A 54871-nucleotide genomic window follows, 5' to 3' on the forward strand; every position below is an offset into this window, starting at 1 on the left:
AGCTTGCGCAGGGCGGCGTCCAGGCGGCCGGCACCGGTGGCCCGGCGCTTCTGGAACTTCTCGCGGATCTCGACGACGGACGGTACGACGCGTGGCCCGACCCCGTCCATCACATAATCGGCGTGCCCCTCCAGCAGCGACATCACCGCCGTCAGACGGCCCAGGATCTCCCGCTGCGCGGGCGTCTGGACCAGCTCCACGATGCTGCGGCCCACGCGGGCCTCCCCGTCCTCCTCCGGCGGCCTGCCGCCCGCCAGCGACTGCACCGCCTCGCGGATCCGCTCCAGCAGTGTGACCGGGTCCACCTCCGTCTCGCCGAGGAACGCCTGGATCTCGCCCTCGATGTGGTCGCGCAGCCAGGGCACCGCCGTGAACTGGGTGCGGTGCGTCTCCTCGTGCAGGCACACCCACAGCCGGAAGTCGTGCGGGTCCACCTCCAGCTCGCGCTCGACCTGGACGATGTTGGGGGCCACCAGCAGCAGCCGGCCGCCGGCCGCCGCGGAGCCCGGCATGTCCCGGGAGGCCGGGGCGAACGTCTCGTACTGGCCCAGCACCCGCGAGGCCAGGAACGACAGCAGCATGCCGAGCTCCACGCCCGTCACCTTGCCGCCGACCGCGCCCAGGACGGCGCCGCCGGGCAGGTTGCCGCGGCGGTCCTGCATCTTGTCCAGCAGGGGGCCCAGGACCGCGCGGAAACCCGCCACGTTGGCCCGGACCCAGCCGGCCCGGTCCACGACCAGGACCGGGGTGTCGGCGCCCTCCCCCGCCGACGTCATCCGCGTGAACTCCCGGACGTGCCGCTCCGAGGCCTTCGCGTGCCGCCGCAGCTCCGCCACGACCTCGCGCGCCTCGTCCCGGCTGACCTCGGGCCCCGGCTTCGCCAGGCGCGTCGCGGTGGCCACCGCGAGCTTCCAGTCGACCATCTCCGCATCACCGATGCTCGTCATGGCTTTCACGGTACGTGCTGCGCGCGGCTCGGGGTGAGGGGTTGCCGCGCCCCTGCGGGGCCGGGCCGCCCTCAGCCCGCGCAGCCGCACCCCGTCAAGGTGGACGCCAGATGGTCCAGGGCGCGCTGGGCCGCGTCCGGGTCCGAGGTGCCGCCCGCCATGAAGGTGAACGCCAGCAGCCGGCCGTCCGCGTCGACGACCGTGCCCGCCAGGGTGTTCACGCCCGTCAGCGTGCCCGTCTTGGCCCGGACCACGCCCTTTCCGTCGCCGGAGGCGTACCGGTCGCGGAGGGTGCCCGTGAAGCCGGCCACGGGGAGGCCGGTGAGGACCGGTCGGAGTTCCGGGTGGGCGGGGTCCGCGGCGCCGGCGAGGATCCGGGAGAGGAGGGCCGCCGGGACCTGGTCCGTGCGGTCCAGGCCGCTGCCGTCCGCGATCCGGGCCCGGCCGGCAGGCAGGCCCAGCTTCCCCAGCCGGTCGGTGACCGCCTTCGCCGCGCCCTCGAAGCTCGCCGGCTGCCCGGAGGCCAGGGCGGTCTGCCGGGCGAGCGCCTCGGCGATGTCGTTGTCGCTGTTGGTCAGCGCCCGTTCGACCAGCGCCGACAGCGGTGCCGAGGAGACGGCCGCGATGCGCTGCGCGGATGCCTCCGCGCGGGCCTCCGCCGGGTCGCTGTCGACCTCGACGCCCCGCTCGTGCAGCAGCTCCGCGAACTTGCGGGCCGCATCGCCCGCCGGGTCCGCCGAGCGCTCCGCAGGGCCCTTGTCCGAGCCGTCCAGGCGGCCCTCGTCCACCATCAGGGCGGTGACGGGAGCGATGTTGTCGTTGGGCCCGATCGGGTGCAGTACGGGCCCGGAGTAGCGCGAGGTGTCGTACGCCAGCTTCGTACGGCTCGTTCCCCGCGCCCTGAGCGCCTTCGCCGTCGCGTCCGCCAGGTCGCGCAGGCTCGCGAACCGCGGTCCCTCGCCCTGCGCGGGGAGCGCCGTCAGCGTCGGGTCGCCGCCGCCCACGAGGACGATGCCGCCGGAACCCGACGCCACCACCGTGGTCTCGATGCGGTGGTCCGGGCCGAGTGCGGAGAGCGCGGCCGCCGCCGTGGCGAGCTTGATCGTGGAGGCGGGGGTGTACGCGGCGTCCTGCCCGGTGCCGTAGAGCTCGTCGCCGGTCTGCACGTCGATGACGGACGCCGCGTGGGCCGACCCGAGCGCGGGGTCCTGGAGCAGCGGTTCCAGGGCCGCGGCGAGCGCCTGCCGGGCGGGCGGCCGGCCCGCGCCGAGCGCCGCCAGCACGGGCGGCGCGGCCGAGAAACCGGAGGCCGGGCTTCCGGCGGCGTGACGCTCGCCACCCGCCCGTACGGCGGCAGCCGCCCGCTCCCGTTCGGCCTTACGCTGGCCCGAGTCCCAGGGACCGGCGGCCGCCACGGCGCCGGTCGCGACCACGAGACCCGCCACGGCGGACGCCGCGACGAACCGGACGGTACGGCGCTGCGCCCGGGGGATGTTCCGCCACCGCCCGGCTTGCCGCCGCAGCACCTCGGGCACCATGGACCAGCCCCTTTCGCCACCACACCACTGCGTGGGGGACACTTAATCACCGCATCACCAGACGTATGTGTTGATCATGAAGGAGCCACCCGTGGAGTTCGACGTCACCATCGAGATCCCGAAGGGTTCGCGGAACAAGTACGAGGTGGACCACGAGACCGGTCGCATCCGTCTGGACCGCCGACTCTTCACCTCGACCAGCTACCCGGCCGACTACGGTTTCGTCGAGAACACCCTCGGCGAGGACGGCGACCCGCTGGACGCCATGGTCATCCTCGACGAGCCGACGTTCCCCGGATGCCTCATCAAGTGCCGCGCCATCGGCATGTTCCGCATGACGGACGAGGCCGGCGGCGACGACAAGCTGCTGTGCGTCCCGGCGAACGACCCGCGCGTGGAGCACCTGCGCGACATCCACCACGTGTCGGAGTTCGACCGCCTGGAGATCCAGCACTTCTTCGAGGTCTACAAGGACCTCGAGCCGGGCAAGTCGGTCGAGGGTGCCGACTGGGTCGGCCGCGCCGAGGCCGAGGCCGAGATCGAGGCCTCCTACAAGCGCCTCGAGGCCGCGGGCGGCGCCCACCACTGATCCTGCGGATGGCTCGGCGGTGCGGTGCGGGGTGACCCCGGGACCGCACCGCCGTCAGTTGCGCCCCGAAGGGGCGCTGGGGGTACCCCCAGCGGTAGCTGGGGGAGGAACTGCGCGAGCAACCACCGACGGCTTGCAGCCGACGTACCACCCCAGGGTCCGGGGCGCAGCCCCCTGGGGGCACCTCCCAGCGTTAGCTGGGGGACTCGACTGCGGGCGCGTCGTGGCTGATCGCGCAGTTCCCCGCGCAGGGGTACCCCTAGAACCCCCGCGTCCGCTTGGCGGCACGCCGACCCGCTCCGGCCCCCGGGATGCGGATGAAGAGGCGGGCCATCTCCGAGCCCAGGTTCACCCCGATCGCGATGGCCAGCGCCAGCGCCGCCGCCTTGGTGAGGCCCGCGATGCCCGTGTTCAGGTCGTTCTTGGCGAAGTTGAGCAGTGCGAAGTACACCGCGCTGCCCGGCAGCAGCGGTCCGATCGCCGCCGTGATGTACGGCAGCGCGGACGCGTACCGGTACCGGGCCATCAGCTGGCCGAAGAGGCCGACCAGTCCGGCCGCCACGGCCGTGGCCGGCACCGTGTCGAGCCGTACGGTGTCCGCCAGCGCCCCGTAGACGACCCATGCGACCCCGCCGTTGAGGGTCGCGTACAGCACGGTGGAACGTTCCTGCTGGAGCAGCAGCGCGAAGGCGAAGCACAGCAGCATGGCCGCGATCGTCTGGACGACCGGCCGTACCTGGCGCTCCAGCGCCGCCTCCGGGTTGAGCGTGGCGCCGCCGATGTGCACGCCCCCGTAGAGCACCATCAGCACGCCGCAGACGATGCCCGCGATGAGGTAGCCGACCTCCAGCAGCCGGGCGGCGGCGGTGATGTAGAAGCCCGTCAGGCCGTCCTGTACGCCCGCCACCAGGGCCCGCCCGGGGATCAGGGCGAAGAGTCCGCCGGTGATCACGGCGGAGGCCTGGACGTGGACGTACGCGTGCGCGGCGCTGAGCGCGACGCCCATCGCGGCGGGCGCCATCGCCGCGGCGACGAACTGGTAGAACTCCGGCAGCCCGCGCCCCGCCGCCAGCCAGGCGAGCCGGTCGCCGAGCATGGCCCCGGCCATCGCCGCGAGGAAGACGACCACACCCCCGCCCACGAGCATGCTCGCCGCCCCGGCGAGCAGCCCCGCGGCGGCGGTCAGCGCCCAGGACGGGTACGGGTGGCGGTTGCGGCGTATCTCGGCGAGGCGCCCGTACGCCTCCTCCAGGGTCAGGCCCGGGCCCGCCGAGGTGATGTCGTGGACGAGCCGGTAGACGGCGGACAGCCGGGTGTAGTCGGTGCCGCGGCGGCGCACGGTGCGGCCGGCGGTCACCGGGTCGTCGACGAGGGACGGCTGGTAGCTGACGGACAGCTGGGTGAAGGTGACGGTCGGCTCGCAGCGGCCGAGCCCGTAGGCGTGCGCGACGCCGTACATCGCGGCCTCCACGTCCTCCGCGCCCTCGCCGCCCGCGAGCAGCAGCTCGCCGATGCGCAGCGTCAGGTCGAGGACGCGGGGGACCGCCGGCCCGGTCTCGTCCTCGGCCTTCTCGACGCGTTCCGGGACCGGCCGTTCCGCCAGCGGCATGCGCAGCATGGTGCGCATCCGGTCCTGCCAGGGCTCCTCCTTGGTGAGGCTGACCCTGGGTATGCCGTAGGGCGGCGTGAAGGCCGGGTACGGGGACGGGGACGTGGCGCCCGCGGGCAGGGTGAAGGCCGAGCCGCCCTCCGGGCGGCTCCCGGAGTCGGGGGCGACGCCCTGCGGGAGGGCGAACTCGGAGGTCGGGTGCTCGTCCTCCGGTGGCGTCGGCAGCGGCACGCCCAGGGGCGGTGTGAAGGCGCTGTGCGCCTCGTCGGATTGCGGTTTGCGGTCCTCTCCCGACGCTCCGTCCGGGTCGCCGCCCCGCTGCCGATCCACCACCGCGCGCTCCTCGTCGTGCCCCTCGGAGTCTCCTGCCCCAGTGCCACGATGCACGATGGTCCGGACGGCCGCTCAACGGGGGGCCGTCTATCCGGAATACGGGGCTCAGCGGCGCGCGTGCCGCCCGCGCTGCACCGGCACCGGGCGCTCCACGCCCTCCCCCGCCTTCTTCGCCTTCGAACGGGCCCGCAGGAACTCGATCGCGATCGGCACCACCGAGATCAGCACGATGGCGACCAGCATCATCTCGATGTTCTTGCGGACGAACTCGACCTGCCCGAGCACGGCGCCCAGCAGCGTCACACCGACGCCCCAGAGCGTGCCGCCGATGATGTTGAAGGTGATGAACGAGCGGTAGTTCATCCTGCTCACGCCGGCGATGATCGGCGTGAAGGTCCGGATGACGGGCACGAAGCGGGCCAGTACGAGCGACTTCGGCCCGTACTTCTCGAAGAATTCGTGCGCCTTCTGGACGTTCTCCTGCTTGAAGATCTTCGAGTCGGGGCGCCGGAAGAGCGCCGGGCCGACCTTGCGGCCGAAGAGGTAGCCCGCCTGGTCGCCGAGGATCGCGGCGAGCGCGACGAGCAGGCAGACCACCCACAGCGGGTACTGGTTCAGCTTGCCCGTGGTGACCAGCAGGCCCGTGGTGAACAGGAGCGAGTCTCCCGGCAGGAAGAAGCCGATGAGCAGGCCCGACTCGGCGAAGACAATGGCCAGGACTCCGAGCAGGCCGAACTGGCCGATCAGGTAGTCCGAGTCCAGCCACTGGGGGCCGAGCGCGAGGGTGGTCGGGGTCACGGGTGACAGGCTCCTGGGTCGAGGGCACAGGCTCGTGCGAGGCCCGGGCACAGGCGGGGGGAGGCGGTGCGGCCACCAAGTATGCAACGGCCCCGTGAACCGCCCGGTTCCGGAGGGCGACCGGGACCGCACCCCCCGTGCCCGGCAACCCTCCGACCTCGGGATGCGTCTCGGTGGTCGACCGGCAAAACTGCACAGACGGAGGTGGGATGCGATGAGCATCAATGAGTTCGGCGGCGGTCAGCAGGAGCAGTCGGATGTGCTCGTGGTGACGACGAACGACGTGCCCGGCTACCGGGTGGAACGGGTCATCGGCGAGGTCTTCGGCCTCACCGTGCGCTCCCGGAACGTCGGCAGCCAGATCGGCGCGGGCCTGAAGTCCCTGATCGGCGGCGAGCTCAAGGGCCTGACCAAGACCCTGGTCGAGACCCGCAACCAGGCCATGGAGCGCCTCGTCGAGCAGGCCCGGGCGCGCGGCGCCAACGCCATCCTGGCGTTCCGCTTCGACGTGACGGAGGCCGCGGACCTCGGCACGGAGGTCTGCGCGTACGGCACGGCCGTGGTGATCGCCCCGCAGCAGTGACCTGCCGGTGAGGGGGCGGTGCGGGGCCTGTCCCCCGCACCGCCCCCTGCTGTGTCAGGAGAAGGCTGTGTCAGGAGAAGGGGACGGCGTCCTTCGCGTCGATGTGCCAGTCGGTCACGACCGGCCTGTCGACGAGGATCGTGCCGACCTTCAGGCTCACCGGGTCCGGGTCCTCGTTGCCCACGGCCACGATGATGCTGTCGAGCTCCTTGCCGTGCTTGGTGTTGGCGGTCTTCGGGTTCACACCCGCGTACACGGTGATGTCCCCCTTCAGCGTCACCGCATCGCCCGCGACCTGCTCTGCCGGGCCCGCCGTGGTCCCGTCCGAGCCGAAGGCGACCGTCGGGAGACCGGCGGGCAGCGTGCAGGTGATGCCCCGGTGGGCCTTGGCGCTGATGAGGATGTAGCCGCCGGCCTGGTCCTCCGAGCGGGTGCTCCAGGTGATGTCCTTCGCACGGCAGACCTTGCCGGGGTGGCCGCTCTTGTCACGATCACCAACCGGTGTGCCGGTGCGCACCTTGTCGTGCCCGGCCGAGGGCTGCGCGGTGCGCGTGCCGCCGCCGTGGGCCGAGGGAGCGGCGGGGGCGGCGGGAGAGGCCGAGGCGGACCCGACCGCGGACGGAGCCGGAGCCGCACCCCCCGCGGCGGAGGCGCCGCCGGCGCAAGCGGCCAGCGACAGCGCCCCGGCGAGCGTGGTGGCGGCGATGGCGGCGGTACGGATGCGGTGCTTGCGCATGGTGATTCGGTTCTCCCGGGAGACGGTACGAGCCGGCCGACCGGCCGGCTGCCCACCACCGTGCGAGCCACGGCCCCGGTCCGGCAACGCTCTGCCGGGAGCACGGGACGAAGGGACAAAAAAGCGCCTCTGACCTGCGGAAACACAACCCCCTGGAACGCTGCTCCGGGACTCACTCCCCCGCCATCACGTACTCCCCCGCCTCCAGCCGCGCGATCAGACCCCGTGTCCAGCGCTCGCCGCTCTCCGCCTGGTGCTCCCACATGCCGCCGATCTCGGCGATGTGGCCCCAGTCCGCGCCCTCGGGCGGGGTCCAGCGGGCGCGGATGTCGGCGCGCCAGGCCTCCAGGGCGGAGACGCGCTGCCGGAGCAGGGAGACGGCCTCGGCGCGCGGGAGGTCGGTGAGGAAGCCGATGCCTGCGGTGAGGACGTCCAGTTGGGGGGCCGCCGAGGTCAGTGCGGCGCGGAGGAGGGCGAGGAACTCCGTCTCGCCCGCCTGCGTCAGTTCGTACTCCGTGCGGGGCGGGCCGCCCGCCTCGCTGGGGGCGGTCTCGTGACCGACCATCAGGCCCTGGCGGGCCATGGACTTCAGGGCGTGGTAGATCGAGCCGGGCTTGGCGTTGGACCACTCGTGGGCGCCCCACGTCTCCAGGTCCGCGCGGACCTGGTAGCCGTGGGCGCGTCCGTGCCGGCGCACTGCGCCCAGGACCAGGAGGCGGATCGCCGACATCGGGTGCGGTCTCCTTGCTGAGGGGAACGGGTGGGCCCGGCCCACCCTTTCACCTCGGGTCGCCTCAGGCCGTCGCGCGTTCCTGGTCCACCAGCTCGAACGCGGTCTTGCCGTCCAGCGATTCGCGGATGACGTCCGCGTGGCCCGCGTGCCGGGCCATCTCCTCGATCAGGTGCAGCAGCAGCCACCGCATCGACACCCGGGTCTGCGGCGGGAACCACGGCCGCTCCGGCAGCGGGAACGTCTGCTCCAGGCCGGGCAGCCCGCGGATGTACTCCTCCACCTCGGCCTGCACCTTCTCCCAGTGCGCGAGCCTTCCGGCCACCGTCTCGCCCTCCACCAGGCGGAAGCTGTCCGGCCAGCTGGACTCGTCGCGCTGGACCTCCGGCGGGAGTTGCTGGGCCAGGCGGAGCCAGTTGTGCTCGACCTCGACGACGTGCTTGAGCAGGCCGCCCAGCGACAGCTCGCTGGCGCTGGGCTTCTGCCGGGCCTGCTCCTCGGTCAGGCCGAGCAGGGCGCGGCGGATGCCGCCGCGCTGCGCCTCCAGGAAGGCGAGCAGGGTGCCGCGCTCGTCGGAAACATCCGGCTCGGTCACAAGTGTGGGCATGAGAACTCTCCTTCGGTCGGCGTCCTCGCGAACGGCTCCAAGGTACGGCCGAACGAGGTCAGTTCCTGTCCTACACACGCACTCGAACGGGAATCCCGGAACGGAATCTCAGAACGGGAATCTGCTCCGCCCGTGCTGGATCGAGATCCACTTGGTCGTCGTGAACGCGTCCACCATCGCGTCCCCGTTCAGCCGCCCCACCCCGGAGTGCTTCTCGCCGCCGAACGGCACGATCGCCTCGTCGTGCACCGTCGCATCGTTGACATGCACCATGCCCGTCTCGATGCGCTTGGCCACCCGCACGCCCCGCTCGATGTCCCCGGTGTGGACGGCGCCGCTCAGGCCGTACGGGGTCGCGTTGGCGAGGCGGACGGCCTCGTCCTCGCCGTCGAAGGGGATGATCAGGGCGACGGGGCCGAAGATCTCCTGGCCCAGGATGGGCGCGTCCTCCGCCAGGCCCGTCAGGACGGACGGTCCGACGAGCGTGCCGTCCGTCGTGCCCCGCAGGAGTGCGGTCGCCCCGCCCGCCACCGTCTGCTCGACGAGCGTCGTGATCGCCTCGGCCTGGCCCGAGTTGATGAGGGGGCCGATGTGCGTGGCGGGGTCGCCCGGGTCGCCGACCTTCAGGGTGCGCACCTTCGCGACGAACTTCTCGGTGAACTCGCGTTCCACGGCCCGGTCCACCAGCACCCGGTTCGCGGCCATGCAGACCTGTCCCTGGTGGACGAACCGGCTGAACACCGCGGCGTCCACCGCGTAGTCGACGTCCGCGTCGTCGAGGACGATCAGCGCGCTGTTGCCGCCGAGTTCGAGGATCACCTTCTTGAAGTGCGAGGCACCCACGGTCGCGACGTGCCGGCCGACCTTGTCGGAGCCGGTGAAGGAGAGCACCTTGGGGACGGGGTGCTCGATGAGCGCGTCGCCGATCTCCGCGATGTCGGTGATCACGACGTTGAGCACACCGGCCGGGAGCCCGGCGTCGGCGAAGAGCTTGGCGACCAGACCGCCGCCGCATATGGGCGTGTTCTGGTGGGGCTTGAGGACGACCGCGTTGCCGAGGGCGAGGGCCGGGGCCACCGACTTGATCGACAGCAGGAACGGGAAGTTGAACGGACTGATCACGCCGACAACGCCGACGGGCACCCGGTAGAGACGGTTCTCCTTGGTGTCGTCGGGGGACGGCAGGATGCGGCCCTCGGCGCGCAGCGCGAGCTGGATCGCCTCGCGCAGGAACTCGCGTACCAGGTGCAGCTCGAACGCCGCCTTGACGGCGGTGCCGCCGCACTCCGCGGTGATGGCCGCGGTCAGCTCCTCCTCGGTGTCGTCGACGATGCGCAGGGCGCGTTCGAAGACGAGCCGGCGGCGGTACGGGTTGACCGCGGCCCAGCCGGGCTGGGCGCGCTCGGCGGCCCGGTAGGCCTGGTCGATCTCGGCCACGGTGGCCACGGTGATGGAGGCGAGCTTCTCCCCGTCGTACGGGTTGAAGTCGACGATGTCCCAGGAGCCGCTGCCGGCCCGCCACTCGCCGTCGATGTACTGGAATGCCAGCTCACTGAAACAGGAGCCGTGGGAGGAGTACGACATGCGCCATCCCTGTCTGCGAAAAGCGGGGCGCCCGTGACGCCCTTATCGAATGGGGACCTCCTGATGTGACGTCATCGTACTGATGTATCAGAGGAGTTGAAGGAGTCGGGCTATCAGTTCGCGCGATGCGGCGGGCGGCAGGCTCTCGGCGTGCAGCTGTTCCATCACGCGCTCGTACTGGGCCACATCCTCCCCCTTGTCGAGGTAGAGCGCACTGGTGAGCTGTTCCAGGTACACCACGTCCGACAGATCGGACTCGGGGAAGCGCAGCATGGCGAACGAACCGCTCTCCCCGGAGTGGCCGCCGTGCGCGAACGGCATCACCTGCAGCGTCACGTTGGGCTGTTCGGAGATGTCGATGAGGTGCTGGAGCTGGCCGCGCATGACCTCGGGCCCGCCGTACGGGCGGTGCAGCGCGGCCTCGTCGAGCACGGCGTGGAAGCGCGGGGCGCGCTCCGAGAAGAGCAGTTTCTGGCGCTCCATGCGGAGCGAGACCCGGCGTTCTATCTCGGCCTCGTCGGCCTTCGGGTTGCCCCGGACCACCACGGCATGCGCATACCCTTCGGTCTGCAACAGGCCATGGACGAACTGGACTTCGTAGACCGATATGTGCGAGGCGGCTCCTTCGAGTCCTACATATGTCTGGAACCAGCCGGGCAGGACGTCGCCGTAACTGTGCCACCAGCCCGCCACGTTGGCCTCCCGGGCCAGTCCGAGGAGCGCCTCGCGCTCGGCCCCGTCGGTGACGCCGTACAGCGTGAGCAGGTCCTCCACGTCGCGCGCCTTGAAGCTCACCCGGCCCAGCTCCATGCGGCTGATCTTCGACTCGGACGCCCGGATCGAGTACCCGGCTGCTTCGCGCGTGATGCCGCGCGACTCCCGCAGCCTCCTGAGCTGGGAGCCCAGCAGTATGCGTCGCACCACGGAACCGCTCGACTCGTTCGTGGCCATCTCTGCGACCCTTCCTCTTCCGGTCCTGTGTCAGGGCTGTGTGGTGGTGTCGTCGCTTCCGCACCCTCCTGAGGGCGACCCCCGCTGCCCTCGGCGCCGAAGTCTGCCACCTCCGGGCTCCGTTGCGTGCAGGTGTGGTTACCCAGATGAGCCATAGGCGGAGTCCCTACGTCAGGAGGCGCAGGGAGAATTGCTCCCCAACCACCCTCTGCGCCCCCAAATCCCTCTCGTGCACGTGCATCTGCCCTTGCATCCGCCCTGCGCATTGGGAACCATGGAGCTCGCACACGTGCACGTCACGTCAACGTCACGTCCTCGATTGCCAGGAGTGCCTCGGATGGGTACCGAAGGATCGACTGTGCTCTCGCCGTTATGGAGAGGGCTGCCCACGATCGACTCATCCGTCGTCTCCGACTCGGCGTCCTGTTCCCTGCCGCATCGCTTCGAAGCGGTGCGCAGCGCAAGGAAGTTCACCGGAGCCACGCTCGACCGGTGGGGCCTCGCCGCACTGGTCGACGATGTGGCGCTGGTCGTCTCCGAGCTGGTGACCAACTCCCTGCGCTACGGCGCCGTCCCGGGCGACCGTGCGGGCGACGGGTACGAGGCTCCGGTACGTCTTCATCTGATGCGCTGGACGACGCGACTGGTGTGTGCCGTACGCGATCCGAGCGAGGCGGGCCCGGTCGCGGGCCGCGCCGCAGCGGGGGACGAGTGCGGCCGCGGGCTGTTTCTGGTGGAGCAGTTCAGCGACAGCTGGGGATGGCACCCGCTGGCGGGGACGCTGCGGGGCAAGGTGGTGTGGGCGCTGTTCGGACTGCCGCACGAGGCCGGACTCGACGGGGGCGACGGGGGGCTCCGCGACGGGTTCCCGGCCTAGCCGGCGGCTGCACGGCGCACTGACCGCACACGGCGGAACGACGGAAAGCCGTACGACTGGAGGGGAGCCGTACGACCTGCCGACGGGACGACGGCCCGGCACGGGGCCTAGTCCCTTATCAGGTAGTCGAATTCGCCGTCCTTGATCCCCAGCAGCATGGCCTCGATCTCGGCGGGGGTGTAGACGAGAGCGGGGCCCTCCGGGTGGCGGGAGTTGCGCACGGCAACCCCGCCACCCGGCAGTTTCGCGAACTCCACGCAGGAGCCCTGGGAGTTGGAGTGCCGGCTCTTCTTCCAGACGACACCGTCGATGTCCGATGCAGCCATGCCGTTGTACGCGTGGGGCACTGGGCTCTCCCGGATGATTGCAGGGGGCATCCCAGGACGGGGATTCAGGGATGACAACTGCTCCGGATCATAGCTGCGTTCATGTGCTCATGCATGAGCCGATGCACGTGCACGTTGAGTGCGCCTGTCGCTACTTCGCGGCCGAGGAATAGGGCAGGAGAGCCATCTCGCGGGCATTCTTGATCGCCCTGGCGAGCTGCCGCTGCTGCTGCACGGTGACATGGGTCACCCGCCGGCTGCGGATCTTCCCGCGATCGGAAATGAACTTCCGGAGCAGATCGGTGTCCTTGTAGTCGACGTACGTGATTCCGGCGGCGTCGAGGGGATTGCGGCGCGGCTTGCGGAGCTTGGAGACCTTGCGGTTGTCGCGGTGGCCGGCGGGCATGGGAACGGCGGTCCTTCCGGATCAGTGAACGGGGTCGAGGAGTTCGTCGAATGCGGGCGAAAGACTGCGCCACGCGACCGGGCCCGCGGCATATTCGGCGTCGGTGAGCAGGCACGATTCCAGCAGCGAGCGCAGTCCGTCCGTATCGAGCCCGGGCGAGGTGAAGGTCAGGTACTGCGCCCGGTCGCCGTGCTCGGGGTGCCAGTCCAGCGCCGCGGCCACCCGGCGGGCCGGGGGCACCAGCTCCCAGGCGGCGTCCGGCAGTGCGGCCAGCCAGGGCCCGGCGTTCTCCACACAGAGGGCGCCGCCGGCCGCGTCCCAGGACAGCAGGGTGTCGCTCCGGTCGGCGAGCCAGAACCGCCCCCGGCTGCGGGCCGCGGCGCAGGTCAGGTCCTCCAGCGCCGCATGGAGCCGCCCGGGGTGGAAGGGGCGGCGGCCCTGCCAGACGAGCGTGCCGACCCCGTCCGCGTCGGCCTCCTGGGGCAGCAGTGCGCAGGCGGGGTGCTGCCGCAGGGCCGCGGCCTCGACGTCGAAGCCGGCCACCGCGGCCGCGGCGAGGTCGACGGAGCCGACGGGGATACGGCGGGCGCCGGGGGTGAGCTGGGCGAGGATCGCGTGGTCGGAGGCGTCGGCGGCGGCCTCCGTCTCCACGACGGCCAGGACCGTCGGATACTCCAACTGCCGTGCGAATGTGTCCGCCACGGTCCGCTGGTCGGTCGCCGCGGCGGCCAGGCCCGCCTCGGCCAGGTCGTCCCCGTTGCCCAGGCACGGCAGCACCAGGGCCGGGTCCACGGCCGTGAACACCCCGGTCAGCCGCACGTCCGGGCCGCCGTGGGCGGCCACGACCTCGGCCATGGCCTTGGGTTCGACGGAGTCCCAGAGCTCGACGACGGCGAGCCGGCGCGCCCCGGCCTCGGCGATCCGCTCCAGCTCGGGCACCAGGTCCTCGCGCAGCGCGCAGCAGGCGCAGTCGTTCACCAGTGGCGCATCGCCCTCGTCGAGCATTCCGGAGCGGTCGCGGACGGTCCGGCGGACGGTCCCGGCGGGGGCCGTCGCGAGGTCGTGGTGCAGGGCGACGGACCCGGGCACGGTGTGCAGCAGCCGCTCGACGACGGCGCGACGGGCGTCGCCGTGCAGTCCGGCGACCAGCACCACGGGCAGTTGTGCGGCGGTCATCAGCGAGCTCCGCGCTTGCCGTAACGGCGCTCGAAGCGCTCCACGCGCCCGGCGGTATCCACGACGCGCGCGGTGCCCGTGTAGAAGGGGTGGCTCGCCGAGGAGATCTCCACGTCGATCACGGGGTAGGTGTTGCCGTCCTCCCACGCGATCGTCTTGTCGCTGGTGGCGGTCGACCGGGTGAGGAAGGCGAAGTCGGCGGCGCGGTCGCGGAAGACGACGGGGCCGTAGGCGGGATGGATTCCGGGCTTCATGACGGTCAGCGCTCCTCTCGGAAGATGACGTGCCGGCCGACGACCGGGTCGTACTTGCGCAGGGAGATTCGGTCGGGATCGTTACGGCGGTTCTTGCGGGTCACGTAGGTGTAGCCGGTCCCGGCGGTGGACCGGAGCTTGATGACCGGGCGTAGTTCGTTGCGGGCCATGGGCGCTACTATACAGAAATGGTTTCCATTTTCATCTGGAGGGTCTGACGATGTCCGCCCACTGTCAACTCACGGGCCGCAAGCCGGGGTTCGGGAACTCGGTGTCCCACTCCCACAAGCGCACCAGCCGTCGCTTCGACCCCAACGTGCAGCGCAAGCGGTACTGGCTGCCGAGCGAGGGGCGGTACGTCCGGCTGACGCTCAGCACGAAGGGGATCAAGACGGTCGACTCGATCGGTGTCGAGGCCGCGGTGGCGCGCATCCGCGCGCGAGGGGTGAAGGTCTGATGGCGAAGAAGAGCAAGATCGCGAAGAACGAGCGGCGCCGGCTGACGGTGGCGCGGTACGCGGCGCGGCGAGCCGTGCTCAAGGCCGTCATCCGGGACCCGCGGGCGCCGGAGGAGGAGCGCACGGCGGCCCGGGAGGAGCTGTCGCGGCAGCCGCGGGACGCGAGTCCCACCCGCGTCCGGAACCGGGATGCGGTGGACGGCCGCCCGCGCGGCCACCTGCGCGCCTTCGGCCTCTCCCGCATCAACGTGCGGGCCGCCGCACATGCGGGGTTCCTGCCGGGAGTGCGGAAGGCCAGCTGGTAGGACCTGTCCTGCGGCGCCCCTACGGGGCGCACCCCCGTTGTCAGACCCCCCTGCAAGACTCTTCGGAGCGGCAGCCGGGGTGGGCGACGGGGGTGTTCACCCCGGCACCGCTGCACGCGCAGTGCCCCGCACGGCGCAGCCCAACGGGCAAGTGCGGGCCCCTCCGCACAGGATGGAGGCCATGACCCTGAGCCTCGATCAGCTGAGCCGCTGCACCGTCGCCGTCGACCTGGGCGCCGCCAGGACCCGGGTCTATCTCAAGAACACCGGCCTCGTCGTCGACGAACCCAGCCTCGCCGCCGTCAACACCCGCACCGGTTCGCTGATCGCGGTCGGCTCCCTCGCCGAGGGCATGGCCGGCCGGACGCCCGGTCACATCCGGGTCGTACGGCCCATCTCCGGCGGCACGGTCGTCGACATCGACATGGCGCAGCGGATGCTGCGCTTCCTGGTCGACGACAGGATCCGGCGCGCCTGGCGGCGCAAGCCGATGCTGCGCGCCGCGGTCTGTCTGCCGCACGACGCCGAGCCCATCGCGCAGCGGGCCGCCGTGGAGACGCTCAGCGCCCTCGGGGCGCGCCGGGTCGAGCTGGTGGACGCCCTCATCGCCGCCGCGGTGGGCAGCGGGCTGCCGGTCGAGCGGCCCGAGGCCACCATGATCGTGGTGTGCGGCGCGGCGTCCACCCAGGTCGCGGTGCTGTCCCTGGGGTCGATCGTGGCGGCCGAGAAGGTGCAGGTGGGTGGGGACGCCATCGACTACGCCGTCGTCCAGCACCTGCGCAGCGAGCACGAGCTGATGCTGCCCTCGCAGGGTCTGCACCCGCTGCACCTGGCCCTGTACGCCGACCCGGCGGTCGTCGGTACGGAGACGGAGGTGCGCGGCCGGGACGTGGCCACGGGGCTGTCCCGTACGGTCCTGGTGAACACCGCGCACGTGCGCGAGGCCATCAACACCCCGTTCACCGCCATCCTGGACGCCATAGGGCGGGTGCTGCGCGAGTGCCCGCCCGACCTGGTGGCCGACCTGGCCGACCGCGGTGTGATGCTCGCCGGCGGCAGCGCGATGCTGCCGGGCCTGGACACGATGATCGAGCGGGCGACGGGGATGATGGTGCAGGTCGCCGAGCATCCCGACATCTGCGCGGTCGAGGGGCTGGGCGCGATGATCGAGGGCAGGCTGCAGCCGCTCGGCCTGGAGCGGCTGGCGAACTGAGGCCGCCCCAGCGGCATCTGCGCGCCCCCTTGGGAACTTCTTTACCTTCCGGGCCCGTTCTCCATGTGCACCCCGAGAAACGAGGAGAAACGCACATGGCGCTCTGGGACCGACTCAAGGACTCGGCCACGACGATGCAGGGCCAGCTCATAGCGAAGAAGAACGAGCTGCAGAGCGGCGGGTTCCGGGACGCGAGCATGGCGATGTGTGCTCTGGTGGCGGCGGCCGACGGGTCGATCGACGCCGCCGAGCGGCAGCGCGTCGCCTCGCTGATCGCCACGAACGACGTCCTGCGGAACTTCCCCGTCGACGACCTTCAGGCGCGGTTCCACGACTACTGCCAGAAGCTGACGGCCGACTTCGACTTCGGCAAGGTCAGCGTGCTGCAGACCATCGGCAAGGTGCACAAGAAGCCGACCGAGGCGCGGGCCGTGATCCAGATCGGCATCGTCATCGGCGGCGCCGACGGCGACTTCGACAAGTCGGAACAGGCCGTCGTCCGCGAGGCGTGCTTCGCCCTGGGCATCAACCCGGGTGAGTTCGACCTCTGACGGCCGCGCCGGGTCGCTCACCCCGTCCGGGAGCGGCCCGGCCCCCTCACGCCCTGACCGGCACGGACTCGCGGGCCCCCACCCACGTGCCCAGGGCGATCTCCGCGGTGATGCCCGGGCCGAAGCCCGCGATGACGCCCCGCGCCTCGTGCCCGGCACCGCCGTCCTCGAAGAGCCGGTCGAGCGCGTCGAAGATGACCGCACTGGCGATGTTGCCGCGCTCCGTCAGCGTGGCCCGGCTGTAGCGGAACATCTCCGGGGTCAGCCCCAGGTAGTGGCACAGGTCGTCGAGAATCCGCGGACCGCCCGCGTGCACGATGTAGAAGTCGAGGGCGGAGACGTCCCAGTCGTGCGGCTTGGCCATGTCGCGCATCGCGGGCGCCAGCATCGACATCGTGCCCGGCACCCGCTTGTCCAGGATGAAGTGGAAGCCCGTGTCCCGGACCCCGTAGGAGATCCAGGCCTCCGTATCGGGCACCAGATGCGAGCCGTTGCGCTCCAGGAGCACCCCCCGGCCGCCCTCGCCGCGCACCACGGCTGCCGCCATGCCGTCGCCGAAGAGGCCGTTGGAGAGCAGGTTGCCGACGCCCAGATCCGTCGGCTGGTAGAGCAGCGAACAGAACTCGCAGGCCACGATCAGCACATTGGACCGCGGATAGGCCTTGCAGAAGTCGTGCGCACGGTTGATCGCGGCACCACCGGCCGCGCATCCGAGCTGGGCGATGGGGAGTTGCCGGGTCTCGTTCCGGAACCCCAGGGTGTTGATCAGCCATGCCGTCATCGACGGCATCATGAAGCCGGTGCACGAGACGTACACGATCATGTCGATGTCGCGGACGGTCACCTCGGCCATGTCGAGCGCGCGCTGCACGACGTCGGGCACCCGCGCCTTGGCCTCCGCCTCGTAGCGCGCGTTGCGCGTGGTGAAGCCGGGGTGTTTGAGGGTGTCCTCGATCGGCTGCACCAAGTGGCGCGTCTGGACGCCCGTGTTGCCGATGAGCCGCAGCGCCAGGTCGAGCTGCGGATGGTCGGCGTGCAGCGTGCGGGCGAGCTCCAGGGTTTCTTCCCGAGTGATGACATGTTCGGGTACCGCGATGGCCGGTCTGCACAGTGTCGCCATGGCGGCCTCCCGTTTTCCCGTTGGCAGAGCACGGCCGCCCCTCTGGCGCGGCAGCCTATCTCCACGTCTCCCGCAACAAAAAGCACGCCACACCTCCAGTCCGACAGTTCACCCGAATAGTGGACCATTCGGAGCAATCCGAACGAACATTCGTCGAACATGACGCGAGAGATTCACCCGGTCGGTGGCGGCGTGCGCCCGGAGCGCGTCACCGGAGCGCGTCAGAAGGGCGTCAGGAGTGCCCGCGCCCTCTTGAGCCCGGGCCGTCGGCCTCCTTGGATGGATGGTGTGAACAGCCCGCTGCGCGAGAAGGACCGGCCGCCTCATACGGCGACGCCGCGTCCCGCGCGCTGTTCGCGTCCGGTGGGGATACCGGCACCGCGCGGCTGAGCCCGCGCCGTCCCGCCTGCTGCGCCTCCGCGCACCTGCTGCCCTGCCGCGCTGTCGTCCTGCAGCCCTGTCGTCCTGCCGCAGCCGCTCCCTGAGCGCGGCCGGCCGCATCGCCCGGCACCACCGGAACCCGCCCGCCGGCGCGCGCTGTCGCGCCCGGCACGGCCCCTCGTTCGCCCGGCATCCCGTTCCCCGCCGCCCGGCGGGGCGCTGCCGCCTACCCGAATCCCGGAGTGGATCATGTCTACCGCCGTCTCGCCCTCCTCCCGGACCGTGCTGGTCACCGGTGCCACCTCAGGCATCGGCTGGGAAACCGCCCGGCTGCTCGCCCGGCGGGGCGACACCGTCGTCCTGCACGCACCGGACCGGGCCTCCGGCGACGACGCCGTCGACCGGCTCGTGGCCGCGGGCGCGGACCGGCTCCGGCTGCGGCTCGTCGTCGCCGACTTCTCGCGGCTCGACGAGGTCCGCGCGATGGCCGCCCGCGTCGCCGACGAACACCCCGTCCTGGACGTGCTCGTCAACAACGCCGCCGTCGCGGCGCCCGAGCGCCGCACGATGACGGCCGACGGCAACGAACTGGCCCTGCAGGTCAACTTCCTGGCCGCCTACCTGCTCACCAAGGAGCTCTCCGGCGCACTGTCCGCCCGCCCCGGCGGCCGCGTCGTCAACGTGTCGTCCTCCATGCACCGCACCGCCTCCATCGCCTGGAACGACCCGCACCGCGCCCGCCGTTACTCCCGGCTCGCCGCCTACGCCCAGTCCCAGCTCGCCCTCACGGTCTTCGCCCGCGCCGCGGCCCCCGCCGGGGCGGGCTGGACCTCCGTCAGCGTGCACCCGGGCGTCTGCGACACCGCGCTCATGCCCCTCTACGCGCACGAAGGCGACTCGGCCACCGAGGGCGCGGAGCGCGTGGTGCGTCTGTGCGACCCGGCGACCGACATCGTCCCGGGCGGCTACTACGACCGTACGGCGCTCTCCCCTGCCGCACCGGTCGCCATGGAGGACCGCACGGTCCGCCGCCTGTGCAAGCTCGCCGACCAGTTGGTCGGCAACGCCGCCTGAAACCTGGTCACTTGTCACTGGAAAGAGGGAACCCGTTCATGTCCAAGCGCGCCCGCAAGAAGAAGGCCCGTCGCAAGAAGGCCGCCAACCACGGCAAGAAGGCCGGCGCCCGCTAGGGCCCGCACCGTCCACATGACCGCGCAGACGCGTCATGCCGTGTCCGTCCCGGCCGGCGGCCCCTGGGAGTCCTGGTTCCCGTCGGGGCACCCGGGGCTGGGCTCCCTCGCGGAGCACGTCCGGTCGACCGGGACGGGCCACTGGTGGGCAGACGACCCGCGGGCACCGCGGGCCGGAGCGGTCGGCTGCGCGGGACACGTCCTGCTGGGCGGCGACCCGCGTGCCGTACGGCCGGAGGACCTGGCGCCGCTGGCCCGCAGCTGGTTCGCCGCGCCGGACCGGTTCCTGCCCCTGCTCGGGGCCGCCTTCGACCGGATCGTCCCGTGGGAGCGCATGGTGTGGGTACGGGACGGGGACGGCGGGCGCACGCCCGCACCTCCGCCCGGCACCCGGATCCGCCGCCTCACCGCCGCCGACGCGGACGCCGTCCGCTCCCTCGGCCCGGACTCGACCTGGATCACGGAGAGTTGGGGCGGCCCGCACGCCCTGGCCGCCTCCGGGCACTGCCACGGCGCCTTCCTCGACGGCGGGTTGCTGTCCCTGGCCTGCACGTACTTCCTCGGCAGCCGGTACGAGGACATCGCGGTCGTCACCGTGCCGGAGGCCCGCGGCCGGGGCCTGGCGCGGGCGTGCGTCCACGCGCTCTGCGCCGACGTCACCGCGCGCGGCCGCACCGCGAGCTGGACCTGTTCCCGCGACAACCACCCCAGCCGCGCCCTCGCCGCCGCTACGGGCTTCCGCCTCGTCCGCCAGTACGTGCACTACGCGGCCGGGCGGGCGGCTACTTGTGGCACAGGGCGGTCGACAGCACCTTGATGGCGGCCTGGTCCTGCTTCTCCGTCTTGCTGATGTTCTGGTTGAGCGCGAGCGTGACCTGCCGCTTGCCGTCGGCCGTCGTGAAGCTGAACGTGTTGTATCCCCCGACACTGCCCGTGTGGCCCCACACGGGCGCCTGCCCGTTCCCGGCGCAGTAGTCGGCGTTGCCCTCCAGGCCGAGGCCGTAGGAGCGGCCGGGCCGGTCGGCGCCGTCCGGGCGCATCGTGTACATCTCGTGCTGCAGAGCGGGCGGCAGCAACTTCCCCTTGCCGAGCGCCCTGTAGAACGTGTTGAGGTCGTGGGTCGTCGAAATGAGCGTCCCTGCGCCCCAGTAGACGGACAGGCTGAAGTCCGTCGTGTCGGTCGGCGCCGCGGACGGCCCGTTGAACCACTCGTAGCCGTTCAGATGCGCACCGGGCATCTTCGGCGTGGTCGGGAACGACGTACCGGTCAGGTGCAGCGGTCGCACGATGCGCCGGTCGATCTCCTGGCCGAGTGAGCGACCGGTCGTCTTCTCGATCAGCAGGCCCAGGACGACGTAGTTGGTGTTGGAGTACGACCAGGAGGTGCCCGGCGCGAACTTGGGCCCGGCCTCGGCCGCCATGGCGACCAGTTCCTGCGGGGTGTAGGTGGCGGTCTGCAGCTTCCGCACCGTGTCCGCGTCCAGCTTCTGGAGCAGGACGTCGGTGAGGTAGTCGGCCAGTCCGCTGGTGTGCGCGAGCAACTGCCGTACGGTGATGTGCTCGCCGTTGGGCACGAGGCCGGGCAGGCGGCTCTCGACGGTGTCGTCCAGGCCGAGCCGATGCTCGGCGACGAGCTGCAGCACGACGGTGGCGACGAAGGACTTGGTGACGCTTCCCGCACGGAACTTGTCCCCAGCCTGTGCATGACGCCCGCTGCCGATGTCGGCGATCCCGCTGCTGCCCCGCCAGGTCCCGTGCTCGTCCCGCACCTCGGCTATGGCTCCGGGCACGCCCGCGGCGACCACCGCGTCCAGGGACTGCTGCAGCGCGGCACGGTCCCGGTCCGGGGTCGCGGCGCCGGCCGGGGCCGCCGCTGGGACGACGGCCGCTGCGGCGAGCAGTGCGGAGACGAGGGCACTGGACGTGCGGAGCATGGGGGTTTCTCCCGTTCGGTTGACGTGTTCATCAACCTAGGCGGGGGCGCTCCGCTGCGGATCATGATCAAGGAGGATGCGGATGGGGGCGTCCCCTAGAGGTGCCCCTGACAAGCGCGGCCGCCGGAAGGGCGGATCGACCGGAGGGCGTCGCCGGCGGGGTGCGCTGTGAGCAGTGGTGTGCTCACAGCGCACCACTGCTCGGGTCAGCGACGGGCGGCGGAGCAGGCGCTGTCGGCCTTCATCCCGCTCATCTGGGCGAGCTGGGTGAGCAGCACCTTGCAGCCGGCGTCACTGACCGTGGGGACGCCGGCCGAGCCGACCTTGCAGGAGACTTCCTGGAGGACGCCGCCACGGCTGGGGTTGCCGCCCGCGAGCTGGTTGGCGCAGTCGGGCCCGCTGGCGTGGGCGGCCGGTGCGGCGATGACGGCTCCACCTGCGGCCAGGGCCAGGGTGCCCAGTGCGGCAGCGAGACGGGTACGGATGCTTCCGGTCATGGGGAATGTCCTCACTAGAGGTGGGGGCAAGGCCGAAGCGGGTAACCGGATGATCTGAGTCCGATTGCTTCGGGCTGTTAACCACACAAGAAGACAGGTGGTCACGCCTCGTCGGAGTGGTGCCCGGGGGACGGCCGTTGCCGGTTTGTCCAGCGGAAGGCGGTGAGTTGTACCTGTTCCGGTGGTTTGGCGTGTGGGTCACCGCCCGGCGCATGGTGCCCACTGTCGCCAGGACTCCGCGAGGTTCACTCCCGGGGATGGAGTACTTCCACGAACGGCGTCATCGGTGTATTTCCGGACAGGATGCCGGGACCATGGGGACGACCCAGCCCACCCGCGTCCCCGTCGAAGGGAACCCCCATGCGCCTGCGCCGCGCGCTGCTCACCCTGGCGAGTGCTCTCACCCTGGCCCTGTCGGTCTCCACCTCCGCGTACGCGGAGGCCACAGGTAATTTCTCCTACTTCGCGGACGACAACGGAGTCGCGGTGCAGCACAAGCTGGACGACCCGCCCTTGAACGAATGTGTAGACGTCGCCGACGACGAGACGGTTTACGTGTACAAGGTGCAGAACACCACCGACGCCTATGCCGACGTGTACGAGAATTTGACGTGCGGGGGTACCAAGACCACCCTCGCCCCCCTGAGCGACGAGCAGCCGGAAACGTTGCACATCCGGTCCGTGCGCTTCAGGCCCACGTCGACCTCGTGAGCAGTGCGCCGGAACACGGCCCGGGCCCCTGCGGGTTCAGCACGGTGTCGGCCTCCGGGACCCGGGTCGTGGTCCTGGAGGCCGACGCTGCCGTGTTGGCGCTTCCAGGGGAACGACACCGCGCCCCTTACGAGTCGCCGGCGTTGAGCGACTTCACCAGATCGACAGCCTCCTTGAGCCCGAGCCCATGCCGCGCCTGCCGGAGCGCCCGCACGGCCTTGACCTCTTGAGCGACGGGGTCGACCCCGGCGACCGCGAGCGTCTTGCGGGCCCAGTCCTGGGTGGCCGCCTGGTCGGCGGAGGCGAACTCCTCGACGATGGCGAGGGCGCGCTCCAGGCCGGGGCGTTCGGCCTCGTCGGCCTCGCCGAGAGCCGTGCGGAGGGCGTCCTTGACCGGGGTCAGGTCAGGGAGCAAAGGGCGGTTCGAAGGCCAGAAGTTGAGCATGGCCCATTATGGCCGGTGCGTTTCCAGTTCGAACCAGACCGTCTTGCCGATCCCGTGCGGCCTGGGCCGCACGTCCCAGGCCGTGGCGAGCGCGGCCACCAGGGCGAGACCGCGGCCGGACTCGTCGTCCGGCGAGGCGTTGCGCTCGCGCGGCACCCCGTCGCCCGCGTCCGACACCTCGACGCGGAGCGTCTTGCCGACGACGACGCACCGGGCACTGATCTCCCGGCCGGGGGCGGCGCGTGCGTGCCGGCACGCGTTCGTCATCAGCTCGCTGAGGAGGAGGACCGCCGTCTCGGCGGAATACTCAGGCAGTTGCCATTCACGAGCCTGCTCGCGCAGCAGCATGCGGGACCGGCCCACGCTGCGCGGGTGCCGCGGCAGGCACCATCCGGCGAACCGGTCGGGGAGGGGGTTTGCCATGAGTGCGTGTCCCTTGCTGCTCAGCGCCGTCACTCGGGAGCGGGGCAAATGCGCCCGCTGAGGGGTCACAGCATGGGCTTCGCGGGAACATGCCGGGCAGGGGCGAGGCGGGTACGGTGCCGGGTTGTACCCGCGATGCCCCGGGGAGGGTAGGGGTGCGGCATGGCGTCGCCGATGGCCTGGCAGTACTGCGGCAACCAGATCAAGCTCTGGCGCACGCGGGCGGGTGTGAGCCGGGAAGAGCTCGCCAAGGAGGCGGGCTACGAGTACGAGACGATCAAGTCGATGGAGCAGGGGCGTCGCAAACCGACGTTGCGCGTTCTGCAAGTAGCGGACCAAACGTGCGGCGCACATGGCCTGTTGCTGGCCGCGCAGGCCTACTTGCAGCCGGAACCGCAATTGCCGCAAGTCCCCGAGTACATGGCTGTCGAGGCCGAGGCCATCGCGATTTCGTCCTACAACACGCTCCTCGTTCCCGGCCTGCTGCAGACCGAGGACTACGCACGGGCGCTGCTGGCCACTCACTGGCCGCCCGTGGACGACGAGACGCTCGAAGAGCGTGTTGCAGCGCGCATGCGACGGCAGGAGAAGCTGACGCGCAAGCCGTCCGCCCTGTTCAGCTACGTGATCTACGAAGCCGCCCTGCGTACCGGCATCGGCGGCCCGTCGGTCATGAAGTGCCAGCTGCACCACTTGATCGACGTGGGGGCGCTGCGCAATATTTCGGTCCAAGTGCTGCCGGTCAGTCGCTGCGCGTCCGCCCATCTCAACGGACCCTTGGTGCTGTTGGAGAGCAGGCAACGGAAGCACTACGGCTACGTGGAGGGCCAGAGCACCTTCGTGCTCCACTCGGACGCGGCGACGGTCGGAGATCTGGCCCAACGCTACGGAATGATCCGTATGCAGGCGCTCAGCGCCGAGGAATCAGCCGACTTACTCAGGAAGGCAGCGGAAGAGCAATGAGCGACCAGCCGGCATGGTTCAAGTCCAGCTACAGCGACAACACCGGCGCCGACTGCGTCGAAGTCGCCGTCCTCCCTCGCAGAATCCACGTCCGGGACTCGAAGCTCGGGAACCGGCTGCAGTTTACCGTCCCGCCCACCGCGTGGGCGGACTTCATAGGGCACATAGCCGCACCGTAACGGCCCGAGACCCGGGGGCCGAGATCCGAGCGCTGTATGCAAGGAATGGGTGGTGGTGATAACCCACCCACCCTCCCAACTCCCGCGCAAACACGTCCGGATGACATTTCCCGAGCGAGCCGCCGCGGCGCGCGGCGCCCGTGTAGCGTGCGGAGCAACAAGCAACCCCCGCCGGTGCAGCAACACCGAACGGGGGTCTACCACCCAGATCACTGCTCAGAAGTGGATCTCAATGGCTACCACCGAGCTTACCCCTGCCGTGCCCGCGTACGCGCCCCCGATGGCCCGACCGGGGTACGGCAAAAAGTCCGCACCGGACCAAGCCCCGCGCCGCGCGGGCGACTTCGCTCACCTGCCCGAACGCGAGGCCTCGGTCGCCGCGCACATCGACCGGCTCCCGGACGGCGCCGCGGTCGACATCAAAACGCTGGCCAGGGAGCTGGCCGCGTACGGCCAGCAGGCGGTGGCCAAGGCCCTGGAGAACCTCTCGAAGGCGGGCCATCTGCGCCGCTTCAGGGAACAGATCGGCACGCAGTGGGTGACCCGTACGCACTTCTCCCGCACCGCGCGGGACGACGCGTGGTGGAACCACTACCTGAAGCACGACACGGCGCCGCCGCCCGCCAGGACGGCAAGCCGGACCGAGGCGTACGAAGCGCTGGCGGCCGTCGGCCGCACAGCGCCCCGCATGACGCTCTCCGCTGCGGAGTGCGCCCAACTGGAGCCGCTGGCAACGGAGTGGCTGGCGCGAGGGGCCACGAGGGAGCAGTTGATTGCCGCCCTCACGGGCGGCCTCCCCGAGCAGGTGCATTCGCCGGGCGCACTGGCCCGCAGGCGCTTGACGGACAAGCTCCCGCCGGAACAGCCGGTCCGCCCGTCCACCCGCATCATGGAGTGCACCGCATGCGGGGTTCCGGGCTACCCGGAGGCGCTGCCGGGCGGCCTGTGCCGCCAATGCCGGGGCGAGGAACGGCGGTTGGAGACGCCCGACAAGGCGGACGCAGTCCGCGCCCAAGCAGCCCGCGTGCGAGCCGGGATCCGCACCCGCCCTAGTGCACTCCCCCACCCCGCGCCCCACCCCGCACCCTCCGCCCTAGTGCGCTAGTGCAGCGCGCCACATAATTCGCGCTCATCATTGTCGTGTTGAGCGCGTACGCCGTACATTCACCGGCATGGAGACCACCGACGTCCTCATCTCCGGCGCCGGCATCGCCGGCACCGCACTCGCGCACTGGCTGCACCGGGCCGGCTTCCGCCCCACCATCGTCGAGCGCGCCCCCGCGCCCCGCCCCGGCGGCCAGGCAGTCGACCTGCGCGGTGCCGGGCGCACCGTCGTCGAGCGCATGGGGCTCATGCCCCAGGCCCGAGCCGTTGCCGTCGCACAGCGCGGGCTCGCCCTCGTCGACGGCCGCGGGCGGATCACCGCCCGCATGCCCGTGGACGCCTTCGGCGGCGAGGGGATCGTCTCCGAGATCGAGATCCTGCGCGGCGACCTGGCGCGCGTGCTCCACGACGCAACGGCACCGGACACCGAATACCTCTTCGACGACACCGTCACCGCGCTCGACGAAGACGCCGACGGCGTCACCGTCACCTTCGAGAAGGCGGCCCCGCGCCGCTTCGCCCTGGTCGTGGGGGCCGACGGGCTGCACTCCGCCGTCCGCGGCCTGGCGTTCGGGCCGGAGGAGCAGTGTGTGCGGCAACTCGACTGCTACATCTCCTGGTTCACGGTCGACGACGACATCGACCTCGACGGCTGGTACGTCATGCACAACGCCCCCGGCGGGCTCGTCGCGTCCGCCCGGCCGGGGCGGCTGCCGGGCGAGGTCAAGGCCGGGCTCGCCTTCCGGTCGGCGGAGCCGCTCCGCTACGACCGGCGCGACGCCACCGCCCAACGGGAGCTGGTCGCACGGCGCTTCGCGCACGTGGCCGGCTGGCAGGTGCCGCGCCTGATCTCCGCGATGCGGACCGCGCCGGACTTCGCCTTCGACTCCCTGGGCCAGGTGCACCTCGACCGCTGGTCCCGCGGCCGCGTGGTGCTGCTGGGCGACGCGGGATACTGCCCGACCCCGCTCACCGGGCTCGGGACGAGCCTCGCGCTGGTCGGCGGATATCTGCTGGCCGGCGAACTGGCCGCGGCCCGCGGCGATCACCGCGCCGCCTTCGCCGCGTACGAGCGGCTCATGCGGCCGTACGTCACCGCGTCACAGCAATTGCCGCCCGGCGGCACCTCCGGATATGCCCCGCGCAGTGCGCTCGCCATCCGCATGCGGGCCGCCTCCATGCGGTGGATGACCCGGTGGCCGCTGCGGAATGCGATGGCCGCGCAGTTCGCCAAGGCCGGCGATATTGCACTGCCCGAGTACCGCGATCTCTGCACCGCCCACCCCGGCTGAGAATCCATACCGTCCAAACGGTATGTTTTATTGCGATGGAGGGCCGCTCCCCTTGGCCGTCCGGGATTCCCGGACGGCCAAGGGTGCTTTCCCGTGCCCGGCCGCTTCCTGGCAAACTCGCACAGCATGACCGCGAATCTGCTGCTCCCCGGAAAAGTCACCTTCATCACCGGCGCCGGCTCCGGCATAGGCGCCGCCGCAGCCCGCGTCTTCGCGCGGGAAGGTGCGACCGTCGTGCTGACCGGGCGCCGTGAGGAACGGCTGGCCGCCGTCGCCGGGGAATTGCGGGAGTCCGGCGCCGAGGCCTCGTACATCGTCGCCGACGTCTCCCGACCCGAAGCAGCGCGCAGCGCCGTAGCGTTCGTGGTCGAGAAGTACGGCCGGCTGGACGCCGCATTCAACAACGCGGGAATCGGCGGCGACCGCACCCCGCTGCACCTCATGTCGGACGACGTCTACGACGCGATCATGGACACCAATGTCCGGGGCGTGTGGAACTGTCTGCGCCACGAGATAGCGGCCATGCTGGAAAACGGCGACGGCGGCGGCGCCATCGTCAACAACAGCAGCGTCGGCGGGCTCGTCGCCATCCCGGCCGCCGCTCCCTACGTCGCCTCCAAGCACGCCGTGGTCGGCCTGACCCGGGCCGCCGCCGACGAATACGCCCGGCAGGGCATCCGGGTCAACGCCGTGGCGCCCGGCACGACGCGCAGTGAGATCACGGTGGACTGGTTCGCCCGCAACCCGGGACTGGAGGACGCGGTCCACTCCATGACGCCGCAGGCCCGCACGGCCGCCCCGGAGGAGATCGCCGAGGCGGTGGCGTGGCTGCTGAGCGACCGGTCGCCGTTCCTGACGGGCGCGGTGGTGCCGGTGGACGGCGGCTTCGTCAACCAGTGAGGACGATCCGGAAGGCCGGCTGCCCGTACTGACTGCCGGCGACCTCGACGACGCCGCTCCCCGACGTCCGGACGTCCAACAGGCAGGGCGCGTCGAACTCGACGTACCGGCGGAAGGAGGTCATGACGGCCGTGGGCGCGGACCACCGCGGGCCGCCTGCCGCCCGCGCGGCCTGGTGGGCGGCGGTGAGCAGGGCGAGGCCGGGAACATGGTCGACGGGGTGGTCGAACATCTCGGTGTTCGCCGGGTCGTTGCGCAGCAGCCAGCGGTCCGGGCGGCCGGCGGGGGACAGCGCGACCTCCGCGGCCGAGGAACAGCCCACGCGCTCGGGCGCCACCGGGTCCGGCACGTCCCAGGCGCCCCAGGGCGCCGTCAGGTACCCGCCGCGCAGCCGCCGGTAGACCTGCGGGGAGACCCACTGGACCCGCGAGTCGGCCCGGCACACCACCCGGCCCCCGTGCCGGACCGTGAATTCCATGATCTCGGCGCCGATGACCCGTCCGCCGCGCCGGATCATCTGCGAGCAATTCAGCTCCACGGTGACGGGCGTGCGCCCGCCCCGCCGTCCCGGCTCCGGATCCGGCTCCATCAGCGTGCAGTTCAGGTTCTTCAGGAGCGACTGGTATTCCAGCGGCACCCCGAACGCGGCATGGGAAACGGCGAGCCCGCACTGCCGGACGAGCCCGGCAGCCGTCGCGGCCGCGGGCCGGCCGCCATCCGGAGCCTCCGGTTCGCCCGGCCATTCGGCGCCCACCAGGAATACCTCGGGCGCCGGACGCGTCCAGCCCGTGACGAGAACGCCGCTCTGATCCTTGAGATGGACCAGCTCCTTGGGAACCAGTCGCGGCGCCTCCTCGGGAGCAGGAGATTTCCGCAGGCCGGCGGCCATGTCCTGCAACTCCCCGGACTCCGATTTCGGGGTTTCCGGGGCCAGCGTGCAGGATTGGTACACCGTTGCGGACATGATCCCCCCTGGGGCGCCTACTCGAACGTTCGAGTGGGGTAGGACGTTGCGACAAGATACCTATCAATCGGTACTTATCGCCAGGGGGGGACGGAGCAGAAGGAGGGGATTGCCGTGGCGCAGCAGGAGCGCGCGATCCGGACCCGGCAGGCGATTCTGGAGGCTGCCGGAAAAGTCTTCGACGAGGCCGGGTACGAGGCCGCCACGATTGCCCAGATCCTCGCCTGCGCCAAGGTGACCCGGGGTGCCCTGTATTTCCACTTCAGCTCCAAGGAAGATCTCGCCCGGGGCGTTCTCGACGAAGCGGTGACAACCGAGGGCGTTTCTCCCCAGCCGTTCAAATTGCAGGAATTGATCGACACCTCGCTGCTGCTCGCCCACCGGGTCCAGCGCGAGCCGCTGCTGCGCGCCTCGATCCGGCTGTCCGTCGACCAGCGGGCCCGGGCCATGTTCGGCACCCGGTGGCCCGACTGGATCACGGTGACCGCCGCGCTGCTCCAGGAGGCCAAGGACAAGGGCGAGACCCTTCCGCACGTCGTCCCGGAGGAGGTCGCCCGCCTCATGGTCGGCTCCTGGACGGGCGTTCAGCTGACCGCCGAGGCCATGCCCGAGCCGCCGGACCTCACGGACGAGATCTCCCTGCTCTACCGGCTGATGATGCCCAACATCGCGGTGCCGGGCGTGCTGGCCCGGCTGGACATGGCGCCGGACCGTCCGCTGCGGCTCATGTCCTCCGCGGCAGGGGCGGCAGAGGATCACATGAGAGAAGCCTGAGAAAGCCCCTCCCCCTCTGTCTACAGTTCTGTAGACAATCGCAGCGAAGAGGGCGGAGAGACCATGCCGACAGCGGGCATTGGCACGGTGGCCGAGCGGACGCACCGGCGTCCGGCGGAGACGGGTCTGAGCAAAGTACCCGAAGTGACGGCCCTGTTCTGGGTGGTGAAGGTCCTCACCACCGGCATGGGCGAGACCGCCTCCGACTATCTGGGCCGCACGCTCGGCCCGATACCCGCCGGATGCCTCGGACTCGCCGGATTCGGCGCCCTGTTGGCGCTGCAGTTCCGCTCGGCGCGGTACCGGGCGTGGGTCTACTGGCCCACCGTCGTCATGGTCAGCGTCTTCGGCACGATGGCCGCCGACGTCGTCCACGTCGTGGCCGGCATCCCGTACACCGTCTCGACGGTGGCGTTCTGCCTGGCACTGGCCGCCGTGCTGGGCGGCTGGTACGCGTCCGAGAAGACCCTGGCCGTCCACAGCATCCGCACCCGCCGGCGCGAGACGTTCTACTGGGCGACGGTCCTCGCCACGTTCGCCCTCGGCACGGCGATCGGCGACCTCACGGCGGGCACCCTGCACCTCGGCTACCTGGCGTCCGGCATCCTCTTCGCCGTGGCCATCGCCGTGCCGGCGCTGTCCGGGCGCTTCGCATGGATGAACCCGGTGGCCGCGTTCTGGGCGGCGTACATCCTCACGCGCCCGCTGGGCGCATCGTTCGCGGACTGGATGGGCGTACCGTCCGCCCGCGGCGGCCTGGGCTGGGGCACGGGCCCGGTGACGCTGTCGCTGCTGGTGCCGATCCTGTGCCTGATCGGCTACTTGGCGGTGAGCCGGAGGGACACCCCGAGCGGGCAGCGGTAGCAGAACACCGCTACCGGCTCCCCGAACACGGTTCACGACTCCCGAAGCCCCCTGTGTCCGGCAGGCGTTTTCGACGATCGTTTGGTTGTCCGAGAAAACGCCAACGACCCGGAAAAAACGGGGGGTTCACATGTCAGTCCCGGTTCGGCACAAGAGGCGCATCGTCCTCTCGACCGTCTCCTCCGACTCCCACACCTGGAACCTGGTCTTCCTGCAGCTGCTCCTGGAGGAGGGCGGCTACGAGGTGCACAACCTCGGCGCCTGCGTCCCCGACGAGGTGCTGGTCGAGGCGGTCCGCAGGCACCGGCCCGACGCGGTGGTGATCTCCTCGGTGAACGGGCACGGCCACCTGGACGGCGCCCGCATGATCCGGGTGCTGCAGGCCGACGCGGACCCGGACGTGGCCGGGGTGCCGGTGATGATCGGCGGGAAGCTGGGGATCCGGGGCGCGGCCGACGCGGATCTGGCCGGGGAGCTGATCGCGGCCGGCTTCCGCGCCGTGTTCACCGAGGGGGCCGACCCGGCCGACTTCGGCCGGACCCTGAACGAGCTGGCCGGTGCCGGTGCCCTCACGGCCGACGAGGCGGTGGCGGCATGAGCGCGGAGCTGCGGAACCGCCCGGCGGCCGACATCCAGAGCTACGTCGAACAGGCCGCGCAGGAAGGCCGGCTGGTGGTCCAGCCGCGGATGGGGATGTCCGGGCCGGCCGAGATGGCCGCCGGGCTGCGGGCGGTCGCCGCCGCCCGGGCCCGCACCGTCGGCACCATGACGATCGACTCCTACACCCGCGTCGAGGACATCGCCGGGGCCCGGGCGGCCCTGGCCGAGGGGAAGCACCTCAACGGCTTCCCGATCGTCAACCACGGCCCGGTGACGACCGCACGGGTCGCCGCCGCCACCGGGCACCGCATCCCGGTCCAGGTCCGGCACGGCTCGGCCCGGCCCGCCCATATCTTCGACGCGATGGTGGCCGCGGGGCTGTCGGCCTCCGAGGGCGGACCGGTCTCGTACTGCCTCCCCTACTCCCGGCTGCCGCTCGCCGAGGCGATACCGGCCTGGGCGGACGCGACCCGCCGGTTCGCCGAGGGCACCGCGGCCAACGGACTCCGCGCCCACCTGGAGACCTTCGGCGGCTGCATGCTCGGCCAGATGTGCCCGCCGTCGCTGCTGGTGGCGATCAGCGTGCTGGAGGCCATGTTCTTCGCGCAGCACGGCCTGACCTCCGTGTCCCTGTCCTACGCGCAGCAGACCCATCCGGTGCAGGACATCGAGGCGCTCGCCGCGCTGCACCACCTCGCCGAGACGTTCCTGCCGGCCGACGTGGCCCGCCACGTGGTGCTCTACACCTACATGGGCGTGTACCCGGGCACCGAGGCCGGGGCCGGGCTGCTGCTCGACACCTCCGCCCAGGTCGCCGTGCGCGGCGGCGCCCAGCGCCTGATCGTCAAGACGGCGGCCGAGGCGCACCGCATCCCCACCGTCGGGGAGAACATCGCGGCGCTGGAGCGGGCCACGCGCAAGGGGCGCGAGGCGCTGACGGAGGAATGCGAGCTGCCCTGGGCCCGCCAGGTCGACTACGAGACCGTCTACACCGAGGCGTTGGCGCTCATCGAGGCCGTACTGGGCCTCGGCCCGGACATCGGGCCGGCCCTGCGGAAGGGCTTCGCCACCGGGCTGCTGGACGTGCCCTTCTGCCTGCACCGCGACAACACCGGTGCCGCGCAGGGGACGATCGGCGACGACGGGCGGCTGCGCTGGGCGAAGACGGGTGCGATGCCGCTGCCGGCGCACTCCTCCTCCACCGCGAGGGCGGTCACCTCCGCCCGGCTGCTCGGCATGCTGCGCTACACCGCCGACAGCCACGACCAGGCGGCGGCCGCCCTGGACGCCGCGGCCCCCTACCGGATCGCGATCGTCGGCTCCGGCCCGCGCGGCCTGTCCGTCGCCGAGCGGCTCGCCGCCCGGCTGCAGGGCGAACACCCCGGCCGCGACGTGGAGATCAGCATCGTCGACAAGGTGCAGGTGGGCGCCGGCCGCGTCTGGCGCACCGGTCAGGACACCTCCTTCCTGATGAACACCGCGTGCGGAGAGGTCACGATGTTCTCCGGCCCGATGGACGACGGCCCCGTGCGCGCCGGTGCCGGACCGACCCTGGCCCAGTGGTGGTCCACGGCCCGTCCCGCCGACTACCCGGGCCCGGACGCCTACGCACCGCGCGCTCTGTACGGCGAGTACCTGCAGTTCCACCTGGACGCGATCGAGACCTCGCTGCCGGCGCGCGTCCGCCTGAGACGGGTCGCCGGTGAGGTCACCGGCGCGCAACGCGACGGCGGCACCTGGCAGTTGTCGTTCGCCGACGGGGATCAGCTGACCGCCGACCGGGTCGTCATGACCACCGGCCACCCCGTCACCGAGCTCTCCGCCGACCAGGCCGGGCTCGCCGCCTTCGCCGGGGCCCGCCCGCAGCTGCGCTACATCCGCGGCGACAGCGCCGCCGACATGCCCCTGAGCGGCATCGCCCCCGGGGCACGGGTCGCCGTGCTCGGCATGGGCCTGTCCTTCTACGACGTCACCGCCGCCCTGACCTGCGGCCGCGGCGGCCGGTTCGAGGACGACGGACACGGCGGGCTGCGGTACGTCCCCTCGGGACGCGAACCCCGGCTCGTCGCCGGCTCCCGCTCCGGGGTGCCGCTCCCGGCCCGCGGCCGGAACCAGAAGGGTCCGGACTGGCGTTACACGGCACGGCTGTTCACCCCGCAGCGCATCAGGGCCCTGCGCTCCCGCGGCCCGCTCGACTTCCGCCGCGACGTGTGGCCGTGGCTCGACGCCGAGATGCAGCTCGTCTACTACGCCACGGCGGTCCGCGGCCGCTACGGGACCGAGGTGGAACACGCCTACACCGACAGCGTCGTCGCCGAGATCGCGGCGGCCGGTGCGGACGCCGCCGAGCAGACGGCCCGGCAGCTGGCCGAGCGCTTCGGCCTGGACCTCCTGCCGCCCCTGGACGTGAACCGCCTGGCCCGCCCGTTCGCCGGCTGCCGATTCGACAGCGCGAAGGAATACGCCGCCGCGCTGGCCGAGTTGATCACGGCCGATGTCGAACAGGCCCGCCGGGGCAATCTCGACGGTCCTCTCAAGGCCGCCCTGGACGTCCTGCGGGACGTGCGCGGCACCATCCGGCTGGCCGTCGACCACGGAGGCCTCACGGCCGCGTCGCACCGCGAGGATTTCCTGGGCTGGTTCGGCCCGGTGAGCTCCTTCCTGGCGGCCGGTCCCCCGATGGTGCGGCTGGAGCAGACCCTGGCGCTGATGGACGCCGGGATCCTCGAAGTCGCCGGTCCGGACGCCCGGTTCGGGGCCGACGAGGACGCCGGGGCGTTCGCGGTGTCGTCCGGCCAGATCGACGAGGCGCCGCAGCACTGCGAGGTGCTGATCGACGCCCGGATCCCCGGCCCCGACCTCGCCCGCGACCCCGCTCCGCTCACCCGCTGCCTCACCCGTGCCGGCCTGTGGACCTCGTGGGCGAACACCGCGGGCGGCCGGAGCTTCGACACCGGGGGCGTCGCCGTCACCGCGTCCCCCTACCGGCCGGTCGACGCCGACGGCACGGCCGCCGACGGGATGTACGTGCTCGGCATCCCCACGGAGGGCCAACGGTGGTTCATGCAGGTCGGGTCCTCCCGGCCCGGCCCCTGGACCGAGTTCACGAAGGACGCCGACGCCATCGCCGCCGACGCCCTGGCAGGCCTCCGGCAGACCGCCCGGACCCGCGCCCTGGAAGGAGCGAACCGATGACGCGCCCCGAGGACGCATACGACCGGATGCGCCGCACCGCGGCCCACACGATGTTCCGCCGCAGCCGCGACCTCCTGCTGGACCTCCGCACGGATCTGGACGCCGCCCGGGCGGCCTTCACCTGGCCGAGGCCGGAGACGTTCAACTGGGCGCTCGAATGGTTCGACGTCGTCGCCGCAGGCAACCCGCGGCCGGCGCTGGAGCTGGTGCAGCCCGGCGGCGGCACGACGACGGTGACCTACCAGGAGCTGTCGGCCCGCTCCGACCAGCTCGCCAACTGGCTTGCGGGGCAGGGCATCGGCCGCGGCGAGCGGGTGATGATCGCCCTCGGCCAGCAGACCGAGCTGTGGGAGACGCTGCTCGCCTGCCTGAAGACCGGTGCCGTGGTCATCCCGGTCTACACGTCGCTGACCCGGGCCGAGGCCGAGGACCGCACCGGGCGGGGCCGGGTGCGCCACGTGATCTGCCGGAGCGACCTCACGGACCTGTTCGCCGGCCTCCCGCTGGCGACCCGCACGGCGGTCGGCGCGCCGGTGCCCGGCTGGGCCGACTACGCCGCCTCGTACACCGCCGAAGAGCGATTCGTCCCCTCCGTCCCCACCCCTGCGACGGATGTGGCCTTCGCCTACTTCACCTCCGGCACCACCTCGGCACCGAAGCTCGTCACCCACACCCACAGCTCGTACCCCGTAGGGCACTTGTCGTCGATGTACTTCAACGGGCTGCAGCCCGGCGACCGGCACCTGAACGTCTCGGCGCCCGGCTGGGCCAAACACTCCTGGTCCAGCTTCTTCGTGCCGTTCACCGCCGAGGCCACGCTGGTCGTCCTGCCGGACGAGGGTGTCGGCCCCGGCGACCTGCCGGGCCTCCTGGCGGCGCGGGACGTCACCAGCCTGTGCGCCCCGCCCTCCCTGTGGTCCCGGCTCGCCCGGCACCTCGACGCCGCCGCCCCGCGGCTGCGGGAGGCGACCAGCGCGGGCGAGCCGCTCCCCGCCGAGATCGCCGACGCGGTCGAGCGGGCGTGGGGGGTGCCGGTCCGCGACGGCTACGGCCAGACGGAGACCACGGCCCTGATCGGCACCACACCCGGCATGCCCCGCCGTCCCGGGTGGCTCGGCAGACCGCTGCCCGGCTGGGACGTCCGCACCGACGACGGCCTGGTGTGCGTGGACCTCTCCGCCGATCCGGTGGGCATGATGGCCGGCTACGACCCCGTGGCCACCCCCTCCGCGCCGCCCGTGGGCACCGGGACGTACCTCACCGGCGACGTCGGCGAGACGGGCCCGGACGGCTGCATCCGGATCCTCGGCCGCTCCGACGACGTGTTCAAGTCCGGCGGCCACCGCGTCTCCCCCTACGAGCTCGAAGCCGTGCTCCGCTCCCATCCCGCCGTGCGCGAGGCCGCCGTCGTCCCCGCGGCGCACCCCACCCTCGGCAGGGCCGCCCACGCCGTCGTCGAACTGACCGCCGAACGGGCCACGACAGCAGACGAGTTGCTCGCCCACGTGGACGCCCGCGTCACCCGCGCCCTGCGCGTCCACAGCATCGCCTTCACCGACCGGCTCCCCCGCACGGCGTCCGGCAAGGTCCGCCGCGCCGCCCTGAGCACCGCCCCCGCCCGCTCCTGAACCTCCGCGCCCCCGAGGAGAGACCCATGTCCGTCACCGTCCCCGCCGCCCCCGCCCGGCCCGCACCGCCTGCGGCCCTGGCGTCGTCGCTGCCCGTGATCCTGCGCAGCATCGAGGAACGCGGCCTCGCGTTCGAGGAGTTGACGTTCGCCCCGCTGACCGCGGACGGCCGCACCGGCGTCGGCATCCACCGGCTGTACACCACCGAGGAGACCGGGGCCGGCGGCCCGGCCGCCGGCATCGTCCGCTACGAGCCCGGCGCCGCCACCGTGCCGCACCGGCACCAGGGCTACGAGATCATCTACGTCTTCGAGGGGCAGCTGGAGACCGAGGCGGGCGCCCATCCGGCCGGAAGCATGCTGGTCATGAGCCCGGGTTCCGTCCACGCCCCGCGGTCGGCGGACGGCGCCGTCCTGCTGGTGGTGTGGGAACAGCCGGTGCTCCCGCTCCGCTAGGGCGGCGGACAAGCACGGTTCACGATTCCCGAACGGGCGTTGCCGTCCGCCGACATCGCCTTGAGGCAGGACGGACGGCCCCCGCATCATCTCGGTAAGCAATCAAACCCCTTACCCGAGGCGCTTGTTGCCCCACGTAAGCACTCCGACCCCTTTCGGACTTCAGAAGGAGCCCGTCGTGTCCCTGTCCCTCACCCGGCCGAAAGCCCCGGAAGTGCAGCCCGCACGGGCCCGCACCTTCGGCCCCCGCCACCGGTGGACGATCCTCGGCATCGGCATCGCCTCGCAGGCCGCGTTCTCCGCCGCCTTCCAGGGCATCCCGACCACCTCGACCGCCATGCGCAGCGCCTACCACCTGACCAACGGCTCGCTCGGCATCGTGCTCGCGGCGATCTCGCTGGGCATCGCCGTCTCCGAGATCGCCTGGGGCATCTGGACCGACCGGTTCGGTGAGCGCCGCATCCTGCTGACGGGGCTCATCACCACCGGCATCGTCCTCGGCGTCATGGCCCTGGCCGTCGTCCCCACCGCCTCGGGCGTCCCCGCCATCGGGATGCTCGCCGGAGGGCTGCTCCTCGTCGGCGCACTCGGCGGATCCGTCAACGGCTCCTCCGGCCGGGCCGTGATGGCCTGGTTCAAGGACGGGCAACGCGGACTGGCCATGAGCCTGCGGCAGACCGCGATCCCGGCCGGCGGCGCCATCGGTTCGGCGCTGCTGCCCTGGCTCGCCGTCGGCTTCGGCTTCCGGGCGGTCTACGGCATCCTCGCGCTGTTCTGCTTCGCCGCCGCCGTCGCCACCCACCGCTGGATGCACTCGCCCGAGGAACCGGCCGCCGCCCCCGGCGCGGCCGCCGCGGCTGCCGACACCTCGCAGGTCTCCCCGCTGAAGGACCGCAACGTCTGGCGACTCGCCCTGGCGTCCGGCCTGTTGACCATCCCGCAGTTCGCGATCCTCACCTTCATCGGCGTCTTCCTCCACGACGCGCACCACGCCGCGCTCGCCGTCGGCGCGTCCGCCGTCGTCATCGTGCAGGTGGGCGGGGCCGCCGCCCGTGTGGCGTCGGGGCGCTGGACGGACAAGCACGCGGGCAGCAGGCGGCCGTACGTACGGGCCGTCGGCCTCGCCGCCACCGTCGCCCTGGCCGCCGCTGCCGCACTGACCCACGGGCCCACGTGGGCGGTGGTCGCCGCCCTGGTCGTCAGCGGTATCCTCGCCAACGCCTGGCACGGCGTCGCCTACACGGAGATCGCGCACATGGCCGGGGCCCAGCGGGCCGGCACCGCCCTCGGGCTGGAGAACACCACGGTCTTCGCCGCCGGGTTCCTCGCCCCCCTGATGGTGCCCGTCCTGGCCGGAGCGTCCTGGTCCCTGGTGTGGATCGTCTGCGCCGTCGCCACGCTGCTGGCCGTCCCCCTCGCGCCGGGAAGGAAGTGAACCCCGTGGCCGCCTCCTCGGACCTGCGCTTCGACACCGGCCGCCTCTGCCTGGACCTGCTCGCCACCGTCGGCGGCCGGCTGTCCACCAGCCCGGTGGAACGCCTGGACGGCGTGGCACGGCTGGTGACCTGGCTGCACCGCACCGGCCTGCTGCCCGCGGGCCAGGAAGCCGACGTCGACGCCGCCTGGCTGCAGGACTTCAAGGCCCTGCGCGGCCGGCTGCACCGCATCGTCCACAGCGAGCTCCGGGGCGGACAGGCCGCCGCGCACGACATCGACGAGCTCAACCGGACCGCCGCCGCCCGGCGGCCCGCCGAGGTCCTCACCCGTGACACCGACGGCACGCTGCTCCGCCGCCTGGCCGAGCCGGTCCGGTGCGACCGGCTGCTGGCCGTCGTCGCCGAGGACGCGATCCGGCTCCTCGGCTCGGACGAACGGAAGGACCTGCGCATCTGCGCAGGCCCCACCTGTGACCTGGTCTACCTCGACACCTCCCGCGGGCGGCGGCGCCGCTGGTGCTCGCCCGCCGCCTGCGGCAACCGCCACTACGTCGCGGCCCACCGGGCCCGGAAGGCGGAGACGGCGTGAACGCCGCTCACCGGTCCTCGCCCACGGAGGCGGACTGCAGCCGCTGCAAGTGCCCCACCACGGCCGGCGGGCAGGCGTCCGGGTTCCAGATCGCATCGGTCACCACGGTGTGGGACGTGCGCAACGGCAGCTCCACCAACTGCCCGCCCGCCAGGAAGGGTTTGGCCGCCACCATCGGCAGCAGCCCGACCCCCAGGTTCGACAGGGCCGACGACTTCACCCCCTCCACGCTGCCGACCTGCAGCACGTCGACCTTCGGCAGCCGGTCGAGGAACTCACGCTCCACGATCTCCCGGTACGCGCAGCCCGGAGCGGTGAGCAGCACGCGCCGGGGTCTTCGGGCCGCCTCCGGAGTGCCGATCAGGACGACCTTCTCCTCCCACAGCCTCCGCTGCGTCCCCCCGTCCCGCCGCTCCGAAGTCGCCTGCTCCCGCACGCCGTTGATGAGCACCACCTCATGGCGCCCCGCGGCCACCTGCTCCCGTAACGCCCCGACCGGAGCGGCCTCGACCTCGACCTTCAGCTCGGGCATCAGCCGGTTGAGCATCCGCAGGAACACGGGCAGCCGGTACGCGCAGACCGACTCCGTCGCCCCCAGGCGCAGCGACTGCACCCGGCCGTCCTCGGACGCGGCCACCGCGGCCCTCGCCCTGGACAGCTCCTCCAGCACCGTCTCCGCATGCTTCAGCAGTGCGGCGCCCGACATCGTCAGCGGGTGCCCCGGCTTCGACCGGTCGAACAGTTTCGCACCCAACGACCTTTCCAGCCCCTGGACATGGCCGGTCACGGTCGAGCGCGCATAGCCCAGCCTGGTGGCCGCCGCGCTCATGCTGCCCTCCCGGGCAGCCACCGCGAACGTCTCCAGCCAGCGAAACTCCATGTATCCCCCACCTCCGTGTGGACATGACTAACACACGATCGTGAGCACCAGTGGACGATCCGTAAACATTCCGCGGGTTCTCTTTACACAAATCAAGTAAACCCAGAAAGGGCAGGACTTATGACCATCCGGCTGGCAATCAACGGCTTCGGACGCATCGGACGGACAGTGGCCCGTGCGGCATTACAACGGGCCGCGGTGGAGGTCGTCGCCGTCAACGACCTCGCCGACCCGGCAATGCTCGCCCACCTCCTGCAATACGACTCGGTGTACGGCCGCCTGGAGCACGAGGTCACGGCCGACGGCGAGGCCCTGACGGTCGGGGGGCACCGCATCCGGACGTTCCGCGAACAGGACCCCGCGCGGCTTCCCTGGGGCGAACTCGGCATCGATGTCGTCGTCGAATCCACCGGTGTGTTCACCGACGCACAGGACGCAGTACGTCATCTCCGGGCCGGCGCAGGCCGCGTCATCATCTCCGCCCCGGCGAGCAACGAGGACCTGACCGTGGTGATGGGCGCCAACTCGGGCACCTATGACGGGAGTCAGCGGATCGTCTCCAACGCATCCTGCACCACCAATTGCGCCGCGCTCATGGCCCGCGTGCTCCACGACGGCTTCGGCGTCGAGCGCGGTCTGCTGACCACCGTGCACGCCTACACCAACGACCAGCGCCTCCACGACCTGCCGCACCACGACTACCGCCGCGCCCGCGCCGCGGCGTGCAACATCATCCCCACCGGCACGGGCGCCGCCCGGGCGATCGGCAAGGTGCTCCCGGAGCTGGCGGGACGGCTGGACGGGATGGCGCTGCGCGTGCCCGTCGCGGTCGGCTCGGCCGTCGACCTCACCGTCGAACTGAGCCGCCAGGTCACGGCGGACGAGGTCAACGCAGCCTTCCGCAAGGCCGCAGAGGGCGAACTGGAGGGGATGCTGCTCTACTCGGAGGCGCCGATCGTCTCGTCCGACATCGTGGGCTCCTCGGCCTCCTGCACCTTCGACGCCCCGCTCACCATGATCGGCGAGGCCCGGCCGGGGCGGGGCTCCTTGGTCAAGGTCATGGGTTGGTACGACAACGAAGCGGGCTTCTCGCACCGCACGCTGGATCTGGCGGAACTCCTTGGTACGGCACCCATCCATTAAGCGCTGCTTGATCGCGCCCCGTCAGCCTGACGGGGCTCAAGGAACATCAACCGCGCCCGCTTCTCCGGAAGTTCGATCTCCGGACCCCGCACAAACCCCGTCCGCTCCAAGCGCGCAATGGCCTTCGCATTGCGCGCGTCCGGCTCGGCCACGATCCGCCGCCGCTGCGGATCCCCGGCCAGCACCCAGCCCAGGAACACGGACAGCAGCACCTCCGTGAAGCCCGGCTCCGGAGCGCCGGACACCGGGCCCACCAGCAGGTGGATGCCGAAGTCGCCGGGCTGCACGGCGTAGCACTCGCCGACCGGGTCGTGCTCCGGTTCGTACGTCTGGAAAAGAGCCACGGGCCGGCCGTCGCGGTGGATCAGGTACGCGTGGTGCGTGCTCAGCGAGTCCAGGTACTCGTAGATCTCCAGGACCCGCTCGCGGCCCGCCTCCCGCATGCCCCAGAAGCGGGCGCGTTCCTCGCTCACCCAGGCGTGGATGAGGTCGATGTCGGCCGCGGGGTCGACCGGGCGGATGCCGACGGTGCCGAAGCCGTCGGCCTTCTCCTCGTACACGAAGTTCATGACGTGGTGCTCTTCCGTTCCATGGTCAGCCGGTCCCAGTCGGTGGTCACGGGGACGAGCTCCCCGCGCTGCCACAGCGGGAGCTGGTCGCGGTGATGGGGGTCGCCCGGCACGCCGGAGGCGCCGAGCGGGACGATCCAGCGGCTGTTGTCGCGCTGCGCGAGGTCCCACACATAGCGCGCCGCGGAGGACCGTGCCGCGCGGTGGGTCAGGCCCGGGACGTTCGATGCGGACATCACACAGTCGTGGTCGCCGGACAGGCCGGGCCACTCCTCCGGCTCGTCGGCGGGCAGCGCCTGCCAGGGCGCGAGGCGGTGTGCCTCGCCCCAGGCGGCCGCCGGCTCCCCGGCGGCCTCCTCGACCGCGGCCCGGACGGCCCCGGCCCGGTCCGCGGCCGGCAGCAGCCCGCCCGTCAGCAGCCCCTCCAGGGCATAGGCGATACGCGCCGTGAGCGACAACCAGGGCATGAACACCTCGGGATACGCCGGGGGTTCGGCCAGCGGCGCCAGCACCGGGTGGGCCGCGAGGCGCCGTACGACCGCCGACCGCACGGCGGCGTAGGCCATGGCGTCGGTGCTGCCGGCGTCCATGTGCCGGTCCCAGCGCAGAAGCCGGTCGCGCAGCGCGGCGGCCTCGGGGCTCAGTCCGTCCAGCCCGCCCAGCAGCTCCAACAGCGGCCCGGCCGAGGCGAGATACGTGTCGCGGTGCACGGCCGCCATGGCGTCCGCCGTCCACGCCTCCGGCCCGTCGAGCAGCTGCCGGATGCGTACGGCGCGGTGCGGCGCCGCGAACTCGACGCCCAGCGGCGTCGCGATGCCGCGCGCGTTCGCCATCACGGCCACGCCGTCGACGGTCTCGCGCGGCAGCTCCTCGTGCCAGCCGCGCCACGTGTGCTCCGGTTCCCAGGCGGGTACGACCCGCAGGCGGTTGTCCGGGTGCCGGACCGGTACCGCGCCCGCGACGCGGTGCAGCAGCCAGCCCCCGGTGTCCGCGGCCAGGACGACGTTCACGGGCTCCGCCCATGCGTCGAGCGCCCGGTCCACGTCGGCGACCGTCCTCGCCCGCAGCAGTGCGGGGAGGGCGGCGAAGCCCAGGTCCTCGCGGACGCGCGGCGGGCAGCGGAGGCTGATGGTCTCGTCGGCGTCCACCACGACGACGCCGCGCTCCGTCTCGATCACCTCGACCTCGACCGGGTCTCCCCCGGCCACCTCGATCGTCTCGGTGTGCGCGGCGGCGGGCCGCCAGCCCTCCGGGCCGAGCGCCTCCACCTGCGTCCCGGTCCGGCGCAGCCGTTCGCGGTAGAGGTCCTGGTAGTCGGCCATGGCGTTGGTGATGGCCCAGGCCACGCCGCCGGTGTGCCCGAAGTGGGCGATGCCGGGGACGCCGGGGACGGCGAGGCCCACCACGTCGAACTCGGGGCAGGAGAGCCGGATCTGCTGGTAGATGCCCGGGGCCTCGATGAAGCGGTGCGGGTCGCCCGCGACGACGGCGGCACCGGTGGCGGTGCGGTCGCCCGCGACGAGCCAGCCGTTGCTGCCGGACGCGTGGGGGCCGTCCGTGGCGAACAGGCCGACCGCCCCGGGCCCGAGCGTCCGCGCGACGTGCTCGCGCCACAGCTTGGCGGGGAAGCCCGCGAAGAGGAGGTGGTGGGACAGCCACACGGCGAGCGGTGTCCACGGCTGCCACGCCCCGGGGACGAGCCCGGTGGCCGCGAACTCCGGTGCCCGGCCGACGCCTTCGGCGAGGCCCGCGTTCACGCCGTCGACGTAGCGCCGGACCCAGTCCGCGGTCTTCGCATCCAGTCTCGCGAAACAGCGCCGCGCGGTGTCGGCCAGCCGCGTCCGCCGGGCGAGGCGGTCCCAGCCCACGGCCGCGGCCCCGAGGAAGGACGCCGAGGTGCCCTGCGCGCGGTGCCGTTCGACTTCCAGCTGCCAGGCGCGGTCGACGGCGGCGTTGTGGCCCTGGGCGAAGACGAGTTCACCCGCGTCGTCCGCGCGCAGGTGCGGGATGCCCCAGGGGTCGCGGTACACCTCGAACGTCATGCCTTGCCTCCTGCCGTCACGCGTCGCCGGGCGGCCGGGACGACGAGCGGCGTGCCCGTCTCCGGGTCGTCGATGACCCGGCAGGGCAACCGGAAGACCTCTTCGACCAGTTCGGCCGTCACCACGTCGCCGGGCGCGCCCTCGGCGACCACCCGCCCGTCGCGCATGGCGATCAGGTGTGTGGCGTAGCGGGCGGCCTGGTTGAGGTCGTGCAGGACGGCCACCAGCGTGCGGCCCTGCTCCTCGTGCAGGCGCGCGCACAGGTCGAGGATCTCCAGCTGGTGGGCGATGTCGAGGTAGGTCGTGGGCTCGTCGAGGAGCAGCAGCGGCGTCTCCTGGGCAAGGGCCATGGCGATCCACACGCGCTGCCGCTGGCCGCCCGACAGTTCGTCGACCATCCGGTCGGCGAGCTGCCCGACCCCGGTGGCCTCCATGGACCCGGTGACGACACGCTCGTCCTCGGGCGACCACTGGCGCAGCAGTTTCTGGTGCGGGTAGCGGCCGCGGGCGACGAGTTCGGCGACCGTGATGCCGTCGGGGGCGATCGACGACTGGGGCAGCAGGCCCAGCGTGCGGGCGACCTGCTTGGCGGGCAGGGAGGCGATGTCCTGCCCGTCCAGCAGGACGGTCCCGGCCGCGGGCTTCAGCGTGCGCGACAGGGCCCGCAACAGGGTCGACTTTCCACAGGCGTTGGGCCCGACGACGACCGTGAAGGACTGGTCCGGGACGGCTACGGTCAGGCCCTCGGCGATGGTCCGCTGCTCGTAGGAAAGGGTCAGGTCGCTGCCGCTGAGCCGCGGTGCGCCGTGGGGTGCCATGGTCCGTACTCCGTTCACACGTGTCGTGGTGGCGCCTAGGGCGTGTCCGAGGCTGCTCATATCCGGCCCGCCCTGCGTTCGGCGGCGAGCAGCCAGACGAGGTAGCCGCCGCCGAGCACGCCCGTCACCACACCGACCGGCAACTGGTGGCCGGAGAATGCCTGCTGCCCGATCAGGTCGGCGCCGACGAGCAGGGCCGCGCCGGTTGCCATGGAGGCGAGCAGGTTCGGGCCGGGCGACTTCGTCAGCCGCTTGGCCAGCTGGGGTGCGGTGAGGGCGACGAAGTTGACCGGTCCGGCGGCGGCCGCCGCGAAGGAGGCCAGCAGGACGGCGGCGGCCAGCAGCACCAGGCGCAGCCGCTCGACCGGGATGCCCAGCCCGCCGGCCGCGTCGTCGCCCATCTCCATCATGCGCAGCGGGCGGCTGCAGCCGAGGAGTACGACGGGGACCAGCACGGCCATCACGACGAGCAGCGGCAGCACGTCCTTCCAGCCGCGGCCGTCCAGACTGCCGGTGAGCCACAGCACGGCCCGTGCCGCATCCATCAACTGGCCGCGCGTCAGCAGGTAGCCGTTGACGCCGGTGAGGATGGCGGCCATACCGATGCCGATGAGCACCAGCCGCTGCCCGTGCACTCCTTGCCGCCAGGCGAGCAGGTAGATGACGGCGCCGGTGGCCAGGCCGCCGGCGACCGCGCCCGTCGCGAGGGCGAGGCTGCTGCCCCCGGCGACGACGACGGCGAGCGCGCCGACCGCCGCACCCTGGGTGAAGCCGAGCACGTCCGGGCTGCCGAGCGGGTTGCGGACGAGCGACTGGAACAGCGCACCGGCCAGCGCGAGGGCGGCGCCGACGAGCAGGGCGGTGACGACGCGGGGCAGGCGCAGTTCGTTGACGATGAAGTCGTGCGCGGGGTCGCCGTCCCCGACGAGGCTGCGGACGACGTCCGCCGGGCCGATCGGGTAGTCGCCGCTGCCGAGCGCGAACACGGCCAGGACGAGCGCCAGTACGGCGCATCCGGTGCCCGCGGCGAGCGCGCGCGGGCGGAAGCGGACGGAGCGGCCGCCCGCGAAACGGATGACGCTCATGCGCGCACCGCCTTTCCGCGCCGCACGAAGTACAGGAACAGCGGCCCGCCGAGCACGGCCGTCACGATGCCCACCTGGAGTTCACCGGGCCGGCCCAGCACCCGGCCGAGCACATCCGCGCCGAGCAGCAGCACGGGCGCGAGCACCGCGCAGTAGGGCAGCATCCAGCGCAGGTCGGGGCCGGTCAGGGTGCGGACGAAGTGGGGCACCATCAGCCCTACGAACACGATCGGCCCGCAGGCCGCGGTGGCCGCTCCGCACAGGAGCGTCACGGCGGCGATGGAGGCCGCGCGGGTGAGGGCGGGGCGGGCGCCGAGGGCGCGGGCCGCGTCGTCCCCGAGGGCCAGGGCGTTGAGCGGCCGGGCCAGGGCGAGGGCGATCAGCAGGCCCGCGGCGATGAACGGCAGCACCTTCAGCACGGTCGACGGCCGGGCGTCGGCGAGCGAACCGACCGTCCAGAAGCGCATCTTGTCGAGCGAGGCGGTGTCCAGCAGCATCACGGCGCTCACGTACGAGTAGAGGGTGGCGTTGAGCGCCGCACCGGCGAGCGCGAGCCGGGCCGGGGTCGCCCCACGGCCGCCGCCCACCGCGTAGAGCAGGACCGAGACGGCTCCCGCTCCGGCGAGGGCGAACCACACATAGCCGTTGAAGGTGGCCACGCCGAGGAAGGAGGCCGCGGAGGCCACAGATGCGGAGGCGCCCGCGTTGATGCCCATCAGGCCGGGGTCGGCGAGCGGGTTGCGGGTGAGCGCCTGCATCACGCAGCCGGCCAGGCCGAGGGCGGCACCGGCCAGCAGGCCGAGCAGCGTGCGGGGCAGGCGCATCTTGTGGACGACGGTGTAGGCCGGGGAGCTGCTGTCGAAGAGCCCGTGCCACACCTCGGCGGGCGAGAGCTGCTTGGCACCGAACCCGATGCTGAGCACCACGACGGCCAGCAGGACCAGCAGGGAGCCGGCCAGTCCGGCGGCGCGCAGGGAGGCGCGGGTCCTGCCGGGCGGACCTCCGCGCGAGGGCGGTGGCGCCGTCGAAGCCGCTGGGGCTTGCGGTGACTTGGTGACAGGCACGGGCGTGCTCCGGGTCACGGGGAGCGGTGGCCACCCCCACTGGACAGCAGTTTAGGTTAGGTTAACCTAATATCGCTCTGGGCCTCAGAGCCACCCCCGACGCGTGAGAGACACACCCATGCCGCACAACAGCCCCACCCGCCTCTCCCGCCGCGGCCTGCTCACCGCGGGCGGCGTCGCCGCCTTCGGCGCCCTCCTCACCGCCTGCGGAGGCAGCGGCGGTTCGGGCTCGTCCGCCAAGGAGGGCGACGGCGGCGGCAGCTGGTCCTTCACCGACGACCGCAAGAAGAAGGTCACCGCCAAGTCGGCGCCGAAGCGCATCGTCGCCTTCACCGGCACCGCGGCCGCCCTCGTCGACTTCGGCCTCGACAAGGAGATCGTCGGCGTCTTCGGCGAGACCAAGGACAAGGACGGCAAAGCCGTCCCGCAGGCCGGGGACCTGAACGTCGACAAGGTGACGGTGCTCGGCAACGCCTGGGGCGAGTTCAGCATCGAGAAGTACGCGGCCCTGCGCCCCGAGCTCCTCGTGACGCACATGTTCAACGAGGGCGCGCTCTGGTACGTCCCGGACGAGAGCAAGGACAAGATCCTGGGCCTCGCCCCGAGCGCCGCCATCCGCACCGCCCGCGTCCCCATGACCGAGCCCATCAGGCGCTACGCCGAGCTGGCCGAGTCCCTCGGCGCCGACCTGAAGGCCAAGAAGGTCACCGACGCCAAGGCCCGCTTCGAGGCCGCCGCCGAGACGCTGCGCAAGGCCGCCAAGGCGAGCGGCGGACTCAAGGTCATGGCGGCTTCCGCCAGCCCCGACCTGCTCTACGTCTCCAACCCCAAGTCCAACTCGGACCTCATGTACTTCGCCGAGCTCGGCGTCGATCTCGTCGTCCCCGAAAAGCTGGACGAGGGCGGCTACTTCGAGGGCCTCAGCTGGGAGAACGCCGGCAAGTACAAGGCCGACCTGATCCTGCTCGACAACCGCGACGGTCAGCTGCAGCCCAAGGCGCTCGCCGACAAGCCCGCCTGGGCGGAGCTCCCCGCCGTCAAGGCGAACCAGATCACCCCGTGGGACTCCGTGCCCCGCTTCTCGTACGCGGGCGCCGCCCCGCTGCTCGAAAACCTCGCCAAGGCCATCCAGGATGCCAAGAAAGTGAGCTGACGTTCCCATGACGACCGCCACCGTCGCCGGACAGTTCCGCTTCTTCGACGCCCATGTCGTCCGCAGCCGGCGCCTCGGCCCCTCCATGGTCAGGATCACCTTCGGCGGAGAACAGCTGAGGGAGTTCGCCGGAGGCGGCCGCGACCAGAGCTTCTCGCTGTTCCTCCCGCAGCCGGGGCAGAGCACCCCGGTGCTCCCCGCGACCCACGGCGAGGGCCGGCTCGCGGAATGGCGGGCCATGGACCCGGCGGTGCGGGCCGTCATGCGCTCGTACACGGTGCGCGAGCAGCGCCGCGAACAGGCCGAGGTGGACGTCGACTTCGCGCTGCACGGAGACCTGGGCCCCGCGTCGCGCTGGGCCGGACGGGCCGGGAGCGGTGACCCGGTCGTGCTGCTCGGGCCGGCCGTCGAGGACAACAGGAGCGTCGGCTTCCGTCCGCCGCCGGGCACCGACTGGGTGCTCATCGCGGCCGACGAGACCGCGCTGCCCGCGGTCGGCGGCATCCTCGACTGGCTGCCGGCCGGGGTGCGCGCCCGGGTCTGGATCGAGGTCCAGCACGCCGACGACGTCCTGGACCTGCCGTGTGCGGGCGACGCCGAGATCACATGGCTCGTCCGCGACCATGCCCCCGGACCGCGCCCCGCCCTCCTCGTGGACGCGGTCCGGGCTGCGGTGCTCCCTGGCGGGATGCCGTATGCGTGGATCGCGGGGGAGTCGGGGGCGGTCAAGGCGTTGCGCCGGCATCTTGTGGGCGAGCGCGGGATCGACCGCAAGAGGGTGCATTTCTCGGGGTATTGGCGCCTGGGCGCCTCGGAGGAGGACCTGCGCGCGGAGGCGCTGGCGGCGGCGTGAGCCGATACCCCTGCGGGGGGGCTGCGCCCGGTATACCTGCGCGCCGTCCGCTGGCCCGCGCCCCGTCTGGCCTGCGCCCCGTAAGGGGCGCGGGGAACTGCGCGAGCAACCACAGCCGACCCGCAGCCGACCCGCCGGCGGGGATCCGGGGCGCAGCCCCCGCAGAGGCACTGCGGATCAAGTTAGGTTAGGCTTACCTAAGTCAAGCCCGACGAACCGTTGAGGACTGTCATGACTTTCCAGGGGCGTTCGCACCTGTTCAACGACCGCAACGTCGACCACTACCGACGCTCCCTGACCGACGGAGTCACCCGCGTCGCCACCCGAATCGCCCGCACCGAGCGCCCGTTCACCGGCGTCACCCCGGACGAACTGGCCCCCGAGATAGCCGGGATCGACCTGGAGCGGCCGCTGAGCGACCCTGCCGCAGCCCTCGACGAGTTGGAGAACGTCTACCTGCGCGACGCGGTCTACTTCCACCACCCCCGCTACCTGGCGCACCTCAACTGCCCGGTCGTCATCCCCGCCCTGCTCGGCGAGGCCGTCCTCACGGCCGTCAACTCCTCGCTGGACACCTGGGACCAGAGCGCCGGCGGCACCCTCATCGAGCGCCGCCTGATCGACTGGACCGCCGGCCGCATCGGCCTCGGCGAGGCCGCCGACGGCGTGTTCACCAGCGGCGGCAGCCAGTCCAACTTCCAGGCCCTGCTGCTCGCCCGCGAAGAGGCCTTCGCCCGCGCCGCCGCCGCGGCCGCCTACGCGGGGACCACGCTCTCCAAACACGACTTCCTCCCCCGGCTGCGCATCCTCGCCTCCGAGGCGGGCCACTTCAGCGTCCAGAAGTCCGCGAAGATGCTCGGCCTCGGCATGGACGCCGTCGTCACCGTCGAGACCGACAAGGACCGCCGCATGCGGCCCGCGGCGCTCGCCCGCGAGCTCGAGCGCTGCCGCGCCGAGGACCTCGTCGTCATGGCCGTCGTCGCCACGGCCGGCACCACCGACTTCGGCTCCATCGACCCGCTGCCCCGCATCGCGGACCTGTGCGCCTGGGCCGGCGTCTGGCTGCACGTGGACGCCGCCTACGGCTGCGGCCTGCTCGCCTCCCCCACCCGGCGCCACCTTCTCGACGGCATCGAGCGCGCCGACTCCGTCACCGTGGACTTCCACAAGTCCTTCTTCCAGCCGGTCAGTTCGAGCGCCGTCCTGGTCCGCGACGGCTCCGTCCTGCGGCACGCGACCTACTACGCGGACTACCTCAACCCGGCCCGTATGGCCGAACAGCGCATCCCCAACCAGGTCGACAAGAGCATCCAGACCACGCGCCGCTTCGACGCCCTCAAACTCTGGCTGACCCTCCGCATCATGGGCGCCGACGCGATCGGCGCACTCTTCGACGAGGTCGTCGACCGCGCCGCCCAGGCCCACGACCTGCTGGCCGACGATCCCCGCTTCGAGGTCGTCACCAAGTCGCAGCTGAGCACCGTCGTCTTCCGCTACCTGCCCCCGGCCGGCCCCGGGCGCGAACTGGCCGACGACGCCAACCTCCACGCCCGCGAGGCCATCGCCGCCTCCGGCGACGCCGTCGTGGCCGGCACCAAGGTCGACGGCCACCACTACCTGAAGTTCACCCTGCTCAACCCCGAAACCTCGCTGGACGACATCGCGCACGTCCTGGAACTGCTGGCCGAGCACGCGGGCCGGTTCGTCAACAAGAAACTCGGCGTCACCGAGAACTCCGGCCCCGAACTGCACCGCAAGGCCGGCTGACCGCCCCCTCGTCCCGCACGCCTCCGCACGAAAGACCACGCATGTCCACCCATGACTTCATCGCGATCGGACTCGGCCCCTACAACCTGGGCCTCGCCTGTCTGACCGAACCCCTCGGCGAACTCGACGGCCTCTTCCTGGAGAGCAAGCCGGAGTTCGACTGGCACCCGGGGATGCTGCTGGACTTCGCCACGCTGCAGACGCCCTTCATGGCCGACCTCGTCACGCTGGCCGACCCCACCTCGCCCTACTCCTTCCTCAACTACCTGAAGGAATCGGGGCGGCTGTACTCCTTCTACATCCGCGAGATCTTCTACCCGGTCCGCAGCGAGTACAACGACTACTGCCGCTGGGCCGCCGCCAAGCTGAAGAACGTCCGCTTCGGCCACGAGGTGACGTCCGTCGAGTACGACGAGGCCGAGGGCCTCTACACCGTCCACTCGACCGTGGCCGGCACCGGGGAAACGGTTCACCACCGGGCCCGGCACCTCGTCCTGGGCACCGGCACCCCGCCGTTCGTCCCCGAGGCCTGCGAGGGCCTGGGCGGCGACCTGATCCACAACTCCGGCTACCTGGACGCCAAGGCGAACCTGCAGACGAAGGACAGCATCACCGTCGTCGGCAGCGGCCAGAGCGCCGCCGAGATCTACTACGACCTGCTGGACGGCACCGACACCCACGGCTACCGGCTCAACTGGGTCACCCGCTCCCCGCGGTTCTTCCCGCTCGAATACACCAAGCTCACCCTGGAGATGACCTCCCCCGAGTACGTGGACTACTTCCACGCCCTCCCCGAGGACACCCGCTACCGGCTGGAGACCGAGCAGAAGGGCCTGTTCAAGGGCATCGACGCGGAGCTCATCAACAACATCTACGACCTGCTCTACCAGAAGAGCCTGCGCGGCCCGGTCGCCACCCGGCTGCTCACCAACACCGCCCTGAACACGGCCTCGTACGACGAGGAGAGCGGCACGTACACGCTCGGCCTCCACCACGCCGAGCAGGAGCGGGACTTCACGCTCAGCACGCAGGGACTGGTCCTGGCCACCGGCTACCGCTACCGCGTCCCGGCCTTCCTGGAGCCCGTCCACGACCGCATCCGCTGGGACCGGCACGGCCGCTTCGACGTCGCCCGCAACTACAGCATCGACACCACCGGCCGCGGCATCTTCCTGCAGAACGCCGCCACCCACGCCCACAGCGTCACCTCGCCCGACCTGGGCATGGGCCCCTACCGCAACTCCTGGATCCTCCGCGAGTTGCTCGGCCGCGACGTCTACCCGATCGAGAAGTCCATCGCCTTCCAGGAGTTCGGCGCACCGCAGGGAGGCCTGGCATGACGTTCTCCTATGTGGACGACCGCATCGGCACCTTCACCCTGCGCCCCCTCGACCCCGAGGCCGACGCCGCCCTGCTGCACCCCTGGGTGACGCACCCCAAGGCCGCGTACTGGATGATGCAGGACGCGGACGTGGCCACGGTCGCCGCCGAGTACCGCAAGATCGCCGACAGCCCGCACCACGACGCCTTCGTCGGCATGCTCGACGGCACCCCCTGCTTCCTCGTCGAGCGCTACGACCCGGCCCGCGCCGAACTCGTCGGCCTGTACGAGCCGCAGGAGGGCGACGTCGGCATGCACTTCCTGTGCGCGCCGACCGACACCCCGGTGCACGGCTTCACCCGCGCCGTGATCACCACCGTCATGCACTGGCTCTTCACCGACCCCGCCCACCGGCGCGTGGTCGTCGAGCCCGACGTCCGCAACACGGCCGTGCACGGCCTCAACCTGGCCGTCGGCTTCGAACCCGCCGGCACCATCACCAAGCCCGAGAAGGACGCACTGCTGAGCTTCTGCACCCGGGAGCAGTTCGAGGCAGCAGTGACCCGAGGAGCAGCGCAGTGAACCCGCACGACGCCATCGCCCACCTCACCCCCGCCCACTGGGACCGCGCCAACCGGCTGCTGGTCCGCAAGGCGCTCGCCGAGTTCGCCCACGAGCGGCTGCTGACCCCCGAGCGGGTGGACGGCGAGCGGTACGCGGTCCGCAGCGACGACGGCGGCGTGGAGTACCGCTTCACCGCCCGCGTACTGATGCTCGACCACTGGCAGATCGATGCCGACAGCATCACCCGCCACCGCGTCTCCGACGACGCCGAACTGCCGCTCGACGCCATCGACTTCTGCATCGAGATGCGCGGCACGCTCGGCCTGAGCGACCAGATCCTCCCGGTCTACCTGGAGGAGATCAGCTCGACCCTCTCCGGCTCGGCCTACAAGGCGGCCAAACCGCAGATCACGGCGGCGGAGCTGGCCAAGGCCGACTTCCAGACCGTCGAGACGCACATGACCGAGGGCCACCCGTGCTTCGTCGCCAACAACGGGCGGCTGGGCTTCGGCGTGCACGAGTACCACGCGTACGCCCCCGAGGCCGCGAGCCCGGTCCGGCTGATCTGGCTGGCCGCGCACCGCGACCACACCACCTTCACGTCCGCCGCCGACATCGACTACGCACGGCTGATGCGCGAGGAGCTCGGCGAGGAGACCCTCGCCCGCTTCACGCGGACCCTCACCGGCCTCGGGCTCGACCCCGACGCCTACCTGCTGCTGCCCGTCCACCCCTGGCAGTGGTGGAACAAGTTGTCGGTCACCTTCGCCTCCGAGGTCGCCACGCAGCGCCTCGTCCTGCTCGGCCCGGGCGACGACGAGTACCTCGCCCAGCAGTCGATCCGCACCTTCTTCAACACCAGCCACCCGGAGAAGCACTATGTGAAGACGGCGCTCTCCGTCCTCAACATGGGCTTCATGCGCGGTCTGTCCGCCGCCTATATGGAGGCGACCCCGGCCATCAACGACTGGCTGGCGCAACTGATCGCCGCGGACGAGGTGTTCGCCCGTACCGGCCTGACGATCATCCGCGAGCGGGCCGCGATCGGCTACCGCCACCGCCAGTACGAGGCCGCCACCGACCGGTACTCCCCGTACCGCAAGATGCTGGCCGCCCTGTGGCGCGAGAGTCCCGTCCGCGACCTGGAACCCGGCCGGCGCCCGGCCACCATGGCCTCGCTGCTGCACACCGACGCGGAGGGCCGTTCCTTCGCGGCCGCCCTGATCGAACAGTCGGGCCTGGCACCCGAGGTGTGGCTGCGCCGCTACCTGGACGCCTACCTGGTCCCGCTGCTGCACAGCTTCTACGCCTACGACCTGGCGTTCATGCCGCACGGCGAGAACGTCATCATGGTGCTCGACGACAGCGGCACGGTCGAGCGGGTGATCTTCAAGGACATCGCCGAGGAGATCGTGGTGATGGACCCGGAGGCGGAGCTGCCGGCCGAGGTCCAGCGCGTCAGGGCGGCCATCCCGGAGGAGGAACGTCTCCTCTCGATCTTCACCGACGTCTTCGACTGCTTCTTCCGCTTCCTGAGCGCGGAGCTGGCGGGGGCGGGCGTCCTCGGCGAGGAGGGCTTCTGGCGGACGGTCGCGGAGTGCGTGGCGGACTACCGGAGTTCGGTCCCGCACCTCGCGGAGAAGTTCGAGCGGTTCGACATCTTCACGGAGGAGTTCGCGCTGTCCTGCCTCAACCGGCTCCAGCTGCGCAACAACCAGCAGATGGTCGACCTGTCCGACCCGTCGGCGGCGCTCCAGTTCGTCGGCACGCTCCGCAACCCGATCGCCCCGTTCGCCCCGTGACCGCCTCCACATCCGTCACGGCCACCGGGCCGGAAGCCACGCACCGGCTTCCGGCCCGGTGGCTCGTCCTCGCGGTGATCTGCCTCGCGCAGCTCGCCGTGATGCTCGACAACACCGTCCTGAACGTGGCGATCCCGTCCCTCTCCCGGGAACTGGGCGCGGGCAGCACCGGCATCCAGTGGGTGATCAACGCCTACTCGCTCGTCCAGGCCGGCCTGCTGCTGGCCTCCGGCAGCGCGGCGGACCGCTACGGCCGCAAACGGCTGCTGATGGCGGGGCTCGCGCTCTTCGGCGCCGGTTCGCTGGCGGCCGGACTCGCCGACTCCACGGCCCAGTTGATCGCCGCCCGCGGCGGCATGGGCATCGGCGGTGCCCTGCTGCTGACGACCACGCTGGCCGTCGTCATGCAGGTCTTCGACGCCGAGGAGCGCCCCCGGGCCATCGGCATCTGGAGCGCGGTGAGCGCCCTCGGCTTCGCGGCCGGGCCGCCGATCGGCGGCGTGATGCTGGCCCATTTCTGGTGGGGCTCGATCTTCCTCCTCAACGTCCCGGTCGTGGTGATCGGCCTGATCGCCGTCAAGATCCTCGTCCCGGAGTCGAAGAACCCGGGCAGCGGCCCGCCCGACCTGCTCGGCGCCCTCCTCTCCGCCGCCGGCATGACCGCGCTCGTCTACGCGATCATCCAGGTGCCGGAAACGGGCTGGGGCTCGGCGGAGGTGCTCGTACCGGCCGCGGCGGCCGTCGCCGCACTGGCCGCCTTCGCGGTGTGGCAGCTGCGGTGCGAACATCCCATGCTGGACCTGCACTTCTTCCGCGACCGGAGGTTCGTCGGAGCGGTCTCGGGCGTCGTGTTGATCACCTTCGGCAGCAGCGGCGTGCTCTACCTGCTCACGCAGCAGCTGCAGTTCGTCCGCGGCCACACCCCGCTGGAGGCGGGCCTGCGCATGGTGCCGTTCGCCGTCACCATCGTGGCCCTCAACTTCACGGGCATCGCCGCGCGCGTGGGCGCCCGCCTGGGCCGGCCGGCCTCCATCGCGACCGGCATGGGCCTGCTGGCGGCGGGCTTCGCCGTGGTCGCCTGCCTGACGACGGACGCCTACCCGCCCCTTCTGCTCGGCCTCCTCCTCATGGGCACGGGCTGCGCCCTCGCCAACCCCGCCATCGTCGAGGCGGTCATGAGCGCCATCCCCCAGGACAAGGCGGGTGCGGGGGCGGGCGTCGACGGCACGATGACCGAGGTCGGCAACAGCCTGGGCGTCGCCGTCCTGGGCGCGGTCATGAACTCCCGCTTCACCGCCCTCCTCCCGCCGGCCCTGGCAGGCGCCGCCTCCTTCCCCGCGGCCCGGGCGGCGGCCCCCACGGAGGCGACCCGCACGGCGGTCGTCGACGCCTTCTCCTCGGCCGTCCGCACCGCCCAACTGGCGGGCGCGGGCGCGGTACTGCTGGGCGGGTGCGTGGCGGCGGTGCTGCTGTGGCGGGCGGAGCGGGGGGAGGGGGGCGGCTGAGGCACTGCGCCCCCCGAACGCGCTCTCGGCGCACGCCGTCAACCGGCTCCCCACCGGCACCTCGGGCGCCCGTCCGTTCGCCCTGTGCACA

58 protein-coding genes (1 of these 58 only partly in view) are annotated in these 54871 nt (G+C 71.8%); 32 read left to right on the forward strand and 26 right to left on the reverse strand.

The window, feature by feature from the left end:
* Together HG542_RS21110 and dacB are read right to left on the reverse strand one after the other, a co-directional pair.
* Positions 1-947, reverse strand: the 5' portion of a protein-coding gene (locus tag HG542_RS21110) for a zinc-dependent metalloprotease (protein WP_171083751.1). The gene continues 187 nt to the left of window position 1, outside the view; only the first 947 of its 1134 coding nucleotides appear in the window; the start codon lies at positions 945-947; its stop codon lies beyond the left edge, outside the window.
* Between the two features lie 71 nt (positions 948-1018).
* Complete coding sequence (gene dacB, locus HG542_RS21115; RefSeq protein ID WP_171083753.1) at positions 1019-2485, reverse strand: D-alanyl-D-alanine carboxypeptidase/D-alanyl-D-alanine endopeptidase; 1467 nt, start codon at positions 2483-2485, stop codon at positions 1019-1021.
* Between the two features lie 91 nt (positions 2486-2576).
* Between dacB and HG542_RS21120 the strand changes: the two genes are divergently transcribed.
* Positions 2577-3074, forward strand: coding sequence for an inorganic diphosphatase (locus HG542_RS21120; protein WP_171083755.1), 498 nt, complete (start codon positions 2577-2579; stop codon positions 3072-3074).
* A 259-nt stretch (positions 3075-3333) separates the two neighbouring features.
* Here HG542_RS21120 and HG542_RS21125 read toward each other — a convergent pair whose 3' ends face one another.
* Positions 3334-5016: a threonine/serine exporter family protein gene (locus tag HG542_RS21125; RefSeq protein ID WP_171083757.1), complete on the reverse strand. Its 1683-nt coding sequence runs from the start codon at positions 5014-5016 to the stop codon at positions 3334-3336.
* A gap of 105 nt (positions 5017-5121) precedes the next feature.
* Complete coding sequence (locus tag HG542_RS21130; protein WP_171083759.1) at positions 5122-5814, reverse strand: DedA family protein; 693 nt, start codon at positions 5812-5814, stop codon at positions 5122-5124.
* A 214-nt stretch (positions 5815-6028) separates the two neighbouring features.
* Between HG542_RS21130 and HG542_RS21135 the strand changes: the two genes are divergently transcribed.
* Positions 6029-6397 (forward strand): YbjQ family protein, encoded by a 369-nt coding sequence (locus HG542_RS21135; RefSeq protein ID WP_171083761.1) that lies wholly within the window; start codon positions 6029-6031, stop codon positions 6395-6397.
* Between the two features lie 70 nt (positions 6398-6467).
* Here HG542_RS21135 and HG542_RS21140 read toward each other — a convergent pair whose 3' ends face one another.
* The 5 genes from HG542_RS21140 to HG542_RS21160 all read right to left on the reverse strand — a co-directional run bounded on the left by HG542_RS21140 (position 6468) and on the right by HG542_RS21160 (position 11005).
* A complete protein-coding gene (locus tag HG542_RS21140) occupies positions 6468-7133 on the reverse strand; it encodes a hypothetical protein (RefSeq protein ID WP_171083763.1) in 666 nt (221 codons plus the stop codon).
* 172 nt (positions 7134-7305) lie between these two features.
* Positions 7306-7863: a PadR family transcriptional regulator gene (locus HG542_RS21145; protein ID WP_171083765.1), complete on the reverse strand. Its 558-nt coding sequence runs from the start codon at positions 7861-7863 to the stop codon at positions 7306-7308.
* 64 nt (positions 7864-7927) lie between these two features.
* Positions 7928-8470: a DinB family protein gene (locus tag HG542_RS21150; protein WP_171083767.1), complete on the reverse strand. Its 543-nt coding sequence runs from the start codon at positions 8468-8470 to the stop codon at positions 7928-7930.
* 108 nt (positions 8471-8578) lie between these two features.
* Entirely contained in the window at positions 8579-10054 is a 1476-nt protein-coding gene (locus tag HG542_RS21155) for an aldehyde dehydrogenase family protein (protein ID WP_171083770.1), read from the reverse strand.
* An 87-nt stretch (positions 10055-10141) separates the two neighbouring features.
* The gene (locus HG542_RS21160) at positions 10142-11005 is read right to left on the reverse strand and encodes a Sco1979 family transcriptional regulator (protein ID WP_171083772.1); all 864 of its coding nucleotides are present in this window, start codon (positions 11003-11005) and stop codon (positions 10142-10144) included.
* Positions 11006-11342: 337 nt separating this feature from the next.
* Here HG542_RS21160 and HG542_RS21165 point away from each other — a divergent pair, with 337 nt between their 5' ends.
* The gene (locus tag HG542_RS21165) at positions 11343-11882 is read left to right on the forward strand and encodes an ATP-binding protein (protein ID WP_171083774.1); all 540 of its coding nucleotides are present in this window, start codon (positions 11343-11345) and stop codon (positions 11880-11882) included.
* A gap of 107 nt (positions 11883-11989) precedes the next feature.
* Here the strand turns inward: HG542_RS21165 and HG542_RS21170 are convergent, their stop codons facing one another.
* From HG542_RS21170 to rpmG, 5 genes are all read right to left on the reverse strand, one after another.
* Positions 11990-12229 carry a DUF397 domain-containing protein gene (locus HG542_RS21170; RefSeq protein ID WP_171083776.1) on the reverse strand — a complete coding sequence of 80 codons (240 nt, stop codon included), beginning with the start codon at positions 12227-12229 and terminating at the stop codon, positions 11990-11992.
* 130 nt (positions 12230-12359) lie between these two features.
* Positions 12360-12614 carry a 30S ribosomal protein S18 gene (rpsR, locus tag HG542_RS21175; protein WP_171083778.1) on the reverse strand — a complete coding sequence of 85 codons (255 nt, stop codon included), beginning with the start codon at positions 12612-12614 and terminating at the stop codon, positions 12360-12362.
* Between the two features lie 21 nt (positions 12615-12635).
* Positions 12636-13790, reverse strand: a complete 1155-nt coding sequence (locus tag HG542_RS21180) for a CobW family GTP-binding protein (RefSeq protein WP_171083780.1) — start codon at positions 13788-13790, stop codon at positions 12636-12638.
* Complete coding sequence (locus HG542_RS21185) at positions 13790-14044, reverse strand: type B 50S ribosomal protein L31 (protein ID WP_171083782.1); 255 nt, start codon at positions 14042-14044, stop codon at positions 13790-13792. The genes HG542_RS21180 and HG542_RS21185 overlap by 1 nt, the downstream gene beginning before the upstream one ends.
* A gap of 5 nt (positions 14045-14049) precedes the next feature.
* A complete protein-coding gene (gene rpmG / locus HG542_RS21190) occupies positions 14050-14214 on the reverse strand; it encodes a 50S ribosomal protein L33 (protein ID WP_171083784.1) in 165 nt (54 codons plus the stop codon).
* 50 nt (positions 14215-14264) lie between these two features.
* On the opposite strand from rpmG, the gene rpmB reads away from it, so the two are divergent.
* From rpmB to HG542_RS21210, 4 genes are all read left to right on the forward strand, one after another.
* Positions 14265-14501, forward strand: a complete 237-nt coding sequence (rpmB, locus tag HG542_RS21195) for a 50S ribosomal protein L28 (RefSeq protein ID WP_171083787.1) — start codon at positions 14265-14267, stop codon at positions 14499-14501.
* Complete coding sequence (gene rpsN / locus HG542_RS21200) at positions 14501-14806, forward strand: 30S ribosomal protein S14 (RefSeq protein ID WP_171083789.1); 306 nt, start codon at positions 14501-14503, stop codon at positions 14804-14806. Before rpmB ends, rpsN begins: the two co-directional genes overlap by 1 nt.
* A 181-nt stretch (positions 14807-14987) precedes the next feature.
* Positions 14988-16019 (forward strand): rod shape-determining protein, encoded by a 1032-nt coding sequence (locus tag HG542_RS21205; RefSeq protein ID WP_171083792.1) that lies wholly within the window; start codon positions 14988-14990, stop codon positions 16017-16019.
* A 95-nt stretch (positions 16020-16114) separates the two neighbouring features.
* The gene (locus HG542_RS21210; protein ID WP_171083794.1) at positions 16115-16570 is read left to right on the forward strand and encodes a tellurite resistance TerB family protein; all 456 of its coding nucleotides are present in this window, start codon (positions 16115-16117) and stop codon (positions 16568-16570) included.
* 46 nt (positions 16571-16616) lie between these two features.
* Here HG542_RS21210 and HG542_RS21215 read toward each other — a convergent pair whose 3' ends face one another.
* Positions 16617-17690, reverse strand: coding sequence for a type III polyketide synthase (locus HG542_RS21215; protein ID WP_171083796.1), 1074 nt, complete (start codon positions 17688-17690; stop codon positions 16617-16619).
* A gap of 630 nt (positions 17691-18320) precedes the next feature.
* Between HG542_RS21215 and HG542_RS21220 the strand changes: the two genes are divergently transcribed.
* The 3 genes from HG542_RS21220 to HG542_RS21225 are packed head-to-tail and all read left to right on the forward strand — an operon-like array spanning position 18321 to position 20078.
* The gene (locus HG542_RS21220) at positions 18321-19145 is read left to right on the forward strand and encodes an SDR family NAD(P)-dependent oxidoreductase (RefSeq protein ID WP_171083798.1); all 825 of its coding nucleotides are present in this window, start codon (positions 18321-18323) and stop codon (positions 19143-19145) included.
* A 38-nt stretch (positions 19146-19183) separates the two neighbouring features.
* The gene (locus HG542_RS36290) at positions 19184-19261 is read left to right on the forward strand and encodes a 50S ribosomal protein bL37 (protein WP_373313157.1); all 78 of its coding nucleotides are present in this window, start codon (positions 19184-19186) and stop codon (positions 19259-19261) included.
* Positions 19262-19277: 16 nt separating this feature from the next.
* Positions 19278-20078 carry a GNAT family N-acetyltransferase gene (locus HG542_RS21225; protein ID WP_171083800.1) on the forward strand — a complete coding sequence of 267 codons (801 nt, stop codon included), beginning with the start codon at positions 19278-19280 and terminating at the stop codon, positions 20076-20078.
* Here the strand turns inward: HG542_RS21225 and HG542_RS21230 are convergent.
* Positions 20044-21195: a serine hydrolase domain-containing protein gene (locus HG542_RS21230; protein WP_171083802.1), complete on the reverse strand. Its 1152-nt coding sequence runs from the start codon at positions 21193-21195 to the stop codon at positions 20044-20046. The genes HG542_RS21225 and HG542_RS21230 overlap by 35 nt on opposite strands.
* 206 nt (positions 21196-21401) lie before the next feature.
* A complete protein-coding gene (locus tag HG542_RS21235) occupies positions 21402-21692 on the reverse strand; it encodes a hypothetical protein (protein WP_171083804.1) in 291 nt (96 codons plus the stop codon).
* Between the two features lie 360 nt (positions 21693-22052).
* Between HG542_RS21235 and HG542_RS21240 the strand changes: the two genes are divergently transcribed.
* Complete coding sequence (locus HG542_RS21240; RefSeq protein WP_171083806.1) at positions 22053-22403, forward strand: hypothetical protein; 351 nt, start codon at positions 22053-22055, stop codon at positions 22401-22403.
* 127 nt (positions 22404-22530) lie between these two features.
* On the opposite strand, the gene HG542_RS21245 is transcribed toward HG542_RS21240, so the two are convergent.
* Both HG542_RS21245 and HG542_RS21250 read right to left on the reverse strand, forming a co-directional pair.
* Positions 22531-22818 carry a hypothetical protein gene (locus HG542_RS21245; RefSeq protein ID WP_218039063.1) on the reverse strand — a complete coding sequence of 96 codons (288 nt, stop codon included), beginning with the start codon at positions 22816-22818 and terminating at the stop codon, positions 22531-22533.
* A 36-nt stretch (positions 22819-22854) separates the two neighbouring features.
* On the reverse strand, positions 22855-23271 hold the full coding sequence (locus HG542_RS21250; RefSeq protein ID WP_171083811.1) for an ATP-binding protein: 417 nt from the start codon (positions 23269-23271) through the stop codon (positions 22855-22857).
* A gap of 162 nt (positions 23272-23433) precedes the next feature.
* Between HG542_RS21250 and HG542_RS21255 the strand changes: the two genes are divergently transcribed.
* The 5 genes from HG542_RS21255 (at position 23434) to HG542_RS21275 (ending at position 27709) form a co-directional block, all read left to right on the forward strand.
* Positions 23434-24234: a helix-turn-helix domain-containing protein gene (locus HG542_RS21255; RefSeq protein ID WP_171083813.1), complete on the forward strand. Its 801-nt coding sequence runs from the start codon at positions 23434-23436 to the stop codon at positions 24232-24234.
* Positions 24231-24413, forward strand: coding sequence for a DUF397 domain-containing protein (locus tag HG542_RS21260; protein WP_171083815.1), 183 nt, complete (start codon positions 24231-24233; stop codon positions 24411-24413). Before HG542_RS21255 ends, HG542_RS21260 begins: the two co-directional genes overlap by 4 nt.
* Before the next feature lie 232 nt (positions 24414-24645).
* Positions 24646-25518: a hypothetical protein gene (locus HG542_RS21265; protein WP_171083817.1), complete on the forward strand. Its 873-nt coding sequence runs from the start codon at positions 24646-24648 to the stop codon at positions 25516-25518.
* 67 nt (positions 25519-25585) lie between these two features.
* Positions 25586-26809: an FAD-dependent monooxygenase gene (locus HG542_RS21270; RefSeq protein ID WP_171083820.1), complete on the forward strand. Its 1224-nt coding sequence runs from the start codon at positions 25586-25588 to the stop codon at positions 26807-26809.
* A gap of 126 nt (positions 26810-26935) precedes the next feature.
* Positions 26936-27709: an SDR family NAD(P)-dependent oxidoreductase gene (locus HG542_RS21275; protein WP_171083822.1), complete on the forward strand. Its 774-nt coding sequence runs from the start codon at positions 26936-26938 to the stop codon at positions 27707-27709.
* Here the strand turns inward: HG542_RS21275 and HG542_RS21280 are convergent.
* Positions 27699-28673 (reverse strand): ScbA/BarX family gamma-butyrolactone biosynthesis protein, encoded by a 975-nt coding sequence (locus HG542_RS21280; RefSeq protein ID WP_171083824.1) that lies wholly within the window; start codon positions 28671-28673, stop codon positions 27699-27701. The genes HG542_RS21275 and HG542_RS21280 overlap by 11 nt on opposite strands.
* Positions 28674-28787: 114 nt before the next feature.
* Between HG542_RS21280 and HG542_RS21285 the strand changes: the two genes are divergently transcribed.
* From HG542_RS21285 to HG542_RS21320, 8 genes are all read left to right on the forward strand, one after another.
* On the forward strand, positions 28788-29447 hold the full coding sequence (locus HG542_RS21285) for a ScbR family autoregulator-binding transcription factor (protein ID WP_171083826.1): 660 nt from the start codon (positions 28788-28790) through the stop codon (positions 29445-29447).
* A gap of 63 nt (positions 29448-29510) precedes the next feature.
* Positions 29511-30311 (forward strand): COG4705 family protein, encoded by an 801-nt coding sequence (locus tag HG542_RS21290; RefSeq protein WP_171083829.1) that lies wholly within the window; start codon positions 29511-29513, stop codon positions 30309-30311.
* Between the two features lie 130 nt (positions 30312-30441).
* Positions 30442-30909, forward strand: coding sequence for a cobalamin B12-binding domain-containing protein (locus HG542_RS21295; protein ID WP_171083831.1), 468 nt, complete (start codon positions 30442-30444; stop codon positions 30907-30909).
* Entirely contained in the window at positions 30906-34106 is a 3201-nt protein-coding gene (locus HG542_RS21300) for an FAD/NAD(P)-binding protein (RefSeq protein ID WP_171083834.1), read from the forward strand. The genes HG542_RS21295 and HG542_RS21300 overlap by 4 nt, the downstream gene beginning before the upstream one ends.
* Positions 34103-35734 carry an acetate--CoA ligase gene (locus HG542_RS21305; RefSeq protein ID WP_171083836.1) on the forward strand — a complete coding sequence of 544 codons (1632 nt, stop codon included), beginning with the start codon at positions 34103-34105 and terminating at the stop codon, positions 35732-35734. Before HG542_RS21300 ends, HG542_RS21305 begins: the two co-directional genes overlap by 4 nt.
* Positions 35735-35760: 26 nt before the next feature.
* A complete protein-coding gene (locus tag HG542_RS21310) occupies positions 35761-36189 on the forward strand; it encodes a cupin domain-containing protein (RefSeq protein ID WP_171083838.1) in 429 nt (142 codons plus the stop codon).
* Positions 36190-36367: 178 nt separating this feature from the next.
* Positions 36368-37624: an MFS transporter gene (locus HG542_RS21315; protein WP_218039064.1), complete on the forward strand. Its 1257-nt coding sequence runs from the start codon at positions 36368-36370 to the stop codon at positions 37622-37624.
* Between the two features lie 5 nt (positions 37625-37629).
* Positions 37630-38214, forward strand: a complete 585-nt coding sequence (locus HG542_RS21320) for a CGNR zinc finger domain-containing protein (RefSeq protein ID WP_171083841.1) — start codon at positions 37630-37632, stop codon at positions 38212-38214.
* A gap of 7 nt (positions 38215-38221) precedes the next feature.
* On the opposite strand, the gene HG542_RS21325 is transcribed toward HG542_RS21320, so the two are convergent.
* Positions 38222-39094 (reverse strand): LysR family transcriptional regulator, encoded by an 873-nt coding sequence (locus HG542_RS21325; RefSeq protein ID WP_171083843.1) that lies wholly within the window; start codon positions 39092-39094, stop codon positions 38222-38224.
* 120 nt (positions 39095-39214) lie between these two features.
* On the opposite strand from HG542_RS21325, the gene gap reads away from it, so the two are divergent.
* A complete protein-coding gene (gene gap / locus HG542_RS21330; RefSeq protein ID WP_171083845.1) occupies positions 39215-40237 on the forward strand; it encodes a type I glyceraldehyde-3-phosphate dehydrogenase in 1023 nt (340 codons plus the stop codon).
* Here gap and HG542_RS21335 read toward each other — a convergent pair.
* From HG542_RS21335 to HG542_RS21355, 5 genes are read right to left on the reverse strand one after another with little or no spacing between them, the layout of a single operon-like run.
* Positions 40234-40806: a GNAT family N-acetyltransferase gene (locus HG542_RS21335; RefSeq protein ID WP_171083847.1), complete on the reverse strand. Its 573-nt coding sequence runs from the start codon at positions 40804-40806 to the stop codon at positions 40234-40236. The genes gap and HG542_RS21335 overlap by 4 nt on opposite strands.
* Complete coding sequence (locus HG542_RS21340) at positions 40803-42848, reverse strand: penicillin acylase family protein (protein ID WP_171083849.1); 2046 nt, start codon at positions 42846-42848, stop codon at positions 40803-40805. Before HG542_RS21340 ends, HG542_RS21335 begins: the two co-directional genes overlap by 4 nt.
* Positions 42845-43666: an ABC transporter ATP-binding protein gene (locus HG542_RS21345; protein WP_227723191.1), complete on the reverse strand. Its 822-nt coding sequence runs from the start codon at positions 43664-43666 to the stop codon at positions 42845-42847. The genes HG542_RS21340 and HG542_RS21345 overlap by 4 nt, the downstream gene beginning before the upstream one ends.
* A gap of 56 nt (positions 43667-43722) precedes the next feature.
* Positions 43723-44751 carry a FecCD family ABC transporter permease gene (locus HG542_RS21350; RefSeq protein WP_171083853.1) on the reverse strand — a complete coding sequence of 343 codons (1029 nt, stop codon included), beginning with the start codon at positions 44749-44751 and terminating at the stop codon, positions 43723-43725.
* Complete coding sequence (locus tag HG542_RS21355) at positions 44748-45815, reverse strand: FecCD family ABC transporter permease (RefSeq protein WP_171083854.1); 1068 nt, start codon at positions 45813-45815, stop codon at positions 44748-44750. Before HG542_RS21355 ends, HG542_RS21350 begins: the two co-directional genes overlap by 4 nt.
* Before the next feature lie 118 nt (positions 45816-45933).
* Between HG542_RS21355 and HG542_RS21360 the strand changes: the two genes are divergently transcribed.
* The 7 genes from HG542_RS21360 to HG542_RS21390 all read left to right on the forward strand — a co-directional run bounded on the left by HG542_RS21360 (position 45934) and on the right by HG542_RS21390 (position 54780).
* Positions 45934-46968 carry an ABC transporter substrate-binding protein gene (locus HG542_RS21360; protein WP_171083882.1) on the forward strand — a complete coding sequence of 345 codons (1035 nt, stop codon included), beginning with the start codon at positions 45934-45936 and terminating at the stop codon, positions 46966-46968.
* 7 nt (positions 46969-46975) lie between these two features.
* Complete coding sequence (locus HG542_RS21365; protein ID WP_171083856.1) at positions 46976-47821, forward strand: siderophore-interacting protein; 846 nt, start codon at positions 46976-46978, stop codon at positions 47819-47821.
* 231 nt (positions 47822-48052) lie between these two features.
* A complete protein-coding gene (locus tag HG542_RS21370; protein WP_171083857.1) occupies positions 48053-49588 on the forward strand; it encodes a pyridoxal phosphate-dependent decarboxylase family protein in 1536 nt (511 codons plus the stop codon).
* A gap of 41 nt (positions 49589-49629) precedes the next feature.
* A complete protein-coding gene (locus tag HG542_RS21375; RefSeq protein WP_171083860.1) occupies positions 49630-50928 on the forward strand; it encodes a lysine N(6)-hydroxylase/L-ornithine N(5)-oxygenase family protein in 1299 nt (432 codons plus the stop codon).
* Complete coding sequence (locus HG542_RS21380; protein WP_171083862.1) at positions 50925-51491, forward strand: GNAT family N-acetyltransferase; 567 nt, start codon at positions 50925-50927, stop codon at positions 51489-51491. The genes HG542_RS21375 and HG542_RS21380 overlap by 4 nt, the downstream gene beginning before the upstream one ends.
* Positions 51488-53275 (forward strand): IucA/IucC family protein, encoded by a 1788-nt coding sequence (locus tag HG542_RS21385; protein WP_171083864.1) that lies wholly within the window; start codon positions 51488-51490, stop codon positions 53273-53275. The genes HG542_RS21380 and HG542_RS21385 overlap by 4 nt, the downstream gene beginning before the upstream one ends.
* Positions 53272-54780, forward strand: a complete 1509-nt coding sequence (locus HG542_RS21390; protein ID WP_229922673.1) for an MFS transporter — start codon at positions 53272-53274, stop codon at positions 54778-54780. Before HG542_RS21385 ends, HG542_RS21390 begins: the two co-directional genes overlap by 4 nt.
* Positions 54781-54871: the final 91 nt, after the last annotated feature.

Origin of the sequence: Streptomyces morookaense (assembly GCF_013030945.1) — a bacterium.
GTDB classification, from domain to species: domain Bacteria; phylum Actinomycetota; class Actinomycetes; order Streptomycetales; family Streptomycetaceae; genus Streptomyces; species Streptomyces morookaensis.

What these genes read in the sequence shown, in the direction of transcription:
- dacB (WP_171083753.1), bottom strand. Translation starts at nt 2,485, where the DNA reads ATGGTGCCCGAGGTGCTGCGGCGGCAAGCCGGGCGGTGGCGGAACATC.
- HG542_RS21135 (WP_171083761.1), top strand. Translation starts at nt 6,029, where the DNA reads ATGAGCATCAATGAGTTCGGCGGCGGTCAGCAGGAGCAGTCGGATGTG.
- HG542_RS21140 (WP_171083763.1), bottom strand. Translation starts at nt 7,133, where the DNA reads ATGCGCAAGCACCGCATCCGTACCGCCGCCATCGCCGCCACCACGCTC.
- HG542_RS21145 (WP_171083765.1), bottom strand. Translation starts at nt 7,863, where the DNA reads ATGTCGGCGATCCGCCTCCTGGTCCTGGGCGCAGTGCGCCGGCACGGA.
- HG542_RS21150 (WP_171083767.1), bottom strand. Translation starts at nt 8,470, where the DNA reads ATGCCCACACTTGTGACCGAGCCGGATGTTTCCGACGAGCGCGGCACC.
- HG542_RS21155 (WP_171083770.1), bottom strand. Translation starts at nt 10,054, where the DNA reads ATGTCGTACTCCTCCCACGGCTCCTGTTTCAGTGAGCTGGCATTCCAG.
- HG542_RS21160 (WP_171083772.1), bottom strand. Translation starts at nt 11,005, where the DNA reads ATGGCCACGAACGAGTCGAGCGGTTCCGTGGTGCGACGCATACTGCTG.
- HG542_RS21165 (WP_171083774.1), top strand. Translation starts at nt 11,343, where the DNA reads ATGGGTACCGAAGGATCGACTGTGCTCTCGCCGTTATGGAGAGGGCTG.
- rpsR (WP_171083778.1), bottom strand. Translation starts at nt 12,614, where the DNA reads ATGCCCGCCGGCCACCGCGACAACCGCAAGGTCTCCAAGCTCCGCAAG.
- HG542_RS21180 (WP_171083780.1), bottom strand. Translation starts at nt 13,790, where the DNA reads ATGACCGCCGCACAACTGCCCGTGGTGCTGGTCGCCGGACTGCACGGC.
- HG542_RS21185 (WP_171083782.1), bottom strand. Translation starts at nt 14,044, where the DNA reads ATGAAGCCCGGAATCCATCCCGCCTACGGCCCCGTCGTCTTCCGCGAC.
- rpmG (WP_171083784.1), bottom strand. Translation starts at nt 14,214, where the DNA reads ATGGCCCGCAACGAACTACGCCCGGTCATCAAGCTCCGGTCCACCGCC.
- rpmB (WP_171083787.1), top strand. Translation starts at nt 14,265, where the DNA reads ATGTCCGCCCACTGTCAACTCACGGGCCGCAAGCCGGGGTTCGGGAAC.
- rpsN (WP_171083789.1), top strand. Translation starts at nt 14,501, where the DNA reads ATGGCGAAGAAGAGCAAGATCGCGAAGAACGAGCGGCGCCGGCTGACG.
- HG542_RS21205 (WP_171083792.1), top strand. Translation starts at nt 14,988, where the DNA reads ATGACCCTGAGCCTCGATCAGCTGAGCCGCTGCACCGTCGCCGTCGAC.
- HG542_RS21210 (WP_171083794.1), top strand. Translation starts at nt 16,115, where the DNA reads ATGGCGCTCTGGGACCGACTCAAGGACTCGGCCACGACGATGCAGGGC.
- HG542_RS21215 (WP_171083796.1), bottom strand. Translation starts at nt 17,690, where the DNA reads ATGGCGACACTGTGCAGACCGGCCATCGCGGTACCCGAACATGTCATC.
- HG542_RS21220 (WP_171083798.1), top strand. Translation starts at nt 18,321, where the DNA reads ATGTCTACCGCCGTCTCGCCCTCCTCCCGGACCGTGCTGGTCACCGGT.
- HG542_RS36290 (WP_373313157.1), top strand. Translation starts at nt 19,184, where the DNA reads ATGTCCAAGCGCGCCCGCAAGAAGAAGGCCCGTCGCAAGAAGGCCGCC.
- HG542_RS21225 (WP_171083800.1), top strand. Translation starts at nt 19,278, where the DNA reads ATGACCGCGCAGACGCGTCATGCCGTGTCCGTCCCGGCCGGCGGCCCC.
- HG542_RS21230 (WP_171083802.1), bottom strand. Translation starts at nt 21,195, where the DNA reads ATGCTCCGCACGTCCAGTGCCCTCGTCTCCGCACTGCTCGCCGCAGCG.
- HG542_RS21235 (WP_171083804.1), bottom strand. Translation starts at nt 21,692, where the DNA reads ATGACCGGAAGCATCCGTACCCGTCTCGCTGCCGCACTGGGCACCCTG.
- HG542_RS21240 (WP_171083806.1), top strand. Translation starts at nt 22,053, where the DNA reads ATGCGCCTGCGCCGCGCGCTGCTCACCCTGGCGAGTGCTCTCACCCTG.
- HG542_RS21250 (WP_171083811.1), bottom strand. Translation starts at nt 23,271, where the DNA reads ATGGCAAACCCCCTCCCCGACCGGTTCGCCGGATGGTGCCTGCCGCGG.
- HG542_RS21255 (WP_171083813.1), top strand. Translation starts at nt 23,434, where the DNA reads ATGGCGTCGCCGATGGCCTGGCAGTACTGCGGCAACCAGATCAAGCTC.
- HG542_RS21260 (WP_171083815.1), top strand. Translation starts at nt 24,231, where the DNA reads ATGAGCGACCAGCCGGCATGGTTCAAGTCCAGCTACAGCGACAACACC.
- HG542_RS21265 (WP_171083817.1), top strand. Translation starts at nt 24,646, where the DNA reads ATGGCTACCACCGAGCTTACCCCTGCCGTGCCCGCGTACGCGCCCCCG.
- HG542_RS21270 (WP_171083820.1), top strand. Translation starts at nt 25,586, where the DNA reads ATGGAGACCACCGACGTCCTCATCTCCGGCGCCGGCATCGCCGGCACC.
- HG542_RS21275 (WP_171083822.1), top strand. Translation starts at nt 26,936, where the DNA reads ATGACCGCGAATCTGCTGCTCCCCGGAAAAGTCACCTTCATCACCGGC.
- HG542_RS21280 (WP_171083824.1), bottom strand. Translation starts at nt 28,673, where the DNA reads ATGTCCGCAACGGTGTACCAATCCTGCACGCTGGCCCCGGAAACCCCG.
- HG542_RS21290 (WP_171083829.1), top strand. Translation starts at nt 29,511, where the DNA reads ATGCCGACAGCGGGCATTGGCACGGTGGCCGAGCGGACGCACCGGCGT.
- HG542_RS21295 (WP_171083831.1), top strand. Translation starts at nt 30,442, where the DNA reads ATGTCAGTCCCGGTTCGGCACAAGAGGCGCATCGTCCTCTCGACCGTC.
- HG542_RS21300 (WP_171083834.1), top strand. Translation starts at nt 30,906, where the DNA reads ATGAGCGCGGAGCTGCGGAACCGCCCGGCGGCCGACATCCAGAGCTAC.
- HG542_RS21305 (WP_171083836.1), top strand. Translation starts at nt 34,103, where the DNA reads ATGACGCGCCCCGAGGACGCATACGACCGGATGCGCCGCACCGCGGCC.
- HG542_RS21310 (WP_171083838.1), top strand. Translation starts at nt 35,761, where the DNA reads ATGTCCGTCACCGTCCCCGCCGCCCCCGCCCGGCCCGCACCGCCTGCG.
- HG542_RS21325 (WP_171083843.1), bottom strand. Translation starts at nt 39,094, where the DNA reads ATGGAGTTTCGCTGGCTGGAGACGTTCGCGGTGGCTGCCCGGGAGGGC.
- gap (WP_171083845.1), top strand. Translation starts at nt 39,215, where the DNA reads ATGACCATCCGGCTGGCAATCAACGGCTTCGGACGCATCGGACGGACA.
- HG542_RS21335 (WP_171083847.1), bottom strand. Translation starts at nt 40,806, where the DNA reads ATGAACTTCGTGTACGAGGAGAAGGCCGACGGCTTCGGCACCGTCGGC.
- HG542_RS21340 (WP_171083849.1), bottom strand. Translation starts at nt 42,848, where the DNA reads ATGACGTTCGAGGTGTACCGCGACCCCTGGGGCATCCCGCACCTGCGC.
- HG542_RS21345 (WP_227723191.1), bottom strand. Translation starts at nt 43,666, where the DNA reads ATGGCACCCCACGGCGCACCGCGGCTCAGCGGCAGCGACCTGACCCTT.
- HG542_RS21350 (WP_171083853.1), bottom strand. Translation starts at nt 44,751, where the DNA reads ATGAGCGTCATCCGTTTCGCGGGCGGCCGCTCCGTCCGCTTCCGCCCG.
- HG542_RS21360 (WP_171083882.1), top strand. Translation starts at nt 45,934, where the DNA reads ATGCCGCACAACAGCCCCACCCGCCTCTCCCGCCGCGGCCTGCTCACC.
- HG542_RS21365 (WP_171083856.1), top strand. Translation starts at nt 46,976, where the DNA reads ATGACGACCGCCACCGTCGCCGGACAGTTCCGCTTCTTCGACGCCCAT.
- HG542_RS21370 (WP_171083857.1), top strand. Translation starts at nt 48,053, where the DNA reads ATGACTTTCCAGGGGCGTTCGCACCTGTTCAACGACCGCAACGTCGAC.
- HG542_RS21375 (WP_171083860.1), top strand. Translation starts at nt 49,630, where the DNA reads ATGTCCACCCATGACTTCATCGCGATCGGACTCGGCCCCTACAACCTG.
- HG542_RS21380 (WP_171083862.1), top strand. Translation starts at nt 50,925, where the DNA reads ATGACGTTCTCCTATGTGGACGACCGCATCGGCACCTTCACCCTGCGC.